General features: G+C 55.5%; 47 protein-coding genes and 2 tRNA genes (2 of these 49 only partly in view). 11 read left to right on the top strand and 38 right to left on the bottom strand.

Annotated elements, in window-relative coordinates; all coding sequences use genetic code 11:
- The 3 genes in view from cysH to cysJ are tightly spaced (at most 12 nt apart) and all read right to left on the bottom strand, a layout consistent with a single transcriptional unit that may run on beyond the window.
- Positions 1-398 carry the 5' portion of a phosphoadenosine phosphosulfate reductase gene (gene cysH / locus BTJ39_RS13300; RefSeq protein ID WP_078003185.1) on the bottom strand. 334 nt of this gene lie to the left of the window's left edge, so the window shows 398 of its 732 coding nt (coding positions 1-398); the start codon lies at positions 396-398; the stop codon falls past the left edge of the window.
- A gap of 11 nt (positions 399-409) precedes the next feature.
- Positions 410-2,122 carry an assimilatory sulfite reductase (NADPH) hemoprotein subunit gene (gene cysI / locus BTJ39_RS13295; protein ID WP_078003184.1) on the bottom strand — a complete coding sequence of 571 codons (1,713 nt, stop codon included), beginning with the start codon at positions 2,120-2,122 and terminating at the stop codon, positions 410-412.
- A gap of 12 nt (positions 2,123-2,134) precedes the next feature.
- Positions 2,135-3,952 (bottom strand): NADPH-dependent assimilatory sulfite reductase flavoprotein subunit, encoded by a 1,818-nt coding sequence (gene cysJ, locus BTJ39_RS13290; RefSeq protein ID WP_078003183.1) that lies wholly within the window; start codon positions 3,950-3,952, stop codon positions 2,135-2,137.
- Positions 3,953-4,234: 282 nt separating this feature from the next.
- On the opposite strand from cysJ, the gene queD reads away from it, so the two are divergent.
- Together queD and BTJ39_RS13280 are read left to right on the top strand one after the other, a co-directional pair.
- Positions 4,235-4,597, top strand: coding sequence for a 6-carboxytetrahydropterin synthase QueD (queD, locus tag BTJ39_RS13285; protein ID WP_078003182.1), 363 nt, complete (start codon positions 4,235-4,237; stop codon positions 4,595-4,597).
- Between the two features lie 186 nt (positions 4,598-4,783).
- Positions 4,784-5,389 (top strand): inorganic diphosphatase, encoded by a 606-nt coding sequence (locus BTJ39_RS13280; RefSeq protein ID WP_078003181.1) that lies wholly within the window; start codon positions 4,784-4,786, stop codon positions 5,387-5,389.
- Positions 5,390-5,450: 61 nt separating this feature from the next.
- Here the strand turns inward: BTJ39_RS13280 and queE are convergent, their stop codons facing one another.
- The 14 genes from queE to rlmD form a co-directional block, all read right to left on the bottom strand.
- Positions 5,451-6,122 carry a 7-carboxy-7-deazaguanine synthase QueE gene (gene queE / locus BTJ39_RS13275; protein ID WP_078003180.1) on the bottom strand — a complete coding sequence of 224 codons (672 nt, stop codon included), beginning with the start codon at positions 6,120-6,122 and terminating at the stop codon, positions 5,451-5,453.
- 206 nt (positions 6,123-6,328) lie between these two features.
- On the bottom strand, positions 6,329-7,627 hold the full coding sequence (eno, locus tag BTJ39_RS13270) for a phosphopyruvate hydratase (protein ID WP_078003179.1): 1,299 nt from the start codon (positions 7,625-7,627) through the stop codon (positions 6,329-6,331).
- A gap of 123 nt (positions 7,628-7,750) precedes the next feature.
- On the bottom strand, positions 7,751-9,388 hold the full coding sequence (gene pyrG, locus BTJ39_RS13265; RefSeq protein ID WP_078003178.1) for a glutamine hydrolyzing CTP synthase: 1,638 nt from the start codon (positions 9,386-9,388) through the stop codon (positions 7,751-7,753).
- A gap of 187 nt (positions 9,389-9,575) precedes the next feature.
- A complete protein-coding gene (gene mazG / locus BTJ39_RS13260) occupies positions 9,576-10,373 on the bottom strand; it encodes a nucleoside triphosphate pyrophosphohydrolase (protein ID WP_078003177.1) in 798 nt (265 codons plus the stop codon).
- 93 nt (positions 10,374-10,466) lie between these two features.
- Positions 10,467-12,383: a BglG family transcription antiterminator gene (locus BTJ39_RS13255; protein WP_078003176.1), complete on the bottom strand. Its 1,917-nt coding sequence runs from the start codon at positions 12,381-12,383 to the stop codon at positions 10,467-10,469.
- Complete coding sequence (locus BTJ39_RS13250) at positions 12,373-13,284, bottom strand: DMT family transporter (protein ID WP_078003175.1); 912 nt, start codon at positions 13,282-13,284, stop codon at positions 12,373-12,375. Before BTJ39_RS13250 ends, BTJ39_RS13255 begins: the two co-directional genes overlap by 11 nt.
- Positions 13,285-13,313: 29 nt before the next feature.
- Positions 13,314-14,756 (bottom strand): glycoside hydrolase family 1 protein, encoded by a 1,443-nt coding sequence (locus tag BTJ39_RS13245; protein ID WP_078003174.1) that lies wholly within the window; start codon positions 14,754-14,756, stop codon positions 13,314-13,316.
- Between the two features lie 58 nt (positions 14,757-14,814).
- The gene (locus BTJ39_RS13240) at positions 14,815-16,047 is read right to left on the bottom strand and encodes a PTS sugar transporter subunit IIC (protein WP_078003173.1); all 1,233 of its coding nucleotides are present in this window, start codon (positions 16,045-16,047) and stop codon (positions 14,815-14,817) included.
- A 17-nt stretch (positions 16,048-16,064) separates the two neighbouring features.
- Positions 16,065-16,379 (bottom strand): PTS sugar transporter subunit IIB, encoded by a 315-nt coding sequence (locus BTJ39_RS13235; RefSeq protein WP_078003172.1) that lies wholly within the window; start codon positions 16,377-16,379, stop codon positions 16,065-16,067.
- 169 nt (positions 16,380-16,548) lie between these two features.
- Positions 16,549-17,292, bottom strand: a complete 744-nt coding sequence (locus BTJ39_RS13230; protein WP_078003171.1) for a phosphoenolpyruvate-utilizing N-terminal domain-containing protein — start codon at positions 17,290-17,292, stop codon at positions 16,549-16,551.
- A gap of 21 nt (positions 17,293-17,313) precedes the next feature.
- Positions 17,314-17,577, bottom strand: a complete 264-nt coding sequence (locus tag BTJ39_RS13225; RefSeq protein ID WP_078003170.1) for an HPr family phosphocarrier protein — start codon at positions 17,575-17,577, stop codon at positions 17,314-17,316.
- A gap of 41 nt (positions 17,578-17,618) precedes the next feature.
- The gene (locus tag BTJ39_RS13220; protein ID WP_078003169.1) at positions 17,619-17,969 is read right to left on the bottom strand and encodes a PTS lactose/cellobiose transporter subunit IIA; all 351 of its coding nucleotides are present in this window, start codon (positions 17,967-17,969) and stop codon (positions 17,619-17,621) included.
- A gap of 378 nt (positions 17,970-18,347) precedes the next feature.
- The gene (relA, locus tag BTJ39_RS13215) at positions 18,348-20,585 is read right to left on the bottom strand and encodes a GTP diphosphokinase (protein ID WP_078003168.1); all 2,238 of its coding nucleotides are present in this window, start codon (positions 20,583-20,585) and stop codon (positions 18,348-18,350) included.
- 32 nt (positions 20,586-20,617) lie between these two features.
- Complete coding sequence (rlmD, locus tag BTJ39_RS13210; RefSeq protein ID WP_078003167.1) at positions 20,618-21,934, bottom strand: 23S rRNA (uracil(1939)-C(5))-methyltransferase RlmD; 1,317 nt, start codon at positions 21,932-21,934, stop codon at positions 20,618-20,620.
- A 113-nt stretch (positions 21,935-22,047) separates the two neighbouring features.
- Between rlmD and barA the strand changes: the two genes are divergently transcribed.
- The gene (gene barA / locus BTJ39_RS13205) at positions 22,048-24,765 is read left to right on the top strand and encodes a two-component sensor histidine kinase BarA (protein WP_078003166.1); all 2,718 of its coding nucleotides are present in this window, start codon (positions 22,048-22,050) and stop codon (positions 24,763-24,765) included.
- Here the strand turns inward: barA and BTJ39_RS13200 are convergent, their stop codons facing one another.
- From BTJ39_RS13200 to syd, 10 genes are all read right to left on the bottom strand, one after another.
- Complete coding sequence (locus tag BTJ39_RS13200; protein WP_078003217.1) at positions 24,766-25,905, bottom strand: glycerate kinase; 1,140 nt, start codon at positions 25,903-25,905, stop codon at positions 24,766-24,768.
- 72 nt (positions 25,906-25,977) lie between these two features.
- Positions 25,978-26,901, bottom strand: coding sequence for a 2-hydroxy-3-oxopropionate reductase (gene garR, locus BTJ39_RS13195; RefSeq protein WP_479684391.1), 924 nt, complete (start codon positions 26,899-26,901; stop codon positions 25,978-25,980).
- Complete coding sequence (gene garL / locus BTJ39_RS13190; RefSeq protein ID WP_078003164.1) at positions 26,882-27,652, bottom strand: 2-dehydro-3-deoxyglucarate aldolase; 771 nt, start codon at positions 27,650-27,652, stop codon at positions 26,882-26,884. Before garL ends, garR begins: the two co-directional genes overlap by 20 nt.
- 14 nt (positions 27,653-27,666) lie before the next feature.
- Complete coding sequence (gene gudD / locus BTJ39_RS13185) at positions 27,667-29,007, bottom strand: glucarate dehydratase (protein WP_078003163.1); 1,341 nt, start codon at positions 29,005-29,007, stop codon at positions 27,667-27,669.
- A 25-nt stretch (positions 29,008-29,032) separates the two neighbouring features.
- Entirely contained in the window at positions 29,033-30,370 is a 1,338-nt protein-coding gene (locus BTJ39_RS13180; RefSeq protein WP_078003162.1) for an enolase C-terminal domain-like protein, read from the bottom strand.
- Positions 30,371-30,379: 9 nt separating this feature from the next.
- Positions 30,380-31,732: an MFS transporter gene (locus BTJ39_RS13175; RefSeq protein ID WP_078003161.1), complete on the bottom strand. Its 1,353-nt coding sequence runs from the start codon at positions 31,730-31,732 to the stop codon at positions 30,380-30,382.
- A 420-nt stretch (positions 31,733-32,152) separates the two neighbouring features.
- Positions 32,153-32,599, bottom strand: a complete 447-nt coding sequence (locus tag BTJ39_RS13170) for a flavodoxin (protein WP_078003160.1) — start codon at positions 32,597-32,599, stop codon at positions 32,153-32,155.
- Positions 32,600-32,626: 27 nt separating this feature from the next.
- The gene (gene truC / locus BTJ39_RS13165; RefSeq protein ID WP_078003159.1) at positions 32,627-33,403 is read right to left on the bottom strand and encodes a tRNA pseudouridine(65) synthase TruC; all 777 of its coding nucleotides are present in this window, start codon (positions 33,401-33,403) and stop codon (positions 32,627-32,629) included.
- Complete coding sequence (locus BTJ39_RS13160; protein ID WP_078003158.1) at positions 33,400-33,720, bottom strand: YqcC family protein; 321 nt, start codon at positions 33,718-33,720, stop codon at positions 33,400-33,402. The genes truC and BTJ39_RS13160 overlap by 4 nt, the downstream gene beginning before the upstream one ends.
- Positions 33,721-34,330: 610 nt before the next feature.
- Entirely contained in the window at positions 34,331-34,879 is a 549-nt protein-coding gene (gene syd / locus BTJ39_RS13155) for a SecY-interacting protein (RefSeq protein ID WP_078003157.1), read from the bottom strand.
- An 82-nt stretch (positions 34,880-34,961) separates the two neighbouring features.
- Between syd and queF the strand changes: the two genes are divergently transcribed.
- The 3 genes from queF (at position 34,962) to xni (ending at position 38,147) form a co-directional block, all read left to right on the top strand.
- Complete coding sequence (queF, locus tag BTJ39_RS13150; RefSeq protein ID WP_078003156.1) at positions 34,962-35,807, top strand: NADPH-dependent 7-cyano-7-deazaguanine reductase QueF; 846 nt, start codon at positions 34,962-34,964, stop codon at positions 35,805-35,807.
- A gap of 177 nt (positions 35,808-35,984) precedes the next feature.
- The gene (gene ppnN / locus BTJ39_RS13145; RefSeq protein WP_078003155.1) at positions 35,985-37,349 is read left to right on the top strand and encodes a nucleotide 5'-monophosphate nucleosidase PpnN; all 1,365 of its coding nucleotides are present in this window, start codon (positions 35,985-35,987) and stop codon (positions 37,347-37,349) included.
- A gap of 36 nt (positions 37,350-37,385) precedes the next feature.
- Positions 37,386-38,147 carry a flap endonuclease Xni gene (xni, locus tag BTJ39_RS13140; protein ID WP_078003154.1) on the top strand — a complete coding sequence of 254 codons (762 nt, stop codon included), beginning with the start codon at positions 37,386-37,388 and terminating at the stop codon, positions 38,145-38,147.
- On the opposite strand, the gene rlmM is transcribed toward xni, so the two are convergent.
- From rlmM to BTJ39_RS13120, 4 genes are all read right to left on the bottom strand, one after another.
- Complete coding sequence (gene rlmM, locus BTJ39_RS13135) at positions 38,144-39,244, bottom strand: 23S rRNA (cytidine(2498)-2'-O)-methyltransferase RlmM (protein ID WP_078003153.1); 1,101 nt, start codon at positions 39,242-39,244, stop codon at positions 38,144-38,146. The two genes, xni and rlmM, sit on opposite strands and share 4 nt — an antisense overlap.
- Positions 39,241-39,633: a DUF423 domain-containing protein gene (locus BTJ39_RS13130; protein WP_078003152.1), complete on the bottom strand. Its 393-nt coding sequence runs from the start codon at positions 39,631-39,633 to the stop codon at positions 39,241-39,243. Before BTJ39_RS13130 ends, rlmM begins: the two co-directional genes overlap by 4 nt.
- A 52-nt stretch (positions 39,634-39,685) precedes the next feature.
- Positions 39,686-40,603 (bottom strand): transcriptional regulator GcvA, encoded by a 918-nt coding sequence (locus tag BTJ39_RS13125; RefSeq protein WP_078003151.1) that lies wholly within the window; start codon positions 40,601-40,603, stop codon positions 39,686-39,688.
- Between the two features lie 341 nt (positions 40,604-40,944).
- Positions 40,945-41,169: a YgdI/YgdR family lipoprotein gene (locus tag BTJ39_RS13120; protein WP_078003216.1), complete on the bottom strand. Its 225-nt coding sequence runs from the start codon at positions 41,167-41,169 to the stop codon at positions 40,945-40,947.
- Between the two features lie 219 nt (positions 41,170-41,388).
- On the opposite strand from BTJ39_RS13120, the gene csdA reads away from it, so the two are divergent.
- Both csdA and csdE read left to right on the top strand, forming a co-directional pair.
- Positions 41,389-42,597, top strand: a complete 1,209-nt coding sequence (csdA, locus tag BTJ39_RS13115; RefSeq protein ID WP_078003150.1) for a cysteine desulfurase CsdA — start codon at positions 41,389-41,391, stop codon at positions 42,595-42,597.
- Complete coding sequence (gene csdE / locus BTJ39_RS13110) at positions 42,597-43,040, top strand: cysteine desulfurase sulfur acceptor subunit CsdE (RefSeq protein WP_078003149.1); 444 nt, start codon at positions 42,597-42,599, stop codon at positions 43,038-43,040. Before csdA ends, csdE begins: the two co-directional genes overlap by 1 nt.
- A gap of 2 nt (positions 43,041-43,042) precedes the next feature.
- Here the strand turns inward: csdE and tcdA are convergent, their stop codons facing one another.
- Both tcdA and mltA read right to left on the bottom strand, forming a co-directional pair.
- Complete coding sequence (tcdA, locus tag BTJ39_RS13105; RefSeq protein ID WP_078003148.1) at positions 43,043-43,861, bottom strand: tRNA cyclic N6-threonylcarbamoyladenosine(37) synthase TcdA; 819 nt, start codon at positions 43,859-43,861, stop codon at positions 43,043-43,045.
- Between the two features lie 74 nt (positions 43,862-43,935).
- The gene (gene mltA, locus BTJ39_RS13100; protein WP_078003215.1) at positions 43,936-45,051 is read right to left on the bottom strand and encodes a murein transglycosylase A; all 1,116 of its coding nucleotides are present in this window, start codon (positions 45,049-45,051) and stop codon (positions 43,936-43,938) included.
- Positions 45,052-45,243: 192 nt separating this feature from the next.
- Here mltA and BTJ39_RS13095 point away from each other — a divergent pair.
- Both BTJ39_RS13095 and BTJ39_RS13090 read left to right on the top strand, forming a co-directional pair.
- Positions 45,244-45,320 (top strand) — tRNA-Met (locus tag BTJ39_RS13095).
- Between the two features lie 98 nt (positions 45,321-45,418).
- Positions 45,419-45,495: transfer RNA gene (locus BTJ39_RS13090), tRNA-Met, on the top strand.
- Positions 45,496-45,554: 59 nt separating this feature from the next.
- On the opposite strand, the gene amiC is transcribed toward BTJ39_RS13090, so the two are convergent.
- Complete coding sequence (gene amiC, locus BTJ39_RS13085) at positions 45,555-46,799, bottom strand: N-acetylmuramoyl-L-alanine amidase AmiC (RefSeq protein ID WP_078003147.1); 1,245 nt, start codon at positions 46,797-46,799, stop codon at positions 45,555-45,557.
- Positions 46,800-47,026: 227 nt separating this feature from the next.
- On the opposite strand from amiC, the gene argA reads away from it, so the two are divergent.
- Entirely contained in the window at positions 47,027-48,355 is a 1,329-nt protein-coding gene (argA, locus tag BTJ39_RS13080; RefSeq protein WP_078003146.1) for an amino-acid N-acetyltransferase, read from the top strand.
- A gap of 35 nt (positions 48,356-48,390) precedes the next feature.
- Here the strand turns inward: argA and recD are convergent, their stop codons facing one another.
- The 4 genes from recD to recC all read right to left on the bottom strand — a co-directional run.
- On the bottom strand, positions 48,391-50,223 hold the full coding sequence (gene recD / locus BTJ39_RS13075) for an exodeoxyribonuclease V subunit alpha (protein WP_078003145.1): 1,833 nt from the start codon (positions 50,221-50,223) through the stop codon (positions 48,391-48,393).
- Positions 50,220-53,759 carry an exodeoxyribonuclease V subunit beta gene (recB, locus tag BTJ39_RS13070; protein WP_078003144.1) on the bottom strand — a complete coding sequence of 1,180 codons (3,540 nt, stop codon included), beginning with the start codon at positions 53,757-53,759 and terminating at the stop codon, positions 50,220-50,222. Before recB ends, recD begins: the two co-directional genes overlap by 4 nt.
- Complete coding sequence (gene ptrA, locus BTJ39_RS13065; RefSeq protein WP_078003143.1) at positions 53,756-56,644, bottom strand: pitrilysin; 2,889 nt, start codon at positions 56,642-56,644, stop codon at positions 53,756-53,758. The genes recB and ptrA overlap by 4 nt, the downstream gene beginning before the upstream one ends.
- Before the next feature lie 172 nt (positions 56,645-56,816).
- Positions 56,817-57,671 carry the 3' portion of an exodeoxyribonuclease V subunit gamma gene (gene recC, locus BTJ39_RS13060; RefSeq protein WP_078003142.1) on the bottom strand. It continues 2,529 nt past the right edge of the window, so only the last 855 of its 3,384 coding nucleotides appear in the window; the start codon falls outside the window, past its right edge; the stop codon is at positions 56,817-56,819.

Here is a 57,671-nt window from a genome sequence, read left to right as displayed (position 1 = left end):
TGGTTATAGCGTTCAATCCCTTCCACGCCCTGCTCCCACAGCTTACCGTAGCGCGCCTCCTGCCAGGCAGGCGACTCCGCCGCGCGAAATACCTGTAGATTAAGGTCCAGCTTTTCCGTCAGCGCATCAATAAACTGATAGGTTTCGGCGAACAGGTAGCCGGTATCGGTAAGGATCACCGGGATATCCGGCTTCAGCCGGGTCACCAGATGCAGGCTGACCGCCGCCTGAATACCAAAGCTGGAGGAGAGCACAAAAGCGCCGGGCAGGTGCTCCAGCGACCAGGCAACGCGCGCTTCGGCCGTCATGGCATCCAGATCGTTATTTATCTGCGCCAGCGCCATTACGCGCTCAACTTTCGGTAACGCATTCAACTGTGCGAGATCGAGTACAGACATCTCCGCCTCCGTTAGTTCCAGAAATCACGCGCCGGATCTTCCACCGCGCTGACAATACCGGTACGAATAGTGAAGTCACCAAAGCCTTCGTTATCCTGACGCTCTTTCGCCCAGCGGCCGACCAGCTCATCAAGGGTGGCGATGATTTCATCTTCGCCGATATTTTCCCGATACATGCGCGGAATGCGCGTGCCAATCCGGTTACCGCCGAGATGCAGGTTATAGCGACCCGGCGCCTTACCTACCAGGCCAACTTCCGCAAGCAGCGCCCGCCCGCAGCCGTTAGGGCAGCCGGTCACACGCAGTACAATATGCTCATCCCCCACCTTGTGGTGGTGCATCAGATTCTCCACGCGGGTGATAAATGACGGCAAAAAGCGTTCGGCCTCGGCCATCGCCAGCGGACAGGTTGGAAACGCCACGCAGGCCATAGAGTTTTCACGCTGCGCCGTCACGTTATCCATCAGCGCATGCTGGCGTGCGATCGCCTCGATTTTGTCCTTTTCCACCGCCGGAACGCCAGCCACAATCAGGTTCTGATTCGCGGTCAGCCGGAAGTCGCCTTTGTGTATGCGAGCTATTTCGGCGATGCCGGATTTTAGCGGCCGATCAGGATAGTCCAGCAGGCGACCGTTTTCGATAAACAGCGTCAGGTGCCATTTTTTATCGATGCCTTTCACCCAGCCAAAGCGATCGCCACGGGTGGTGAATTCATAAGGGCGAATCGGCTCGAAGGTCAGACCGGCACGCTTTTCCACCTCGGCTTTAAACGTCTCAACGCCGACGCGCTCAAGGGTATATTTGGTTTTCGCATTTTTGCGATCGGTACGATTGCCCCAGTCGCGCTGGGTACTCACCACCGCGGCCGCCACTTCCAGAGTTTTATCCAGCGGCAGATAGCCGATTTCACTGGCGGTACGAGCATAAGTCGCTTTATTACCGTGTTCAATCGACAGCCCGCCGCCCACCAGCAGGTTAAAACCGACCAGCCGGCCGTTTTCGGCAATGGCAATGAAGTTCATATCATTGGCGTGCAGATCAACGTCATTATGCGGCGGCACCACCACGGTGGTTTTAAACTTACGCGGCAGATAGGTTTCACCGAGAATCGGTTCTTTATCGGTGGTGGCGACCTTTTCCTGATCCCACCAGATTTCCGCATAAGCGCGCGTCTGAGGCAGCAGGTGCTCCGACAGCTTCTTCGCCCATTCGTAGGCTTCCTGATGCAGCTCAGACTCGATGGGATTAGAGGTGCAAAGCACGTTGCGGTTGACGTCATTGGCGGTCGCCAGCGCGTCCAGCCCCACTTCATGCAGCATCTGGTGTGCCGGCTTAACGTTTTTCTTCAGAATGCCGTGAAACTGAAAGGTCTGCCGGTTAGTCAGTCGAATGCTGCCGTACAGCGTGTTGTCGCTGGCGAATTTATCGATCGCCAGCCACTGCTCAGGTTTAATGATCCCACCCGGCAGGCGACAGCGCAGCATCATCGCATGGCGCGGTTCCAGCTTTTGTTCAGCACGCTCAGCGCGAATATCGCGATCGTCTTGCTGATACATACCGTGAAAACGAATCAGCAGGAAGTTATCGCCGTTAAAGCCGCCGGTCAGGCCATCATCCAGATCTTTCAGGATGGTGCCGCGCAGGTAGTTGCTCTCTTTTTTCAGGCGCTCGGCGTCGACCAGTTTGCCTTCAACCACCAGAGGGCCGGGATGTTTTTCGCTCATGGGTTTTATCTCTTAATACACGTCGCGCTGATAACGGCGCTCAATGCGTAGCTCACTTAAAAACTCATCGGCCGTTTCGATGTCCATGCCACCGTTTTCGGCCACGACTTCCAGCAGGGCTTGCTCGACATCCTTTGCCATACGATTAGCATCACCGCAGACATAGATGTGAGCGCCTTCTTCTATCCAGCGCCACAGTTCGGCGCCGTTTTTGCGAATCAAATCCTGTACGTAAACTTTGTGCTGCTGGTCGCGAGACCAGGCCAGATCGATATGGGTCAGCAGGCCATCCTTAACGTAGCGCTGCCACTCAACCTGATAAAGAAAGTCCTCGGTAAAGTGCGGGTTGCCGAAGAACAGCCAGTTTTTCCCTGCGGCGCCATCATTGTCGCGCTGCTGCATAAAGGCACGAAACGGCGCGATACCGGTACCGGGGCCAATCATGATAACCGGCGCATCCGAATTAGCCGGTAAGCGGAAGTTGTCATTGTGCTCGATAAAAATCCGCACCTCGCCATCTTCTTCAATGCGGTCAGCGAGGAAACCAGAGGCGCCGCCGGTCCGGGGACGGCCGTCGATTTGGTAGCGCACGGCACCCACGGTAATATGCACCTCGCTTTCGGTTTCCGCCTGCGAAGAGGCGATCGAATACAGGCGCGGCGTCAGCGGGCGCAGCAGAGCCGTAAGCTGCTCTACGTTTAGCTCGGTCGGCGCTTCGCGCACCATATCGACAATCGGCATACTCTGCGCATATTGCTGCAGGCTGACCTTGTCCGCAACGCGCTCCAGCAGCGCGGCGCTGCGGGAAAGCTTAGCGTACTGTTCAACGATCTGCGGCGTATTGACCGTCAGCTCGAAATGCTTTTGCAACGCGTCGGCGATAGTCAGCGTTTTACCGTCCAGCTCGACCGGCTCATTGCCTTTCAGCCACAGCAAGGCCAGCAGTTCCTCAACTAATGCTGGATCGTTTTCAAACCAGACGCCGAGCGCATCGCCCGGCTGATAGCGCAGGCCGGAATCAGCGAGATCGATCTCAATATGGCGCACATCTTTATCCGAGTTGCGACCGGTTATCTTCTGATTCAGCGCCAGGCTGGCGCTGAGCGGCGCTTGTTTGCTATAGGGGCTGCTATCCAGTTGGTTGACGCTGCCGGCAGCGGTCACCGCCGCCACCGCCGGCGCTTCGTTCGGCAGGCGCGCCTGCAAAATTTCCACCATTTGCTTACGCCAGCCGGCGGCCTGCTCGGCGTATTCGACGTCCGCGTCCACGCGCTCAAACAGGCGCTCGGCGCCAAGCTCGGCCAGCCGGGCGTCGAAATCTTTACCCGCTTTGCTGAAAAATTCGTAGGAGGTGTCGCCAAGGCCAAACACGGCGAATGCCGTCGCGGCCATTTTGGGTGCCTTTTTCGACATTAAGAATTTATGCAGCGCGACCGCCTCTTCCGGCGGTTCTCCTTCACCTTGGGTGGACGTCACCACCACCAGCAGCTTTTCCTGAGCGATCTGCTTGAACTTGTAATCACCGGCATTCACCAGGTTGACACCCAGCCTAGCGGCCAGCAGATCATCGCGCAGCTGCTCGGCCAGTCGACGCGCATTGCCGGTCTGCGAAGCGGAAATCAGCGTAACCGTTGGCACTTCAGCCTGCACCGGCGCTGGTGCGCTGCCCGCCGTGGCTAAGCTGCCCGGGGTCTGATTGACCATGCCCCAGAAGTAACCTGATATCCAGGCCAGCTGAGTTGTCGAGAGATCGCTGGTGGCAGCCTGTAGCTTCGCCAGCTGCTCCGGATTGAGCGGAAGCAGCGAGCCCGAAGGGGCCTGAAGTGTCATAAAGGGTTTTCCATCTTATATACGTATAATTAGCGGTAGGTTAACGGCAGGCATAATAACCCTTAAATAAAGGTTGGAAATAATAAATAACCAAAACAACTAAACGTTTTTTCGGGTAAGGGTTAGCGATAAAACCGATTAATAAATTCATTCAAATACAAATAATTAGCCTGTTTCTTCAGGCAATGTATCGCTCAGAGAAACAACAACGGGCGGTTTTGGCTGCGAAAAATCCCATAATCGGGTAGACTCGCGCGGTTTTGTTTTTCAGAGATTAAGGCCATGAGCATTACGTTATTCAAAGATTTTCAGTTCGAGGCCGCGCATCGCCTGCCCCACGTGCCGGAGGGTCATAAGTGCGGTCGTCTGCACGGGCACTCATTTATGGTTCGTCTTGAAGTCACCGGCGACGTGGATCCTTATACTGGCTGGGTGATGGATTTTGCCGAGCTGAAGGCCGCTTTCAAACCTGTTTATGACCAGCTCGATCACCACTATCTCAACGAGATTGACGGACTGGAAAATCCGACCAGCGAAGTGCTGGCACAGTGGATTTGGCAGCAGATGAAGCCACGCGTCCCCGGCCTGAGCGCCGTGATGGTAAAAGAAACCTGCACGGCTGGCTGCGTCTGGCGCGGTGAATAGTTAACCGTCCAACCAGCGCTCAACGGCGGGAAAACGGAGACCGGTAATGCCGGTTTCCGTGGTTTCTGCGCCAACCCGCGTTGCTGGCGGCAACAGCCTTACGCCCGGCAACTGACGCCTGTCATTTCACGGTAATAAAACCCGACTACGCTGGCGGCTCCTTCATTAAAGATCATGAGAATCATAATGAATCAGCTGAAAAAACTCGCTTTTCTGGCACTGCTTATTACCGCTTCCTCCCAGGCGGGCACCATTAATATCCTGGATTTTCCTCAGCCTGAAAAAGTACCGGATGAATTTTATGCGGTGACGGAAATTCCGGCTGGCGGCATTATCAAATACGAAACCGACAGCAAGACCGGCTTTATCATTGCCGACCGTTTTCAGTCGATGCCGGTCGCCTATCCGGCTAACTATGGCTCACTCACCCAATCGCTGGGCGGCGATGGCGATCCGCTTGACGTTATCTTTTATACCCGCGCGCCGATGGCCCCGGGTACGCTGATTAAGCTGCGGCCGATTGGCGTACTGAAGATGATTGATGGCGGCGAAGTGGATGACAAAATAGTCGCAGTGCCAGCCAGTAAAATTGATCCAACCTATGATGATATTCGCGAAGTCGGCGACCTGCCGAAAATTGAACAGCAGCGGCTGGAAGCGTTCTTTCGCGTGTATAAGCAGCTGCCTGACGGCCGTAAAAAGGTCGAGCTGAACGGATTTAAGCCGGCAGCCGAGGCGAAAAGCGAAATCCAGCAGGCCTATGAGGCCTATAAAGCCAAACCCCGGCAATAATTCTCCGGCCGCGATGCTTATAGCGGCCACCCCGCGCGGCTAGCGGCGGGGTTAATCCCTGTCAGGCAATATTGAGATATTTATGGGTTTGCATCGATAGCCGCCAGTTACGGGCGATGCAGGTCTCAATACACAGCGCGGTGGCCTCCGCCTTCTGGCTGATGGGTTGCAGGGCAATAATGCGTTTTTTATCATCCTGCAATCGCGCCAGCAGCGCATCCAACGCGTCCACGTCGCGCTGGCGCGCAACCGGATGCTTAATCTCGTCGGCGCGGCTCAGGGCCTGGTCGAGCACATCATAACCGCCGCGCATATTGACCTTCGGCGAAACCGTTACCCAGCACTGCTCGCTGCATTTCACCTCATGCGTACCGCTGGTTTCGATCTGACAACCAAAACCGTGCTGCGCAAGCGCCTGCGTCAGCGCGTGCAGATCGTGAATGCAGGGCTCGCCGCCGGTGATAACCACATGGCGCGCCGTCCAGCCTTTATCCGCAATCGCCTTAAGCAACATAGTTTCATCAGCATTGCCCCAGGCGTCGCTCTCGGCGTCTTTGGTCACGATCTGCTGCAGCGAGGTTTCCCGATCGGCCAGCTTATCCCAGGTGTGTTTTGTATCACACCAGCTGCAGCCAACCGGACATCCCTGCAGTCGGATAAAAATTGCCGGAACGCCAGTATAAAAACCTTCGCCCTGCAAAGTCTGGAACATCTCATTAATCGGGTAATACATGCTGGTCTCGGAAGTGCTAATAAGGGCGCAGATTATGTCAGATCTGACGGACGGCGGGAACCTCAGAGGCACCATTTTCCTGCGGATGCGCAGATAAAAAAATCCGCAATCCTGAAGGAATTGCGGATGAGTATTGCGCCGCGCAGGCAAGCCTGATGGCGCGCTATGGCAGGCATCGCGCCAGCAGGCGCGATGCCTTCGTCAGCTTATGCCTGACCTTTAACTTCTTTCAGACCGTTGAAAGGCGCTTTGTTACCCAGCGCTTCTTCGATACGGATCAGCTGGTTGTATTTGGCAACGCGATCGGAACGGCTCATAGAACCGGTTTTGATCTGACCGGCAGCGGTACCTACCGCCAGGTCGGCGATGGTAGCATCTTCGGTTTCGCCAGAGCGATGCGAGATGACCGCAGTGTAGCCAGCGTCTTTGGCCATTTTGATGGCAGCCAGCGTTTCGCTCAGAGAACCGATCTGGTTGAATTTAATCAGGATTGAGTTGGCAATCCCCTTATCGATGCCTTCTTTCAGAATCTTGGTGTTGGTCACGAACAGATCGTCACCCACCAGCTGAATTTTGTCGCCCAGCACTTTAGTCTGGTAAGCAAAACCGTTCCAGTCAGACTCATCCAGACCGTCTTCGATAGAAACGATCGGATACTGTTTGGTCAAATCTTCCAGGAAGTGGGTGAACTCTTCGGAAGTGAAGGCTTTATTACCTTCGCCCGCCAGCACGTATTTGCCGTCTTTGTAGAACTCAGACGCTGCGCAGTCCATGGCCAGGGTGATATCTTTGCCCAGCTCATAGCCTGCCGCTTTTACCGCTTCAGCGATAACCGCCAGCGCTTCGGCGTTGGAACCCAAATTCGGCGCATAGCCGCCTTCATCGCCAACGGCGGTATTCATGCCTTTGCCTTTCAGCACTTTCGCCAGGTGATGGAAAACTTCAGAACCCATGCGGATGGCTTCTTTCACACTTGAAGCGCCGACCGGCTGGATCATGAATTCCTGGATATCAACGTTGTTATCGGCGTGCTCGCCACCGTTGATGATGTTCATCATCGGCAACGGCATTGAGAATTTACCCGGGGTGCCGTTCAGTTCAGCGATGTGCTCGTACAGCGGCATACCTTTTGAGGCGGCAGCGGCTTTTGCGGCGGCCAGAGAAACAGCCAGAATAGCGTTAGCGCCGAATTTTGATTTATTTTCAGTACCATCCAGATCGATCATGATTTTATCGATGTTGGCCTGATCTTTCGCATCTTTACCGGTCACGGCTTCTGCAATCGGACCATTTACCGCTGCAACGGCTTTGGTTACGCCTTTGCCCAGGAAACGAGATTTGTCACCGTCGCGCAGTTCCAGCGCTTCGCGCGAACCGGTTGAAGCCCCTGAAGGCGCCGCAGCCAGACCGACAAAACCGCCTTCCAGATGCACTTCTGCTTCAACGGTCGGGTTACCACGGGAGTCGATGATTTCGCGACCGATGACTTTTACGATTTTGGACATTAGTTTTTCCTCAGTACAAGTTAAGCAAAACCCTGCCAGTTTCCGTAAACCTGCTGCTGTTTTTCGGAACTTAGCTTTAAGACAAACAACGCGCGAAAAGTTCGCGCGTTGTTGAAACCAGACCTACTTCACCTGACGCTTTTGATAGTCGCCCGCGGCTTTAACAAAGCCGGCAAATAACGGGTGGCCATCGCGGGGTGTTGAGGTAAATTCCGGATGGAATTGACAGGCCACAAACCACGGATGATCCGGATTTTCAATAATTTCAACCAGCTGATCGTCGCCAGAGCGGCCGGCAATGCGTAATCCGGCAGCTTCAATCGGCTTAAGCAGCATGTTGTTAACTTCATAGCGATGGCGATGACGTTCGGTAATCACCTCCGAGCCGTACAGCTGGCGCACGGTGCTGTCATCGCTAAGCTGACACTGCTGGCTGCCAAGACGCATTGTGCCACCCAGATCGCTTTGCTCGCTGCGCACTTCAACGTTGCCGTTTTCGTCGCGCCATTCGGTAATCAGCGCCACCACCGGATACTTACAGTCTGGCACAAATTCAGTGGAGTTGGCGTTCTCCATGCCGGCACAATGGCGCGCATACTCCATCAGTGCAACCTGCATACCCAGACAGATGCCCAGATACGGCACCTTATTTTCGCGCGCATAGCGGGCCGTCATTACCATCCCTTCTACGCCGCGATAGCCGAAGCCACCGGGAACCAGAATCGCGTCCAGCCCTTTCAGGACTTCATCCCCGCGGGTTTCTACATCCTGCGAATCAATCAGCTTGATGTTAACCGTCGTGCGGTTTTTCAGGCCGCCGTGCTTAAGCGCCTCGATTACCGATTTGTACGCATCCGGCAACTCGACGTATTTGCCCACCATGCCGATAGTGACTTCACCGCCGGAATTGGCTTCTTCATAAATAACCTGTTCCCATTCCGCCAGGTTAGCTTCGGGCACCGTCAGGCTGAATCGTTTACAAATATAATCGTCCAGGCCCTGTGATTTCAACAGGCCAGGAATCTTATAAATAGAATCAACGTCTTTTAGCGAAATAACCGCTTTTTCTGGTACGTTACAGAAAAGCGCAATTTTTGCCCGCTCATTCGCCGGAACCGAGCGATCGGAGCGGCAAATCAGCACGTCAGGCTGAATCCCGATGGAAAGCAGCTCTTTAACCGAATGCTGAGTGGGCTTGGTTTTGACTTCGCCCGCTGCCGCCATGTACGGCACCAGCGTCAGGTGCATGTAAAGGGTATGCTCGCGGCCAACGTCTACCGCCATCTGACGAATCGCTTCCAGGAACGGCAGTGATTCGATATCACCGACGGTGCCGCCGATTTCCACCAGCACTACATCGTGGCCTTCACCGCCTTCGATGATGCGCTCTTTAATGGCATTAGTGATATGCGGGATGACCTGAATAGTCGCGCCAAGGTAGTCGCCACGGCGTTCTTTACGCAGTACTTCAGAATAAATACGGCCGGTGGTGAAGTTATTACGACGGCTCATTTTAGTACGAATAAAGCGTTCGTAATGGCCAAGGTCCAGATCGGTTTCTGCGCCGTCATCGGTGACGAAGACTTCACCATGCTGGGTGGGACTCATGGTGCCGGGATCGACGTTGATATAGGGATCCAGCTTCATGATGGTCACGTTAAGACCACGCGCTTCGAGAATAGCTGCGAGGGAGGCTGCGGCAATGCCTTTACCCAGAGAGGAAACGACCCCGCCGGTCACAAAAATATAATTCGTTGTCATGCTGAACCTGAGAGTTTAGGTTTAAAGACGATGGAATAACCAGGACGGGAAAACAGTATACCCGAATCCCCCAACCGCCACAATGAATCCTTTCCACCGCCGCGCATCCCACGCGTTGTTCCTGCCAAGGGTAAAACAGCTGTGCGCTAAGGGAATTGATTTGCGTCATAGCGCAAGCTGAATCGTATCAGCCTTGACGCATTTTTTCAGCACTTTTTACCTGCTGCCAGGCGGCTTCCATCTCTTCCAGGCTGGCATCAGGCATCGCTTTGCCCTGCGCGCTGATAATCGCTTCGACCTGACGAAAACGCGACTCAAATTTTTTATTGGCTTTTTGCAGCGCCAGCTCAGCTTTTACCCCCAAATGACGAGAAAGATTGACGCTGGCGAACAGCAAATCGCCCATCTCCTCCTCCAGCTTCTGCTGATCAACCACCGCCTGCTTCGCCTCAAACATCACTTCGTCGATCTCTTCATGCACCTTGTCCAGCACCGGCCCCAGCGTTTTCCAGTCAAAGCCGACGTTGCTGCAACGCTTCTGGATCTTCTGCGCACGCATTAATGCCGGCAGCGCCTGCGGGATATCATCCAGCGCCGAATGCTGCGCTTTCTCCGCGCGCTCGGCGATTTTTATCTGCTCCCAGTTATGCAATACCTGCTGCGCATCGCCGGCGGTGGCGTCGGCAAAAATATGCGGATGACGCCGCTCAAGCTTATCGCTGATGCCATTGCAGATATCATCAAAATTAAAGCGCCCTTCTTCCTGGGCCATCTGGGCATAAAACACCACCTGAAACAGCAGGTCGCCGAGCTCACCGCGCAGTTCGTCGTAGTCTGCACGCTCAATCGCGTCCAGCACTTCATAGGTTTCTTCCAGCGTATAAGGCGCGATCGAGCTAAAGGTCTGCTGGCGATCCCACGGGCAGCCGCTTTGTGGATCGCGCAACGTTTTCATGATAGAGAGGAGTCGTTCAACGGCTAACATAGCACCTTCCGCAGCAAAAATTTTCACGCCAAAACGTTAACACAAATGGCGGCGCTGCGTTACCGTCAGCGGCACAGGAACTGCTTTAGCCGTTTAAAAACTGGTGGTGATGGTAACAATAAACTCTTTCCATGAGCGGCACTCCAACGCTTTCTTCAGGTTTGCCGGCTCAAGCAATAGCACAATAATATTGTCAAAAATGTCGTAGAAGATGGCGCGTTCGGCTTTGTTAATCGAGAACATCAGCGCCATATTGACCATGTTATCCCCCCAGGGAAACGGCTTTTCGCTAATCGCCACGCACAGCCCGGTCTTAATCGCATCCATCTTCATGGAATGGGGTACGGCAATACTGCCGAACGTGGTCGGATAGCTATGCTCACGCTGAAACACATCCTGAATAAAGTTTTCGTCAACGTAGCCCTGTTGGTTAAGGGCCTGGGCCATAAACTCTATCGCCTGGTTTTCATTGCTGAAGGCGGGATTGTGGAAAAACAGCGTCTCGTCGGAGATTTTTTGCAAATTATCCTGCAGGCGCTGACGTTTTTTCTTTTGCTTAACCCGTTCAATTTTATATTGCAGGGCCGACACATCGCGATCGGTAAGGAACGGATTGATTAACACCCATTCGACCATGCTCTTGGGGATTTGTAGCGTCGAAATAAGAAAATCGGGCTGCGGCAGAGAAATATACTCACTCCAGGAAGTGACAATCGCGCGAATCGTTAACTGCTGGCCAAACATCTCGTTGAGCTGCGCCATCAGGCTGTTGGTATGATTATGGTACTGCGGCACCAGCAGTACGCAACTTACCTTATTCTGTTCATTGAGCTGATTGCCCAAAATGCTGCCGATATGCAGAGCAATATAGGCAATTTCGTTTTCATCAACCAAAAAGCCCGTCGCCTGTTTAATTTTTTCCGATATCGCCACCGCGCATTCAAATATCAACGGGCAGGAGGTGCGGATATGCTCGGTCAGAGGGTTGCGCGTAACGTGGCCGTGCTGCAGGCGAACCAGCAAGTTTTTGATATGAATGGTAAAGCGCACCAAAAACTGCTCATTACTGCCGTCGATAAATTCGTAACGGCGCATCTCTTTAAGCAGCACCTCAACCAGCGCCATACAGGCTTCACCCGCTAAATCCTGGATATTACCGAGCTGCAGGGTATCCATATCAATGCGGATCAGGCTGCCCAACAGCACCACGGTCAGCGCTTCAGCTTCCAGCGGGTTGTAAACCACCTCGAAGGTTTGCTCGATGTCGGTAATCACCTTGCGCGCCAGCATCATTTCATGTTCGTCATAATAATGCTGTTCGCTTACCGGCAGCTGGGTATACGCATGGTTATTTTTGATGCGATCGATGCTGATGATGACATCCAGCACCAGGCTTAGCAGCGCATATTCATTGATAAAATAATTAAACGACTTGCAGGCCTCCATTAACAATGAGACCAGGGTATCAATGTCATATTTCGGGAACACCTTGCCGATTTCAGCCAGACTCAGAATATTGGTGCTGAACTCGGCATACAGCAGGCTGGAAAACATGCGGCGTTTATCCTGCTCCTGGCCTTCAATCACCATGTGATCGTTGACCACCGCAAGAAACAGATTAAAATCCCGCAGCTTGCGGCGCACCGCCAGCAAATCTTTTTTGATGGTTTCATAGCTGACGCACAGATTTTCGCTCAGCGCGTACAGATCGGACTTTTCTTCCGACTGATGCTTATTAAGCACCGTGGTCAGCAGATAATTAACGCGCTCGTCAGCAGTTTGCGGCAGCTTATTGATATAGCTCGCCAGTATGCGAATGGCGCGTTCTTTATCAATGGTATAGCCGCGATGGGAAGAGTTGATAAGCCCTGGCTGGCGGCAATTTATCTCCGAGATGTAATTTTTTACGCTGCGATCTGACACCGACATATTGGTGGCCAGCGCGCTGGCAGTCAGGGTCTCGCTGCTATCCAGAAACATGCGCAACAGCTTCAGGTGATTATTTCGCATTCTTCTCTTCTCGCTGGCTGAGGGCCGCACTGGCTAACGCCGCCGGTTCCCGTACCGTCGATGAACGATTCATAATATATAGCCCGGACAATACGATCAGCGGAGCCAGCAGTGACCCGGCCGTCAGCGCTTCATGGAATACCAGCGCGCCAAGCAGGGTTGCCACCACCGGCTCCACCGACGCCATCATAGCGGCTTTGCCCGCATCGCCGCCGTGAACAGCCATGGTATAAAGCAAATAAGGTAATGCAGTATTAAATATCCCGGCAATGATTACCCATATAAATACCGATGGGTGCTGGCGAAAGATGCTGATGCAGTGCGGAAAATTGACCGTCAGCATGGCGCCTGCGGCGCCAAACAGCAGACACCAGGCGGTCACGGTAAGGGCATCGCTGCGCCGCGTCTGAAACTTTGCCAGGATGGCGTACAGGGCATAGAGCAGTGCTGCGCTCAGTGCAAAACCGATCCCCTGCGGCGAATAGCCGCGGGCGCCAGTAAAAAGGCCACTTGCCAGACAGCAGCCGGTGATAGTCAGCGCCAGCGCGGCGCATTTACCTGCGGTCAATGCTTCATGAAATAGCAGCGCGGAGATAAGCATAACGATGGCCGGCGAGGTATAGATAAGTACCGCGACCAGCGATAGCGAAATGGTCTGCACCGCCTGCGCATAGCAAAACGAATAGAGAAACAGGCAGCCAGTGCCCATGACCACAAGCCAGGGCAGCTGCTGCCAGCGAATGGCCATACTCACACAGGCCCGCTGGCGCTGTAAAACGGCGAACAGCGCCAGGGTGCCGACCAGTAAACGTAATGCGCTGATTTCCACCGCCTCAAAACCGGAGGCGGCGAGATAGCGCATTACCAGACCGGAACTTCCCCAGCAGGTGCCGGCGGCCATCGCCAGCAGTGCGGGCCTATCAAAGACGTTCAGATCTCTTCTCCGTGGCTGGCGATGGCTTTCTGATACCAGGCATAGCTTTTTTTCAGGCTGCGTTTAGCGCTGCCGTTACCATAATCATCCAGGTCGACGTAAATCAGGCCATAGCGCTTGCTCATTTCTGAAGACGAACAGCTGACGATGTCGATCGGCCCCCAGGGAAAATAGCCGCTAACCTGAACGCCATCGCGAATCGCTTCTTTTACCTGAGCAAGATGCGCGCGCAAATAATCAATGCGGTAATCATCGTTAATCTCGCCGCTGGCGTCCGGATTATCAAAGGCACCAATGCCGTTCTCCGCGATCATGATGGGTACCTGGTAGCGGTCCCAATACAAATTAAGCTTGATGCGCAGTCCAACCGGATCGATGCCCCACCCCCAGTCGCTGGCTTTGATAAACGGGTTGGCATAAGACGTTTTGCGCTTTTTCACGCTCTCGCTATCGCTGATGCGCGTGTAGTAATAGGAAATCGCCAAAAAGTCAGCGGTATGACGCAACGCTTCCTCATCGCCGGGCCAGAATTTCACCTCGATATTTTTTTCGGCAAAGAAGCGAAACGCATAGCCGGGATATTTGCCACGCAGCAGTACGTCGCCAAAGAAATATTCCATCTGGTTGCGACGCACGGTGGCCAGCACGTCTTCAGGCTTGCAGGTTGCCGGGTAGCTAATGCCATCTGCGAACATCATACCGATGCGGAAGTTCGCATTGATTTTACGGGCTATCTGCGTGGCCTTTGCGCAGGCCACCATCTCATTATGCACGCCCTGATATTTAGCTTCTGCAAGGTTATCGACTTTATCTTCGGCGATCCCCAGATGATTGAAGGATTCATGGGAGATAAGATTTATCTGGTTGATAATTATCCAGTATTTTACTTTGTGCTGATAACGGCTAAATACGGTTTCACAATAGCGTACGAAGAAATCAACCACCTCGCGCGAATACCAGCCGGAATAAGCAGTGGTTAAATTAAGCGGCATCTCATAATGGGAGAGGGTCATCACTGGCGTCATGCCCCTGGCGATAATTTCATCAATCAGATTATCGTAAAACTGCAAGCCAGCTTCATTCGGCTCGGCGTCATCGCCATTAGGATAAATACGCGACCAGTTGATTGAGGTACGAAAGGCATTCATCCCGGTGTCGGCAAGCAGCTTCAGATCGTCTTTATAGGTATGGTAAAAGTCAATGGCATTGCGCTTCGGATAAACCCCCTCGTTGTCAGCTATCGCAGCAGCAATATCCTGCGTGGTGATCTCTTCGTTATATTTTTTCTCCAGCGCCAGATCGTCACGAAAGCGATTAATATCCGCCACGCTCCAGCCCTTTCCCCCTTCCTGCCAGGCGCCTTCACACTGATTAGCGGCAACAGCACCTCCCCAAAGAAAGCCGGCGGGGAATCCATCGGGTACCTTGTTCGTCGTCAAAATATATACTCCTGTCGTTGTTGCTGATGCGGCCCGCAGGCCGCACAAGAAAACAGAGTTAATTGGATGCGTTAACTTGCGCCGCTTCTTCAGCCAGCTGCTGTTTTTGATAAATACTGAAGAAGGGATACCAGATAAGTACGCTTACGCTCGCCAGCGCGGCGAACAAAATAAGACCGCTCAGATCCTGCGACACGATCCAGGTTGAGATGGGGAATGGGCAATACCACATATCAAACACCGAAGCCGGGATATTAACCACGCCGGCTTTCAGCACCAGCCAGGTGATCAGCGGCAGAATAATGCCTTGCAGCCACATAGGGATCATTAATACCGGGTTCCAGGCAACGGCGCCGAAAATAACCGGTTCATTGATATTAAAGATGCCGGGCACTAGCGAAGCGGAGCCCAGCGCCTTTAAGCGTTTTGATTTCGAGCGCAGCAGCATAATTACCAGCGGTAGCGTCGCGCCCACGCCGCCTATGGCTATCCAGCCTGAGTAAATCACCTCTGCGGTAACGATATTTGCCGCGACGCCGCCAGCAGCTACCGCCGCCATATTAGCCGTGATGCCGGCCAGGAATATCGGCTTAGTGATCGGGAAAAGCACCCAGCCGCTAATGCCCATTGAATAGAGAAAAACCATCAGGAAGGAAATCAGCAGGAAGCCCGGCAAGGTCTGGGCAAAGCTGGTGATCGGCATAAATATATTGATCAGGATCTGATACAGATCCAGTCGCAAAATATACACCGCCAGCCAGCCGCTGGCGGTGACCACCAGGATTGGGATAATGGCATCAAACCAGACGCGAACAAAATCCGGAATGGCACTGTTCTCCTTGAAGAAAGAGTATTTCCCGGCAATGCCCATGATAAATGCAACGTATATTCCAGCCACGATAGCGACGAACATGCCGCCAGCGCCGAAATACTTGAATTGCACTAAGGTTATCTCCTGCAGCTTGACGATCACCATAAACAGCGAAACGCCCGACATGCCAGCGATAAGTCGCATCCGGTTTATCTTTTTCTTTTCCATAAAGTTAAATGGAATAAGCCAGGCGATAAATACCGACAGCAGACCCATGGTATAACTGGATAAGGTCGACAAATCCGGAAACTGCGGAATGAAGTTTTTAATGATGGATAATACCGTTACCAACGATCCGACCAGGATCATTGGCAGCACCTGCATGATTGAATCTTTTAAAGTCAGAACCCAGACGTTTCTGTTTATTTTATTCATTGGCGGTGCAAAGTGAATTTCCATCCACTCGACGAACTTTTGCATGTTCGGATCTCCGAAAATTAATTATTAATTTTAGACAGAAGGTGATCCAGTGCCTGAGATCCGTCCAGCAAAGAATAATAGCTCTTTTCCATAAGTATTACGGTGATATCCGTTCCCGCTACCTTTTCTTCCAGCTCAGGAATTAAATATTTAAGATGTGGCCCTACCATCAGAAAATCAATTTCCTGTAAATAACTTTCAAGCTCAGCTTCGCTGCGGGCGACAACGTGACAGTCGAGGCCACGCTTTTCCGCTTCTTTGCGAATGTTTGCTGCCAGAAAACCGCTGGATGCACCTGAACCGCAGATAAGCAATACATTTAGTTTTTTCATTTTAAATACCGTAGAGTTGATGTTCTCAGAAACAGCACAATGTTATTATTTCAAACGGAAATTTATACTCAAATACCCTATTTCACCCTGGCAGTGAAAATAAGCGCATATCACCATTATTTTTATCACTAAGATAAATATTAATTATTGCTAACGTTGCGACGGCCCTTTATCGCAGACCAGACTGATAACCACGGTTTATCTCGTCGTCCGGATCAACCCAGAGATCGCCGCTGTCCGCATCGACAATAACCGGCTCGCCCTCCCAGGCTGGCGGTAGCTCGGGAAGCGCCAGTTTTATCACCGTCGGCAGCGTTAACGCCCGCGCAAGTATCACGGCGTGTGAGTTCTCCGTGCCCTGACGCATAACAAGCGCAACGATCCGTTGGCGATCGAGCTGTACCACTTCGCTGGGCAGCAGTTCATCCGCCAGTAATACCCAGCGGCCATCGGGCAGGGTTTCTGCGGTGCGCGCACCGCCGCCCAGCGCCGCGGCCAGCTGCCATGAAATATCCCTGACATCGGCGGCCCGCGCCTTAAAGTAGTCATCGTCCATGGCAGCGAACTGCGCGGCAAACTCTTCTCCTGCGCTGATGACCGCCCTGACGGCGCCGATCTGTTGCTGAGTTATCATCGTGCGCACCGTCTGTAAAAAATCGTCGTCCTGCAGCATCAGCTGGTGCGCCTCAAACAGCTGAGCGCACGCCTCACCGGCGTCGATTCTGACTTTCTCTTCCAGATGGCGTAATTTTATTAACGTCTGCTCGCACGCTTGCTCAAACTGCGCCAGCGTTTGTGCCGGATCGCCGCCTGCAGGCTTATCAGCCGGCATGGCACGCTCGGGACGATAAATCGTTATCCGCCCGGATGCTACGCCGGGAGAAACGGCTAAACCTTTTACATGTGTTTGCATGACAGCACCTTATTGACCGACTCAGAGCGACTGGCGGAAAAAATCCTGCAGGGCGTTAATCGCCTGCTCTTCATCTTCCCCCTCAGCGCTGATAATCACGCTATCACCGCACTTCACGCCCAGCCCCATTACGGTAAAAATTCGCTTCAGGCTGACCGGCGCAGAATTATCTTTTCTGGCAATGGTCTGCTCTGATTTATAATTCATCGCTAAACGTACCAGCATTCCTGCCGGGCGCGCATGGATACCAAGGTCGTCCGTTATTGAATATTCAAAGCTCTGCATTATCTGATCTCTTTTTTATTTCAGTCCCGCAGGCGGAATCATTATCCGGCAGCGGATTCTATTTTTTGTAATCTTTCATTCAGCACGCGAAATTGCCTGAGCAGATGCCGGCTCATGATTAACTCACTATTGATCGTCATCAGCGTATCCTGAGCATGGGTAAACAGCAGCGATGCAGGATAAACTTCGCCACGAATTTCACCCTGTACAATGTCGGTCTGACTACTATGGGCAATTTTTATTTTTTCCTGCGCCTGATGAATTTTATCTTCCGCCAGTGGAAACTGATTACTTTCCATTGCCGCAAATGATTCGGTTATCAGTACCCGCGCATCTCCTGCATTCATAATTATCGACATTGCCACATTATTAATTTTATCTTCGATGTCCACACATCCTCCGAATGCTATTACTTCATCACGCTGCACGTTAATCCTGTCAGATTATTTACAGTTCATCATGCCGCCGCCAGTGCAGCAAATAAACAATTTCCCCCGTGGTAGGAAAGTAAATACTCGCAGGCAAGGCAATATTGCCGGCGGTGTGGTCACAGGTTTGCCGGGGATAATTTATTCAGCGAGCAGCAAAGCGGCGCAATCAGCAGTGGACACGGAAGGTGAGGGAGAAAGGCTATATTGAGCAAAAACAGCGGATAAACCGGACTGAGCAGGGTAACCAGCCCGGCGGCGTGATCTTATTGAACGCAAACCCGGCGCCAGCACACGAACGAGTAGCATTCATGGCGCTGGCGCGCAGCGGCCTGCAGTGGGCTAGTGCAGACGCTTGGCGTCGATAATATCCGGCACTTGGTTAAGGCGAGCCAGTACGCGCCCCAGCGCCTGATGGTTATAAATTTCGATATCCATATCGATGGTCGCCAGCTGCTTTTTGGTATCACTGCGGCTGGAAACGCCCAGCACGTTCACCTTCTCGTTAGCCAGGATAGTGGTGATATCACGCAGCAGCCCGCTGCGATCATTGGCCATCACCCGCACCACCAGCGAATAGCCGCTGGAATAGCTCTCACCCCATACGGCATCGACAATGCGCTCCGGCGCGTGCGACATCAGCTCGGATAGCTGGTCGCAGTCGGCGCGATGAATCGAGATACCACGTCCCTGGGTAATAAAGCCGACGATGTCATCACCGGGGATCGGCTGACAGCAGCGGGCGATATGATGCATCAGGTTACCGACGCCTTCGACCACCACCCTGCCGCTCTCTTTCTTACTGGAAGCCGGCGGATGGTAGCTTTTTTGCGTCAGCTGGCGCAAAGCTTCGCGGTCTTCCTCCTCGGCGCTCGGTTTATTGAGCTTCGATTGCAGGAAGTTGGCCATCTGATTAAGTCGAACATCGCCGCCGCCAATCGCCGCCAGCAGCTCGTCGAGAGAGTTCACGTTATAGCGTGGCAGCAGCAGTTTCTCTGCCTCGCGCAGGCTGATATCCAGCTGCTCAAGTTCGCCGTCGAGGATCTGACGGCCCGCCGCGATATTCTTATCGCGATCCTGCTTGCGAAACCAGGCGTGGATTTTCGAACGCCCGCGACTGGTCGCGATATAGCCAAGGTTAGGATTCAGCCAGTCGCGACTCGGGTTCGGCTGCTTCTGCGTAATTACTTCCACCTGATCGCCCATTTGCAGCTGATAAGTGAAAGGAACGATGCGCCCGCCGATTTTGGCGCCGATGCAGCGATGACCGATATCGCTGTGAATATGATAAGCGAAGTCCAACGGCGTCGATCCGGCGGGTAAATCCACCACGTCGCCTTTCGGGGTAAAGACGTAAACCCGATCGTCAAACACCTGGCTGCGAACTTCGTCGAGCATTTCGCCGCTGTCGGCCATCTCTTCCTGCCAGGCGATCAGCTTACGCAGCCAGGCAATGCGCTCTTCGTGGCCGGAGGCGCCGCGCAGGCTGCCGCCGCTGCCGCCTTCTTTGTACTTCCAGTGGGCGGCAACGCCCAGCTCGGCATCTTCATGCATCTGGCGGGTACGAATCTGGATTTCGACGGTTTTACCGCGTGGCCCCAGAACCACGGTATGAATTGACTGGTAGCCGTTAGGCTTCGGATTAGCGACGTAATCGTCAAACTCGCTCGGCAGATGGCGGTAAAGTGTATGCACGATGCCCAGCGCCGCGTAGCAATCCTGCAAGCGTTCGGCAACAATACGCACTGCCCGCACGTCAAACAGCTCATCAAACGCCAGCGCTTTTTTCTGCATTTTGCGCCAGATGCTATAGATATGCTTCGGACGACCGTATACCTCGGCTTTCACCCCTTCGCGTTTAATTTCATCGCGCAGGCTTTGCACAAAAGTATCGATATACTGCTCGCGATCGATGCGCCGCTCATGCAGCAGCCTGGCAATGTGCTTATATTCATCGGGATGCAAATAGCGGAAGCAATAATCTTCCAGCTCCCATTTTAACTGGCCGATACCGAGACGGTTTGCCAGCGGCGCATAGATATTGGTGCATTCCTTGGCCACCAGCACGCGCTCATCCTCCGGCGCATCCTTCACTTCGCGCAGATGCGCAATGCGTTCGGCAAGCTTAATCACCACGCAGCGGAAGTCTTCCACCATCGCCAGCAGCATGCGCCGCACGTTATCCACCTGCTCCGAGCCTACCGCGTCGGCGTGAATGGCTTTCAGCTGGCGGATGGCATCCATATCGCGCACGCCGTGCACCAGCGAGACAATCTCTTTGCCGAAGGCTTCCTCCAGCGCCTGTTCGCTGACCACTTCGCCGTTGGCTAACGGAAACAGCAGCGCGGCGCGCAGGGTGTCGTTGTCCATGCTGAGCATGATCAGGATTTCGACCATTTCAACGCCGCGCCACAGCAGCTGCGAAGCATCAGCATGATCTTTGGTTGCGGCCTCACAATAGCGCCAGGTTGCGGTCAGTCGCTCACACGATTGCTCATTAGCAATTCCCAGGCTGGTAATCCACTTTTCGGGGTCAAACTCACCAGCGGTGTTCATATGCGCACTTCTTACCGCAACCATATCCTCTCCTGACAGCGCTCCCGTTCGGGGAGCTATTTTTGGCGGAACAGCACCATTGATTCGAGATGAGCGGTATGTGGAAACATATCGAGCATCGCGACGTTCTCCAGATGATAGCCGGAAGACAACAGCGCCTGACTATCCCGGGCAAGCGTTGTTGGATTACAGGAAACATAGACCACGTGCGATGGGCGAAGTTGCGCAACGTGAGCCATAACCCCTGCGGCGCCGGCTCGCGCCGGATCCAACAGCACCTTATTAAAACCTTGAGCGGCCCAGGTTTGGTTTACGACCGGCTGCGCCAGATTATGGACAAAGAAGCCGGCGTTACTCAGATTGTTCTCGGCAGCATTATACGCAGCCTTTTCCACTAATGCTGTAACACCTTCCACGCCGGTGACACTTTGTGCCCGTTTTGCGAGCGGCAAGGAGAAATTACCCATCCCGCAAAACAGATCCAGCACCCGGTCCTGCGGCTGCACATCCAGCCAGCCCATGGCCAGATCGACCATTTGTCGGTTAAGCGTCCCATTCACCTGAATAAAATCACGCGGACTGAAGGTGAGCTTTAGTCCGTCAAGCTGATACCAGGGCAAATCACCGCGCAGCGCGACAAGAGACTCGCTGTCTGCCGCAAGCCACACCGCGACCTGATGCTCATGCGAAAAACGTTCCAGTTTAGTGCGATCATCCTGCGTGAGTGGGTCGAGATGGCGCAACACCAGCAGCGGCCCGTTATCCGCCAGCACCAGTTCGACATGCCCAAGGCGGGACGCCGCGCGCAATCCGTTCAGACAGTGGTGCAACGGCACCAGCAGCGCATCAAGTTCGGGCCGCAAAACCGGGCAGTGGTCGATTGCCACCAGATCGTTGCTGCTCGCCTTGCGAAACCCCATGACCAGCCGACGCTTGCGATTATCGAACTGCAATCCTAGCCTGGCGCGACGCCGGTACTGCCAGCTTTCGCCAGCCAGGATGGTCGGCTGGGGCGGCGTGATGCCGGTTTCCCGCCGTAGCAAGTGGCTGAGCGCGCTGGCTTTACTCTGCTGCTGCAGCGTCGTTGAGGCATGCTGTTGCTGGCAACCGCCGCAGGTCGTAAAGTACGGGCAGCGCGGCGTCTGCCGCTCGGAGGAGGCGATTCTGATACGCTTAAGTTTGCCTCGGGCGAACTGCTTCTTCTCATCGGTGAGTGTGATTTCCACTTCCTCACCCGGCAGCGCCAATGGAATAAAAATAGCCTTTCCCTGGTGACGGGCTATGCCCTGACCAAAGGGATCGAGATCGCTGACGGTTACGATCAGGCTATCCCGGGTCGTCACACGCCGTTTTGCGGAGTAGAATTGCGCCATCTTGCTGTTCTTTCTCTTACTGTTTTCGTACTCTGTTGCCGCTCCGGGCAACGGGTTCCGGGTTAGACGGATCGCGCCGGGCATGGGCCGCGGCGGTCAGCGAATGGAATATTATGACCAAATATAGCCTGCGGGCGCGAATGATGATTCTGATACTGGCGCCGACGCTGCTTATCGGTCTGCTGCTCAGCACGTTTTTCGTCGTTCACCGCTACAACGAGCTCCGCCACCAGCTAATTGATGCCGGGGCGAATATTATTGAGCCGCTGGCGGTTTCCAGCGAATACGGCATGACGTTTCACAGCAAGGAATCCATTCGCCAGCTGGTGAGCCTGCTACACCGTCGCCACTCCGATATTGTGCGCGCCATTTCGGTTTTTGATGATAAAAATCAGCTGTTCGTTACCTCTAATTATCAGCTGGCTCCGGATCTATTGCGCCTTCCCGCCCGTAGCCCGCTGCCGCGCAGACTGACCTTCGAGCGTCACGGTAATTTTATTATATTACGCACGCCGATTGTCTCCGAAAGTTATTATCCGGATGAATCGCCCGGCGAGGATGCCAAACCTACCGGTAATCCGCTGGGCTACGTGGCCATTGAGCTCGATCTGCAATCCATCCGCCTGCAGCAATATAAAGAGGTGTTTATCTCTACGCTGCTGCTGCTGTTTTGCCTGTCAATTGCCATCCTGTTCGCCTATCGCCTGATGCGCGATGTTACCGGCCCCATCCGGCGGATGGTTAACGCCGTCGATCGTATCCGTCGCGGTCAGCTCGACAGCCGGGTTGAGGGGCATATGCTCGGCGAGCTTGACGTGCTGAAAAACGGCATCAACTCCATGGCGATGTCGCTTACCGCTTATCACGAAGAGATGCAGCAGAATATCGACCAGGCTACCTCGGACCTGCGCGAAACCCTTGAACAGATGGAGATCCAGAACGTCGAACTGGATTTGGCGAAAAAGCGCGCCCAGGAAGCGGCACGTATCAAATCGGAATTCCTCGCCAATATGTCCCACGAACTGCGCACGCCGCTAAACGGGGTCATCGGCTTTACCCGTCAGACGCTGAAAACGCCGCTTAACACCACGCAGCGCGATTATTTGCATACCATTGAACGCTCAGCGAACAACCTGCTCAGCATTATCAGTGACGTACTGGACTTTTCCAAGCTCGAAGCCGGCAAGCTGATGCTGGAAAACATCCCTTTCCCGCTGCGCAATACGCTGGATGAGGTCATGGTCTTAATGGCGCAGTCTGCGCACGATAAAGGGCTGGAGCTGACGCTCGATATTCATCACGACGTGCCGGACAATATTATTGGCGATCCGCTGCGCCTGCAGCAGATCATCGTTAATCTGATTGGCAACGCCATTAAGTTTACCGAACGCGGCAATATTGACGTACGAATATCCAGACGCTTGCAGGACATGCAGCGCGTTGAGCTGGAAGTACAGGTTATCGACAGCGGTATCGGCATTGCGGAAAAACAGCAGTCTCAGCTGTTTCAGGCATTTCGCCAGGCCGACGCCAGCATTTCCCGCCGCCACGGCGGTACCGGCCTCGGGCTGGTTATTACCCAGCATCTGATTAAAGAAATGGGCGGTGAAATCGGCTTTCACAGCCGGCTGAATCAGGGGTCCACCTTCTGGTTTCATATTAATCTGCCGTTAAATCCTAACGCGCTGGGCGATCCACAGCCGCTGGCCTGCGTCAGCGGCAAAACGCTGGCCTACGTCGAAGCCAACAGCAATGCGGCTGAAGCCGTGCTGGACATGCTACGCGATACGCCGCTGTCAATCAGCTACAGCGCCTCGCTCAATACCCTGAAAACAGCACCCTACGATACGCTGCTACTCAGCCTGCCCCCCGGCCGCGATTTCAGCCTGCAGCAGCTGTGTGAATTGCTTGCCATCGCCGCTACCCGCGCCGGCAGCGTGATTCTGGCACTGCCCTGCCCGCTGCAAATTCACGCTGAGGAATTGAAAAACGCCGGCGCCGCAGCCTGCCTGATTAAACCGGTCACCCTCACCCGCCTGATCCCGGTTCTTATTGAGAGCCATACCCGGCAAAACGAGGTGCAAAATACCTGCACGCACCTGCCGCTGACCGTGATGGCCGTCGACGACAACCCGGCCAATCTGAAGCTTATCGGCGCGCTACTGGAAGAACAGGTAGAGCATATTGTGCTGTGCGAAAGCGGCCAGGCGGCGGTGCATCAGGCGCAGCTGCATCAGCCAGACATTATTTTGATGGATATCCAGATGCCCGATATTGATGGCATCCGCGCCAGCGAGATGATTCGCGCGCTGCCCGGCTACCAGAACACGCCGATCGTGGCGGTGACGGCCCATGCACTGGATGGCGAACGCGAAGAGCTGATGGCCGCCGGCATGAGCGATTACCTCGCCAAGCCCATTGACGAATTGAAACTTCGCCAGCTACTGGCGCACTACGCGCCGGGAACCCTGCCGCCAGAAGCGGAAAACTCCGCCTCCCTTGACTGGCAACTGGCGCTCCGGCAGGCGGCCAATAAGCCGGATCTGGCGCGCGACCTGTTGCGTATGCTGCTGGAGTTTTTACCCGAAGTGCGCCGCAAGGTTGATGACTTTATGGCGCAGAATAATATCGACGGCCTGCGCGATATTATTCACAAGCTGCACGGCAGCGCCAGCTACAGCGGCGTTCCACGCCTGAAAACGCTGTGCCAGCAGATTGAACGAAGCCTGCGCACGGAAGGCGCGATTGAGGCAATTGAACCTGAACTGTTTGAGCTGCTTGATGAGATGGAAAACGTGGCGCGCCTCGCCGCAGCGCGCCTGAAGCGCTAATTACAGGCGCTGTCCGACCGCCACCGCGGCGGCGACGTTGCGCGCAGCCATACGCACATTCAGCGCCGCGTTTTGCAGAGCGTCATCCAGCGTGCAAATGGTATAGATGACGCTGAACACAGCATCCAGTCCGTGCTGATGCACGATGCCAACGTCCGCCGTCAGGCTGCCGGCGATGGCGATCACCGGCTTGTTGTAACGCTTCGCCACCCGGGCGACGCCAACCGGCACCTTGCCATGAATCGTCTGGCTGTCAATGCGTCCCTCGCCGGTTATCACCAGGCTGGCATCTTTGACCAGCGCATCCAGTCCCAGCGCCTCGGTGACAATTTCAATGCCGCGTCGCAGCTCAGCATGGCAAAAAGCGTGCAGCGCAGCGCCCATGCCACCTGCCGCGCCGCCGCCGGGCAACGACAAGACGTCCTGGTCCAGATCGCGCTGAATAATCTGCGCATAGTGCTCCAGCGCCTTATCCAGCTGTTTTACCAGCGCCGGCGTCGCCCCCTTCTGCGGCCCGAATACCGCCGAGGCGCCTTGCGGCCCAAGCAGCAGATTGCTGACATCGCAGGCCACTTCAACGCGACAGCGGGCAATACGCGCATCAAATTCGCTCATATCGATACGCATCAATCCGGCCAGCGCCGCCCCGCCAGGCGCGATTTGCTGCTGGCGCTCATCAAGCAGTTTCGCCCCCAGCGCCTGCACCATGCCGGCACCTCCGTCGTTAGTGGCGCTGCCGCCGATGCCGATGATAAAGTGCTCCACGCCGCGATCTAATGCATCGCGGATCAGTTCGCCGGTGCCATAGGAGGTGGTGACCAGCGGATCGCGATCGGCGCTGGGCACCAGTTCCAGCCCGCTGGCGGCGGCCATTTCAATAATGGCGCAGCTTTTATCGCCGGAAAGCCCATAAAAAGCCTCTACCGGCTTGCCCAGCGGCCCGGTGACCCGCAGCCGGATCAGGGTACCTTCAGTCGCAGCCACCATGGCTTCCACCGTGCCTTCGCCCCCATCGGCAACCGGCAACTTAACGTAGTCGGCATCGGGAAAAATCTCACGAAATCCAATTTCAATCTCGGTTGCAACCTGCTGTGCAGATAAACTCTCTTTATAAGAATCCGGTGCGATAACGATTTTCATAAACACCCCAGCACGATAAAACAAGACGGTGAAAACGGAGCCGGAGAGCCGCATTCCGGCTCCGTCATCGTCTTAACGCGTCACTTCAACGTTAGTCAGTTTTTCATAATAGCAAGCCAGCGCGCTATGGTCGGCGTTACCTAATCCATCGCCGCGCAGCGCCTGCATCATCTCCATCACCGCGGCAGTCAGCGGCAGCTGCGCGCCGATGCCGTGCGAGGTGTCCAGCGCATTCATCAGATCCTTAATATGCAAATCAATCCGGAAGCCTGGCTTGAAATTGCGGTCCAGCACCATCGGCGCTTTCGCATCCAGCACCGTACTCCCGGCCAGGCCGCCCCGGATCGCCTGATAAACCAGCTCGGGGCTGACACCGGCTTTGGTTGCCAGCGTCAATGCTTCAGACATCGCGGCAATATTCAGCGCAACAATAACCTGATTGGCGAGCTTAGTGACGTTACCGGCGCCGATTTCGCCAGTATGCACGACCGATCCGGCCATGGATTTCATTATGTCATAGCACTTATCAAACAGTTCCTTGTCGCCGCCGACCATCACGGACAGGGTGCCGTCGATCGCTTTGGGTTCACCGCCGCTCACCGGCGCATCCAGCAGGGCGATATTTTTTTTCGCCAGCTCAGCATGCATTTCGCGGCTGGCCAGCGGGGCAATGGAGCTCATGTCGATGACAATAGCGCCAGCCCTGGCGCCATGAATAACGCCGTTCTCGCCAAGCAGCGCTTCCTGCACGTTGGGTGAGTTTGGCAACATGGTGATTATCACCTCGCTCTGTTCAGCAATCTCTTTCGGCGTTTTTGCCGTCGTAGCGCCCTGTGCCTTCAGCTCCGCTTCGTTTTCAGCATGGTGATCGAGCACCACCAGTGAGTAACCCGCCTTGATCAGGTTTTTACTCATTGGTTTACCCATAATACCCAAACCAATAAAACCAATTTTCATCATATTCTCCTGATTAGATTTACTTTTTAAACTTGTCACACAGCGACTGAGTGCCGTTACGAAACACCCCCAGGTCGCTGCCTACGGCGACGAAACCGGCGCCCCATTCCAGATAGCGTCGTGCATCCGCCTCAACCGGAGCCAGAATGCCGCTCGGCTTACCGGCGACCTTTGCCCGTTCAAACAGGTGTTTAATCACCTTCAGCACTTCAGGATGAGAAGGCTGACCGAGATAGCCCAGCGCGGCGGAGAGATCCCCAGGCCCGACGAAAATGCCATCCACGCCGTCAACGGCGGCGATGGCATCAATGTTGTCCACTCCCTGCTGGGTTTCGATTTGCACCAGTAGCGTAATGTTGTCATTCACCGTGCCGTTGTAATCCGGCACCGTACCGAACATATTGCTGCGGTGGGATACCGACACCCCGCGAATGCCGGCTGGCGGATAGCGGGTAGAAGCCACCGCACGCGTCGCCTCCTCCGCCGTTTCAACAAAGGGAATGAGGAAGTTGTAGAAACCAATATCCAGCAAGCGCTTGATGATGATCGGCTCATTACTGGGCGGGCGCACCACCGGCGCGCTGGGCGATCCCTTGAGCGCCATCAGCTGTGGCACAAAGGTGGTGACGTCGTTCGGCGCGTGTTCGCCGTCCAGCACCAGCCAGTCAAAGCCGGCCAACCCTAAAATCTCAGTGGTGATCGGGTTAGCCAGCGCGCACCAGCTGCCGATCAGTGTTTCTCCGGCCAGCAGACGCTGACGGAAGCGATTAGGATAATTTGCACTGCTCATAGCAACTCCTTCATTCAGCGCACCAGGCAAGGGCGTTTATTATCGAAAGTCCAGTCAGGGATCAGATACTGCATGGCGTCCGCATCGTTACGCGCCCCGAGTCCATGCTGCTGATAAAGCGCGTTAGCTTGCATGACGCGATCCATATCAAGCTCAATGCCCAGTCCCGGCACGTCAGGCACCTGCACCATGCCGCCTTTAATTTGCAGCGGATTTCTGGTCAGACGCTGATTGCCCTCCTGCCAGATCCAATGGGTATCAATGGCGGTAATATGCCCCGGCGCCGCGGCCGCCACGTGGGTGAACATCGCCAGCGAGATATCAAAATGGTTATTAGAGTGGGAGCCCCAGGTCAGTCCCATGTCATGGCACATTTGCGCCACGCGCACCGATCCCTGCATCGTCCAGAAGTGGGGATCTGCCAGCGGAATGTCTACCGACTGTAGCGAAAGGGTATGCCCCATCTGGCGCCAGTCGGTGGCGATCATATTGGTGGCCGTTGGCAAACCGGTTGCACGGCGAAATTCAGCCATCACTTCACGTCCGGAATAGCCCAGCTCCGCGCCGCAGGGATCTTCCGCATAGGCCAACACGTTTTTCAGCTGCTTGCCTAATAAAATTGCTTCATTCAGCGACCAGGCCCCGTTGGGGTCCAGCGTAATACGCGCATCCGGAAAGCGCTGTGCCAGCGCGGTCACCGCTTCGGCCTCTCTGACGCCAGCCAGCACGCCGCCCTTCAGCTTGAAATCATTAAAGCCATATTTTTCCCGCGCGGCTTCAGCCAGCCGCACAATGCTTTCCGGCGTTAATGCTTCCTCATGGCGCAGACGATACCAGTCGCAGGACGCGTTCTGCTGGTTCTGATAAGGCAGTGACGTTTTATTGCGGTCGCCGAGGTAAAACAGGTAGCCAAGCATTTCGACGCGATCGCGCTGCTGACCGTCGCCCAGCAGGCTGGCGACGTTGACCTCCAGGTGCTGCCCCAGCAGATCAAGCAGCGCCGCCTCAATGCCGGTGACCACGTGTATGGTGGTGCGTAAATCAAAGGTCTGATTGCCGCGCCCGGCGCTGTCGCGATCGCTGAACGTCTGGCGCACCAGGCTCAGCAGGTTTTTATACTGGCCGATATTTTTCCCTTGCAGCAGCGGCATGGCATCTTCCAGCGTCTGACGAATTTTTTCCCCGCCCGGCACTTCGCCAACGCCGGTATGACCGGCATTGTCTTCGATAATAACAATATTGCGGGTGAAGAACGGCGCATGAGCGCCGCTGAGGTTGAGCAGCATGCTGTCATGCCCGGCAACGGGGATCACCTTCATGCTCTTCACCTTCGGCGTTGCACTTGGTTGACTCATTTTGCATTCCTTCTGTTTAACGGGCTTAGCGGCCGAAGGCCGGGCGCTTGCGATCAAACTGCCAGCCGGGGATTAAATACTGCATCGCCGCCGCATCATTGCGGGCGCCGGCTGGTAGCGATTTGTACAGCGCATTGGCCTGTTCAATTCGCGGCCAGTCCAGCTCAATACCGAAGCCGGGCGCATCGCCAATGCTGATCTTGCCATTGACTATCCGCAGCGGATTTTTTGTCAGACGCTGATCGCCTTCCTGCCAGATCCAGTGGGTATCCAGCGCGGTGGGGTTACCCGGCGCCGCCGCGCCGACGTGGCTGAACATCGCCAGGGAAATATCAAAGTGATTATTCGAATGGCAGCCCCATGTCAGGCCCCATTCATCGCACAGCTGCGCCACCCGCACCGCGCCACTCAGGGTCCAGAAATGCGGGTCCGCCAGCGGAATGTCGACGGCGTTAAGCTGCACGGCATGCCCCATTTCACGCCAGTTGGTGGCGATCATATTGGTCGCGACCGGCAGGCCGGTGGCGCGACGGAACTCCGCCATCACTTCACGTCCGGAGTAGCCCTGTTCAGCACCGCAGGGATCTTCCGCGTAGGTCAGCACCTCACCCATGCCTTTACACAAAGCGATAGCTTCTTGCAGATGCCATGCGCCGTTTGGGTCGACCGTGATACGCGCTGCGGGAAAATGCTTTTTCAGCGCGCAGGCCGCGTCGATCTCCTGCTCACCCGGCAGCACGCCGCCTTTGAGCTTGAAATCTTTAAAACCGTAGCGATCCTGCGCCGCCTGCGCCAGTCGAACGATGGCCGCGCTGTCCATTGCCTGCTGATGGCGCAGGTGATACCAGTCGTGGCCGCCCGAGGCGCCTTGCTGATAAGGCAGATCGGTTTTTAGCCGATCGCCGATGTAAAACAGGTAGCCAAGAACCGTGACTTCATCGCGCTGCTTGCCCGGTCCCAACAGTTCGGCAACCGGTACGCCCAGGTACTGGCCGAGTAAATCCAACAGCGCGGCTTCCAGCGCGGCAACCGCATTAACCTTGAGCTCAAAAGTCCAGGCGCCCTGGCCAAAAGCCGCAAAATCCGCCGCCTGATTGCCCTGATGGACCTGCTGAACAATGCGATTCAGGCGCGCTATCTGCTGACCGATGACCTGAGTGGCGCTCTCCTGCAGCGTGCGAAGAATGGTCTCCCCGCCCGGCGCCTCGCCAACGCCGGTGTGGCCGGCGCTATCCGTCAGCACCACGATATTGCGGGTAAAGCAGGCGCCATGAGCGCCGCCAATATTGAGCAGCATGCTGTCGTAACCGGCAACCGGTATCACCCGCATTTCGGTAATTACCGGCGTGCTTTGTGTTGTCATCATCACTCCTTAGCTCAGATGTTTCAGTTCAATGCGCTTGATATCTTTTACAATCACCAGGAAGCTGATCACCGTCACCACCGCATGGATACCGACATATACCAGCGCGCCGTTGTAAGAGCCCGTCACGGCAATGATGTAACCGATGGCAATCGGCGTCACGATGCCGGAGAAATTGCCAAACATATTGAACAAACCGCCGCTCAGGCCGCTGATCTCTTTTGGCGCCGTATCCGCCATCACCGCCCAGCCCAGCGCGCCGATGCCCTTACCGAAGAAGGCCATCGCCATAAAAAAGACCACCACCCATTCGGTTTCAACGTAGTTACAAACCACCATGGATACCGACAGCAGCATTCCCACCACGATTGGCGTTTTGCGCGCGATATTCAACGAGCCGGTACGGCGCATCAGATAATCGGAAATCACGCCGCCCAATACGCCGCCGAGAAAGCCGCATACCGCCGGAATCGAGGCGACAAATCCCGCTTTGAGAATTGACATGCCGCGCGCCTGCACCAGATAGACCGGAAACCAGGTGATAAAAAAGTAGGTCAGCGCGTTAATACAGTATTGACCGAGATAGATCCCCAGCATCATGCGCGATGAAAGCAGCTGTTTGATCTGATACCACTTCTCACCAAAGCTGACCTGCCGCTCGGCTTTCCTGGCATCCATATTGATCAGCGCGCCGCCCTGCTCCATATATTCCAGCTCAGCTTTGTTCACCCCGGGATGAGTGTTCGGGTCATGGATCACCCGCAGCCAGACCAGGCTGAGGATGATGCCAAGGCCGCCCATAAACCAGAATACATGCGCCCAGCCGACGGTGGCGGTCAGCCAGCCCATAATGGGGGCAAAGATCACGGTGGCGAAATACTGTGCGGAGTTAAAGATAGCCACTGCCGTGCCGCGCTCCTGCGCCGGAAACCAGGCGGCAACGATGCGACTGTTGCCCGGAAATGAAGGCGCCTCCGCCAGGCCGACGCAGAAGCGCAGGAAAAACAGCGCGGCGATAATCCCGGAGCCGCTAAACAGATCGACAAATCCCTGCAGCAGGGTAAATAGCGACCAGATGAAGATGCTCCAGAAATACACTTTTTTCGAACCAAAGCGGTCCAGAAGCCAGCCGCCAGGGATCTGCCCGATGACGTAGGCCCAGGAAAACGCCGAGAAGATATAGCCCATACCGACCGGATCAAGCCCGATCTCTTTCGCCATAGATGAACCGGCGATCGACAGCGTTGCCCGGTCGCCATAGTTAAAAGACGTTACGATAAACAGCATCACCACAATCCAGTAGCGGGCGTTGGTTTTTTTTTGCCCGCTGGTGGTGACCTGGCTCTCGCTGAATGAATTCATGATGCACTCCTGAAATATAGCGGTTAGCTACTTTCACTCTGAACTGCATACAGATCGCGTCGGGTATCAGAATGATGTTGGATTTAATAGAGATAAGTTATTAATCATCGCGCGTTAGTAATATCGTGTTGTCGCGTCGCTCCGCGCGTATGTCACCGGCAACTATCGGGACACCGATAAAGTATAAAAATCGATGCATCAGTTAACATTGGACAAACGCACAGGTAATTAACTTAATAACCAACAAAATTTAGATATTTGCACAATATTCTGGGGGCGAGGTCACGTATTGACGCTAAGCCAGCTGCCGGGCTGGATTTCGCCAGGGGGAAAGATAAGGGGAAATGAAACATTGGCGGCAACGTAATACCCGCGCCGTTAACGCCGCGCCAGGGCTGGCGCGACCTTGGAAAAAATGACTTACAAAGCAGCACTCCAGCTTTCAACCCAGGGCTGCGAAACCTCTTCTGCCTCCGGATACTCTGCGGCGTCGATTGTCAGCACCTCACCCAGACGCTGCGCGCCCTGCTCCTGCAAAAGCGCGTCGAACTGCTTGCCGCCGCCGCAAAAATGATCGTAGCTGCTGTCGCCCAGCGCAATCACGCCATAGCGCAGCTGCGGCTGATGTCCCAGCTTATCTTTAATGCCCTGAAACAGCGGCGCAATGCTGTCAGGCAAATCCCCCTGACCGGTAGTCGAGGTGATGATCAATACAACCTTATCCTGATAATTCTGCCAATCCGCAAGCTCAGGATCTTCAAACAGCGTTGCCTGATGTCCCGTCTCCTGCAGCAGCGTTTGCGCCTCTTCCGCGACCAGCAGCGCATTGCCGTACACGGTGCCAACAAAAATGCCAATTTCGGCCATCGATTCTTCTCCAGTCTTTACGGCAGATTAAACAGACTCACTATCCTGATTGTGAACACTAAACTCAACCCTGTGGTTTGCAGGGAAAAAATGCTGCCAGCTAAAGCGTTGCAGAACCTGTTGCCAGCAGGGGTCCAGCGCGGCTTCAAGGGTCAGCAGGTCACCGGTGACCGGGTGCCTGAGCACCAGCTTGCTGGCATGCAGCATCAAACGGTTCATCGCCAGATGCTCCGCAGCTGCGCGATTCTGACGCAGGTCGCCATGTTTGCTGTCGCCGATGATCGGATGGCGTAAATGGGCAAGATGGCGACGCAGCTGGTGTTTACGTCCGGTCTCCGGCCGCAGTTCCACCAGTCCATAGCGAGCGGTAGGATAGCGCCCGACGGCAATCGCCGCCTCAGCCTGCGCCATGGCGCGCCAGTCGGTAATGGCTTGCTGCGCGGGCTTTTCAGCCTGGCTGAACTTATCGGCGATTTTGTCGTGCTCTTCGACCAGCGGATAGTCCAGGCAGCCTGCCCCCTGCAGCCAGCCACGCACCACGGCATGATAGGTTTTTTCTATCTGATGGGCAGCGAACTGCTCTGCCAGCAGGCGTCCGATTTCGCTGGAAAGCCCCATCAGTAAAACGCCGGATGTCGGCCTGTCGAGGCGATGAACGGTAAAAACATGCTGGCCTATCTGGTCGCGCACTGTTTGCATCACAAAGCGCGTTTCTTTGCTGTCCAGCCAGCTGCGGTGCACCAGCCAACCGGCAGGCTTGTTGACCGCCACCAGCCATTCATCCTGATAAATCACCTCAATCATGGCGCTTTACCAAACTGGGCATCCAGCTGATTGAGCAGGTGAAGCAGCCGGGCACGCTGCGGAATATCACCTTCCAGCGCCACTTCATAGTAGGGTGCGACGGCAAAATTGGCCGGCAGCGCGCTCTGGCTGTCGAGCAGCGCATGCATACGCGGCAATAAAATCCACTGCAGCCACTGCAGCGGCGTCAGGGTATCCACACAAAAAGGTTCGCTGCTGGCCAGCGCCTGCTGGCTGGGCGCCTGCTGCTGCCACAAACCGGCCTCACGCAGCAGGCTTTCAATATCATGCAGATGGCGGCGAATTTGCTGATTCATAGCTTGTTTCCCGCAGAGAAAAATACAGGGACTCAGGATATCATTTCCAGCGGGCGACGGCGTGAAATCCCCGATGCAGGCACAAAAAAAGGGAGCACTGCAAAAACAGTGCTCCCGGTTCGTTTAGCAGCATTCCAGCTACGTTAGTGCTCCCTGCTCATCCTTGAAAACTTTTCCAAATCATCCTGAAAACGGCATCTGGCCGTGCTCCTTAAGCATCCATGACCCACCTGCGGTCCTGCAGGCTCACATTCTCCTTCCTGGAGGTGTCCCTGAACTCGTCCTGAGCGATCCTCGCTTCATTCCTGAAGCCTGTCCTTGTAACATCATCCTGATGCTGTTCCCTGAACCGAAACAACACTTCCTGATGCTGTTTCTGTCCCTGACTTCCTTGCCATTATAGATATTCTGACCTTTTCCCTTAATTAAACAAGCCAGCGGTATTTCTGTCTGCGGCAATAAAAAATTAACTTTGCCGTGCCTACAAGCCAACCTTTTGATTTACAAAGTTTTCACAACCATCTGCGCGAAAACATTCTCATTTCGCTTGCGGTATATCTCACAGCAATTGCGAGATATATCTCACAAGCAAAGCAGACCTTATCTCAAATCAAGATATAACTGGTTGTAATTGTGCAAGAAAATCATACAGCGAGTTCGCCAGGCTTTGCCGCTGTTTGCTACCCAAACGTTCAAGAACAACCGCGCCGGTCAAATTACACACCGACACCACATCCAGGTCAGTACCCGTGGTGGCTATAAACAGGGTTGGAGTCTGCTTCAGACGACGCTTCATTAACAGATGCCCTATCAAGTTTTCCTGAGTGCGGCTAAAGTCGTCCGGGCTCCAGACTTGCGACAGCTGCAAATCAAGGCCGTCAAAGCGCGCCGTCATCTCACCGGCAAACTGCGTGGTATAGAAAGCACTAACGGAAGGTTGTATCTCAATATCTAACGCCTGACCTACCGCCCTCAGGTCAGCCGCCGGCTGGAAGGGCTGCGGCTGCCAGAAAACCTGCTCGCCGCTGGTGGTGATAACGCAGGGTGAAGGAATACCATACAGTTCGCTGCTCAGCGGGCCGTGCCCCAGTGAATCCTGCCAGTGTTGACACCAGCTTGCGGTAAATATTTTCAGGGCCTGGGCCGTATCTTCGGACATTAATTTTTCTCACTCTCGGCAGCCTGCGTTAAACTATGCGGCTGTATCTGTATGTATTGTGGCAGTCTATCAGGGTAGCATTATGTCTTCTTATCAACAGCATCAGGCGCTGCAAAGTCTGACGTTAGGTAAACCCACCGCCTATCAGGATCGTTACGATCCGGCTTTGCTTCAGGCTGTGCCGCGCGCGATGAATCGTGAACCACTGGGTCTGCAAGCAGACTCGCTGCCGTTTCACGGTGCTGACATCTGGACGCTTTACGAGCTTTCCTGGCTTAACGCGCGCGGCCTGCCGCAGGTGGCTGTCGGCGAGGTGACGCTGGATGCGCGCAGCGTAAATCTGATTGAATCAAAGAGCTTTAAACTTTACCTCAACAGCTTCAATCAGACGAAATTTAGCAGCTGGGGCGAGGTGCGCGCCACGCTCGAACGGGATCTCAGCGCCTGTGCCGGGGGCGACGTCAGCATCGCATTATTCAGAGTGCAGGAAATTGAAGGTCAACCGCTGGGGCATTTTAGCGGCGTTTGCATCGATGAACAGGATATCGCCATTGAGCGCTATCAGTTCGATGCTGGCTATCTGCAACATGCCGCCGGTGAGGAAATAGCAGAGGAGCAGTTGGTCAGCCATCTGCTGAAGTCCAACTGCCTGATCACCAATCAACCCGACTGGGGCTCGGTGCAGATAAGCTATCGCGGCCCGCGTATCGACCGTGAAGCGCTGCTACGCTACCTGGTCTCTTTCCGCCACCACAATGAATTTCACGAGCAGTGCGTTGAACGCATCTTCAACGATATACAACGTTTCTGCCACCCGGAACAGCTGAGCGTTTACGCCCGCTACACCCGTCGCGGCGGGCTGGATATCAACCCGTGGCGCAGCAACGGTAGCTTCCAGCCTTCTCATTCACGACTGGTGCGTCAGTAAACCGCCTTGATTATCCAGTGCTTTTCGTCCGGCTGCTCTCTTGTTAAATGGCTGCTGTCAGGGCTACTCTGGAAGACGATGGTTTTGAGTATGCCATCAGGGATTTTTCGTCCCGCCGCTTTCCGCTGAACGGAGCGACGGGCTATTGCTCACCCTGGCGGGTGCAAAGGAGTTATTTTGATTACACAAATTAGCCCACTTGGCTCAATGGATCTGCTTTCACAGCTTGAAGTCGATATGCTGAAACGCACGGCCAGCAGCGATCTCTATCAGCTGTTCCGTAACTGTTCACTTGCCGTGCTCAATTCAGGTAGTCAGACTGACAGCAGCCACGAACTGCTTTCCCGTTTTCAGGACTTTGACATCAACGTGCTACGCCGCGAGCGTGGGGTCAAGCTTGAACTGATTAACCCCCCGGAAGAAGCCTTTGTTGATGGCCGTCTGATCCGCTCGCTGCAAGCCAACCTGTTTGCGGTGCTGCGCGACATACTGTTTGTTAACGGCCAGCTCGACAACGCCGGGCGCTTCCAGCGTCCGGATATTGAAAGCTCGGTACAAATCACCAATCAGGTGTTTTCTATTCTGCGTAATGCCCGCGCGCTTCACGTTGGCGAGGTGCCGAACACCGTGGTGTGCTGGGGCGGCCATTCAATTAACGCCATCGAATATCAGTATTGCCGCAACGTTGGCGCTCAGCTTGGTCTGCGTGAGTTGAATATCTGCACCGGGTGCGGGCCTGGCGTAATGGAAGCACCGATGAAAGGCGCGGCCGTCGGCCATGCGCAGCAGCGTTATAAAGAAGCGCGCTTTATTGGTCTGACCGAGCCCTCTATTATTGCCGCCGAGCCGCCGAATCCGCTGGTTAATGAGCTCATCATCATGCCGGATATTGAAAAGCGCCTTGAAGCCTTTGTCCGCATCGCGCACGGCATTATCATCTTCCCTGGCGGGGTAGGTACTGCCGAAGAGCTGCTTTATCTGCTGGGCATCCTGATGAACCCCCATAACCACGATCAGGTTCTGCCACTGATACTGACCGGACCTAAAGAGAGTGCCGACTACTTCAAAGTGCTGGATGAATTTATCGTCAGTACCTTGGGTGAGGCAGCGCGTCGCCACTATCAGATTATTATTGACGATCCGGCAGCAGTCGCCAGCCAGATGAAGAAGGCGATGCCGAAGGTTAAAGAACACCGGCGTGAAACCGGCGATGCCTATAGCTTTAACTGGGCGCTACGCGTCGAGCAGGAGCTACAGGTTCCCTTTAACCCAAGCCATGAAAATATGGCCGCGCTCAATCTTTACCCCAATCAGCCCGCCGAAAAACTGGCAGCCACGCTGCGCAAAGCATTTTCCGGGATCGTTGCCGGTAACGTAAAAGATTTTGCCATTAAAGAGATCGAGAAATCCGGGCCGTACAAGCTTCACGGCGATCCTGAAATGATGCATCGCATGGACGATCTGCTGCAGGGCTTCGTCGCCCAGCACCGGATGAAATTGCCGGGTACGGCATATATTCCCTGCTACGAAATTATCCGCTAAGGATGTAATGAGCGGCCGCTGGCCGCTCTTTTTGCTATGACACACCATCTACTGATTGTTGATGCGCTTAATCTGATCCGCCGCTTGCATGCCGTGCAGGGTTCCCCCTGTCGCGATGCCTGCGTCAGCGCGCTGCATCAACTCATTCATCACAGCCAGCCAAGCCATGCGGTCGCCGTTTTTGATGATGAACAGCGCCATCAAAGTTGGCGCCACCAGCTGCTGCCTGACTACAAAGCGGGCCGGCGCGCCATGCCAGAAGATTTACAGGCGGAAATGCCGGCGCTGCGGCAGGCGTTTGAACAGGCAGGCGTGGCCTGCTGGACTTCAGAGGGCAACGAAGCCGACGACCTGGCAGCAACGCTGGCAACGCGCATCGTCGCCAGCGGTCACCGGGCGACCATCGTGTCTACCGATAAGGGCTACTGCCAGCTGCTGGCGCCGCAAATTCAGATCCGTGACTATTTTCAGAAACGCTGGCTTGATTTGCCGTTTGTCGAACAGCACTTTGGCGTGACGCCGCAGCAGCTGACCGACTACTGGGCGCTGGCAGGGATAAACAGCAGCAAGATCCCCGGCGTTGCCGGCATCGGTCCCAAAACAGCGGCGCTGTTATTAAACACCTATGACACGCTGGACGCGCTGTATGAAGCGCTGCCGCAGGTGGAGGAAAAGTGGCGGCGCAAGCTGGCAGAGGCGCACGATATTGCGCTGACCTGCCGTCAGGTTGCAACCTTGCAACCTGACCTGGCGCTTAGCGGTAATCTGAAAGAGCTGCGCTTGTCGACTACGGGTTAGCGCTCGTCGCGTCGTCCGCCGGAGGCGCTCCAGATTCGTCGGACGTGTACCGTCACCTCTTCGCGATCGTGATAGAGGTGGCGAGCCTGAATCTGCGCATTAATGCCGTTTTCACTCAGCAGCGCGGCCAGCATGGACAGGTTCTGCGATACCTCTTCATAGCGTTTTTTCATCGGCAGTTTAAGGTTAAAAATCGCCTCACGGCACCAGCCGTTTACCAGCCACTCGCCCATTAAGCGGGCAACGCGTACCGGCTTTTCCACCATGTCGCATACCAGCCAGTAAACGTTATTGCGGGTAGGCCGGTATTTAAAACCGTCTTCGCGATGATGCATAACCTGGCCGCTATCCATCAGGGCAGGCGCCATTGGCCCGTTATCAACGGCATGCACCATCATGCTGCGCTGCACCAGCTGATAGGTCCAGCCGCCGGGGCAAGCGCCGAGGTCGACCGCATACATGCCACTCGCCAGCCGCTCGTCCCATTCATCGGCCGGAATAAAAACGTGAAAAGCCTCCTCCAGCTTCAGCGTTGAACGGCTGGGCGCATCGGCAGGAAAACGCAGGCGCGGAATGCCCATAAAGAATGGCGAGTTGTTATTGCTGAGCGAATAGCCCACGTAACAGTGCCCGGGGGCGATAAAAAACACATGCACCACCGGCTGTTTCGCACTTTCATGATTGAGCAATATGCCCGCCTGGCGCAGTGCGGCGCGCAGCGGCACGGTAAACTTGCGGCAAAACTTTAACAGCTCTTTGCTTTCGTTAGTGTCAGCCACTTCCACGCGCAAATCACCGCCCTTTTTCAGTGCGCCCTGTAACGCGGCAACGACAGGCGTTACCCGATCATCGCTCGGCAAATCGCGAATCAGATCGCTAACTGCAACCATCTGGCGGGCAAAGATCAAACTGGCGAATGGCAGTTCACGCACCAGCTTGTCACCGTCATCAGGCTGATAGCCTTCAAACAAAATATAGCCGGCATTCTCTTTCACCCTGGGAAAGCCAAATATGCCCAGAGCCGCCGCTTTCTCTGCGATTTCCGCCGCACATTCCTTTTCAAACCCCTGGCGGCAATAGAGCAGCACTTTATTCATGGCCGTTCCGCCCTCTTTTTCAAGCGCAAAGCGCCAACTAACATCAGCGCCCAGCCGATAAGAAAGCAGGTTCCGCCAACCGGCGTGACATAGACCCACAGGTGTAAATGAGAAAGCGCCAGGCAATACAGGCTGCCGCTAAACAAAACGGTGCCTAACGCCAGAAACGCACTGCTCCAGTAAAACCAGATATTGGCCCGACGCAGCATCGCCGCAGCCAGCCCCATAATTGCCAGGGTATGAAATGCCTGATATTCCAGTCCGGTTTTTAGCCAGCCCATCTCGGCCTGACCGAGAGTGTTACTCAGTACGTGGGCGCCGAATGCGCCAAACGCGACAAAAATAAAACCGCTGATAGCGGCGAAGACCAGCATTGCACGGCTGCTCATCCCAGGTTCCTCTGATTGTTAACGCGCCAGCCCCTGGCACGCAATAAAACCGTTAGTGATCGTAGCGAAAACGAAATTTCTCTTGCTCGCTGGCTGCCCTGGCCAGAATCCACTGACGAAAAGCGGCTATTTTACCCAGTTCTGCCTGACTGTCATGGCAAACCAGATAAAAAGCGTTTTTGCTGGCTAAGACATCATTAAACGGGCACACCAGCCGACCCGCTTCAATTTCAATTTGCGCCATCACGTTATTAGCCAGCGCGACGCCCTGACCGTGAATGGCTGCCTGCAATACCATGGCGCTATGGCTGAATATTGGACCTTGCTGTACATTAATGTGCTGCAACCCTAGCTGGCGAACGTACGATTGCCAGTCGCGGCGTGAAGCATCATGCAATAAGGTATGATTATCCAGGTCGCCGGGGGTTTTCAATGGCTGCTCGCCCGCCAGCAGCTGCGGCGAACATACCGGCAGCAGATACTCAGCATACAGTTTTTCCACCCGCAGCCCCGGCCAGTTGCCACGGCCATAAAAAATAGCGACGTCGACGTCATCCGCCAGCTTCTCTTCATCGCGGTCGACGGCCTGAATACGTACGTCGATCCCCGGATAAGCTAAATTAAAGCTGGAAAGACGCGGCACCAGCCATTGGATGGCAAAACTAGGTAGCAGACTCACTGTCAGCGCGCCTTTTGCGCTACGCGCCTGAAGCTTGCGGGTTGCATCATTAAGCGCAGAGAAAATCTCTTTGATGTCGAGATAATAGCTCTGCCCTTCTTCCGTTAGCAACAGGGAGCGATTACGACGCCGGAACAGCTTAAGCCCCAGAAAATCCTCAAGAGATTTTATCTGATGGCTAACGGCTGCCTGGGTGACAAACAGTTCTTCAGCGGCTTTAGTAAAACTCAGGTGCCTGGCCGCTGCGTCAAAAACGCGCAGGGCATTCAGTGGCGGCAAACGTTTAGACATGATTCCCGGCTACCCAAAATGACATAAAAAGTCACTACTGTATAAAAAGGGTTACATATTAGATTTTTTTATCCGAGACATTATAAATTGTCCGTTGATGAACTACCAGTAAATACCTATAGTTGCCGCACTTCCCGAGCCGGAACGAAAAGTGGGTTAAGATTTAGCGAGAAATCGCGGAGTGTTAGCAGACTTTTGGCTTGTGGTCGTGATGTTGTGTTTGCAATTTGATCTGGCGTTTTTCAGATCGTACTTAATTCCTGTAGATTTACCCTGTCTGTCCATAGTGATTTTAATAGCACCGCTGATGCGGTGCTTTTTTTTACCTTGAGCAAACCAGCTTACTGATTCAGTTCAACCATCTCTTTGACGTCTGAACGGTTGATTTGCTGTTTAACCCCATTTGCATCTTTGTATTTAATCAGCCCGGTCTCATCGTCTACGGTCGGTTTACCGCTCGCAACAATGGTGCGTCCGTCGTTAGTGTGCATTACATAATTGCTTGAACAAGCAGCAAGCGTCAGTACCATGGCACCAGTGGCCAGCAGAGCAGCTAATTTTTTCATTTTTTCATCTCCTTGCAGATAGTAATGCAATAAACTCCCGCCCCTGCGCCAGCGCAAGTAATCAGAAAAATCACCTGGCAAAGCGGCAGTAATTTGCGGGTAATAGTTTAAACCTTGCATGATTTAGCATAACTCGCTTTGCTGGCTTTGCCAGCCAACCAGGTTAAAATCATCCTGGTCCTATAATTTTCAGGACCTGTATTAGATAAAAGAGGCCCCATGCATAACTTTTACCCTGCTGATTTTCGAGGACAATTCCCTGCTTTGCAGGATGCGGGGGTCTATCTGGATAGTGCCGCAACAACCTTAAAACCGCAGTGTTTAATCGATGCTACCGCCGCTTTTTATTCACTCAGCGCCGGAACGGTTCATCGTAGTCATTACGCCGCCGCGCGGGAATTAACCGGGCGTTATGAACAGGCCAGAACGCAGGTAGCTAGCTGGATTAATGCCGCCGACCCCCATAGCATCGTCTGGACGCGCGGCACCACCGAGGCCATTAATCTGGTGGCGCAAAGCTGGCTGGGACCGCAGCTGCGCCCAGGTGATGAAATTGTAGTTTCCGAGGCGGAACACCATGCCAACCTCGTTCCCTGGCTGATGCTGGCACAAAGCCGCAACGCTAAGCTTATAAAACTGCCGCTGGCGGCGGATCGGCTGCCGGACCTGACCATGCTGCCTCAACTGCTGAATGACAAAACGCGCCTGCTGGCGCTTGGACAAATGTCTAACGTAACCGGCGGACGACCGGCGCTGGAGCAGGCCATCACCCTTGCTCATCAGGCAGGGGCTAAGGTAATGATTGACGGTGCGCAGGGCATTGTCCACGCCCGCACCGACGTGCAGGCACTGGATATCGACTTTTACGCCTTCTCAGGCCATAAGTTTTACGGACCGATGGGGATCGGCGTGCTATACGCAAAGCCGGAACTGCTGGAGGCGATGCCCCCCTGGCACGGCGGCGGCAAGATGCTCACCCGGGTCGACTTTGACGGTTTCACCGTGCAGCCGCCCCCCTGGCGCTTTGAGGCCGGGACGCCAAACGTTGCAGGTGTCGTTGGTCTGAGTGCCACCCTTGACTGGCTGGCCAGTATTGATATGGACGCTGCCGAACGCTGGAGCTGCGGGCTGGCGGATATCGCTGAGGAACAGCTGGCAACGCTGCCCGGCTTTCGCAGCTTCCGCGCCAGCAATGCCAGCCTGCTATCGTTTGAGCTCGCCGGCCTGCACCACCATGATGTCGTGACGCTGCTGGCTGAAAGCGGCGTTGCGCTGCGGGCCGGGCAGCATTGCGCTCAGCCGATGATGCAGGCCCTTGGCGTATCCGGTACGCTACGCGCTTCTTTTGCGCCTTATAATACTCTGCAGGACGTAGAAGCGCTGGTACGCGCGCTGCGTCTGGCAGTCGATCTGCTGGGAGACGCCTGATGAATACAGCCGAGCTGGCTCCACATCCGTTTGGTTCACTCATTACCGCCGGGAGTTTGCAACAGCAGTTCAGCGCGTTTCAGCACTGGGAAGAACGCTATCGCCAGCTGATAATGTTGGGTAAGCAGCTGCCAGCGCTGGACGAAAGCCTGAAGCAACCCGATATTGAACTGGATGGCTGTGAAAACCGCGTCTGGCTGGGCTGCCAGCCGCGCGAAGATGGTACGCTGCATTTTTACGGCGACAGTGAAGGACGCATCGTGCGCGGCCTGCTGGCAGTGCTGCTGACCGCCGTTGAAGGCCAGCCGGCGCAAACACTGCGCCGCGACGATCCGCTGGCGCTGTTCGACCAGCTGGGCTTGCGCCAGCAGCTCAGCGCCTCGCGCGGCGCCGGGCTGGAAGCGCTGGCAGCCGCGGTCAAGCGTGCCGCCAAAAACGCCTGAGATTACAGCGCTGCGGCAGCCTGAGCCCTGGCGGCTTTAGCCTGTAACTTCTTCAGCACGTGCGATACCGCAATAAAACCAAAGGTGGCCGTTACCATCACCGCGGCGCCAAAGCCCGACTCACAGTCCATGCGCTTTGGTCCTTCAGCCGTCGCCCGCGAGGCGCAGACGCTGCCGTCCGCCTGCGGATAAACCAGCGCTTCAGTGGAAAATACGCAGTCGATCCCCAGCTTGCCCTTACTATTTTTTACTACGCCAAAATCCTGCTTTAGCCGTTCGCGCAGCTTCGCCGCCAACGGATCCTGAATGGTTTTTGCCAGATCCGCCACCTGGATCTGGGTAGGATCGATCTGACCACCCGCACCGCCGGTAGTAATTAACGGCATTTTGTTACGCCGGCACCAGGCAATCAGCGCAGCCTTGGGACGCACACTGTCGATGGCGTCGATAACATAATCAAATCCGCTCGCCATCATCTGCGCCGTATTATCCGGCGTGATAAAGTCATCCACGCAGGTAACCCGGCACTCGGGGTTAATCGCCAGAATGCGCCCGGCCATTACGGCGGACTTGGATTGCCCGATATTTTCCTTCAGGGCGTGGATCTGGCGGTTAGTATTGGTTACGCATACATCATCCATATCGATCAGCGTAATTGCGCCAATACCGGTTCGTGCCAGCGCCTCTGCGGCCCAGCTCCCTACGCCGCCAATACCCACCACGCAAATATGTGCGCCGGCAAACACGCTGAGCGCCGACTGGCCATACAGCCGCGCGGTACCGCCAAAGCGTTGCCGCCAGGCGTCGGAAAGCAAAGTCATGACTGACTACCTCAAAAACAAAACGTAAAGCGGGTCGGAGACGGCCCGCAGCAGCAACAGGGTTAGCTGATTAACTAGTTACCGGCAGCGGCGGTCTGCGTAAACAGACCGGTTCCCGGCGCGGCGCGCAGCACCCAGACGCGCCCGTAATGATTATACCAGCCAGCGAGATGCGCCGCCTGCTGACCGATGCCCTGATAAATATCGAAGTGCTGGCCTTTAATCGCGCCGCCGACGTCCAGCGACACCATCACCCGCATCTCATATTTGCCGTCGAATTTACCTTTATCATTCAGCAAAGGAACCTCAGCCAGCAGCGCGGAACCTGGTGGGATCAGCGCGCGATCCGCCGCCACCGAAGCTTTTGCCACCAGCGGCACCGCGCTGGCGCCGCGCACCGGTGTAAACGGCTCAGGCTTAAAGAACACAAACGAGGCGTTTTGCTCCAGCAGTTCCCGCACTTCGGCTGGCGAATGACTATCGCCCCAGTCGCGAATCGCCTGCATCGACATATCTTCGCGTTTTACCTCACCGCGGTCGATCAGCACCTTACCAATACTGCGGTAGGCGTGGCCGTTTTTACCGCCGTAGCCAAAGAAGGTCAGCGGTCGGCCGTCGCCATAGTCAACATAGCCGCTACCCTGCACATCCATAATGAAATTGTCCATCAGCGAATTGCTGTAGGCGATGACATATTTATCGCTTAGCGCACCGTTATAGATTTGCGCACGGCTTGGCAGGCGACGCCCGTATTTCGGCGGCATACGGTAGATGGGATACTGGAAAGCCCCCTGACGGGTATAGCGCGCCTGCAACACCGGCGTGTAATAGCCGGTAAACTGAACGTTGCCGTAGTGATCAACGCCTTCCATCTGGAAGGCATCAAGGCCATAGCGCCGCAGCTGGCGGGTATCCCCGCCCGACATCAGCCAGCCTTTAATGGCGTTATAGGTCGCCTGCTGGCGATTATACATTGCAGGGGAGGCATACTGAATCTCAAGCAGCTGATCGGAGAAATCTTTGGCATTTACCGGCGTTCCTTTTGCATTCGGCTGGTTGACCAGCGCAAAGGGCTGTTCCAGCTTGCCATCGATATACTGCTGCCCCCTGTCGGTTGGCTTTGAAGAACAGGCCGCCAGCAACGCTGCCAACGTACCTACCAGACATAATTTTATTGCCAATCCTTTCATTACCGCCGGGCCCCTTCGCTGATTTTCAAGAACCATAACAAAGGCAACGACATAAAGAAATGTGGCGTGCATATAAAGCAGCGAGGCAGACAGGCCCGAACCCGGCATTGTTCAACAAAACGGCAGTTGACCGCTGAAGGCAAAAAAAGGGTTGCATACAATCCATTGCAGAGTATAGTGCGCATCCACGGACGCGGGGTGGAGCAGCCTGGTAGCTCGTCGGGCTCATAACCCGAAGGTCGTCGGTTCAAATCCGGCCCCCGCAACCAATCAACGCTAAAACGAGACGTTTTCGCGCTGGTTCACAAACTCCAAACGCTTAAGCGGCGCAGTGCTCCGGGGTTTGACAATTAAGAAGTAAGACGGACGCGGGGTGGAGCAGCCTGGTAGCTCGTCGGGCTCATAACCCGAAGGTCGTCGGTTCAAATCCGGCCCCCGCAACCAACACAATCAACACCCTTTCGGGTGTTTTTTTATGCCCGCAATTTGCCTGCGGGCCCCGGTTATTTATGCCTGGCCAGCACCGCGCCGTTGGCAAAGTAAGCTTTGATGCCGGCGAGGATCGCCCGGGCAACCTGCTGCTGGTAACGCGGCGTACGCAGCTTACGCTCTTCTTCAATATTACTGATAAATGCGGTTTCAACCAGAATCGACGGGATATCCGGCGCTTTCAGCACTGCAAATCCGGCCTGGTCGATAGTGCGCTTGTGCAAATGATTAATCCCCCCCATCCGCGACAGCACTTCTTTACCAAATTTCAGGCTGTCGCTTATCGTCTGGCGCTGCACCATATCAAACATGGTATGGTCGAGATAGCGATCGCCGCTCATACTGACCCCGCCGATTAAGTCCGACTCGTTCTGCGTTTGCGCCAGAAAACGTGCCGCTGCGCTGGTTGCACCATGCGTGGAGAGCGCAAATACCGACGAGCCGCGCGCGGCTCGGCTGGTAAAGGCATCGGCGTGAATGGAAACAAACAGATCGGCACGCACCCGACGCGCTTTTGCCACCCGCACCTTTAAGGGAATGAACACGTCTTCGTTGCGCGTCATGTGCGCACGCATATTGGGTTCTTTATCGATTAACGCCTTCAGATAGCGCCCCATCTTCAGCACGATATCTTTTTCCCGGGTTTTCATTTTACCGTGGGCCCCCGGATCTTCCCCGCCGTGTCCGGGGTCAATCATAATCACAATCGGCCGGTCTTTCCCCGCCTTGCCGGGCAATGGCGCCTCGGCCGGCTGGTCTTGCTCCAGTTTGCCGTTATTGTAATCTTCCAGTAATGCTAATAGCGGATCGTCGGGAATCGGCTTCACCGGGTACAGATCCAGCACCAGGCGATCTTTTATGCCTGCGACCGGCGCCAGGGTAAACAGGCGCGGCGCGACGTTTTGCTTAAGCTCCAGCACCAGCCTTACCGTGTTGGCATCAAACTGGCCTACGCGGGCGTTTTTAATATAGGGATCGTCCCGGCGCACCAGTTCACCCACCCCCTTCATTACCTGATTAAGCTGAATATTTTCAATATCAACCACCAGTCTGTCGGGGTTAGTCAGCGCAAACTGTTTATACTGAAGAGGCGTGCTGGATTCGATAGTTAAACGCGAATAGGTGGTAGAAGGCCAGATACGCACCGCCACAACGTGGCTGCTGGCGGCCAGTCCAACCTTGCTGACGCTAAGTAACCAGACAGCGCCGGCACCTTGTAATAAGCGACGACGGCTCACATTAAAATCAGGATGGGACATGCAGCTCCGCTTTGCTGTGTTGTATAAAAATGAAGCGATAAAAAGTTTTGGCAAAACTTTACCCAATCCGCCAGCCGGTGTCACCCTAAAAAAGCGATAAAATGCAACAGATTAGAGGTTTTTTACTGTCCTGACGCATCTCTCTGGCCGGATTCCACTTGCGCCTGGGCGGTAAAAGAATAAAAATACATTTTTTACGAATAAAAATGCACTTATGAGGGTCTGACGTGAAGGAACGTAGCACTGAGTTGGTCCATGGCTTCCGCCATACCGTCCCCTACGTAAATGCCCACCGGGGCAAAACATTTGTCATTATGCTGGGTGGTGAGGCCATTGAGCATGAAAATTTTACCAACATCGTTAATGACATCGGTTTAATTCACAGCCTTGGCATTCGGCTGGTGCTGGTTTACGGCGCCCGACCGCAGATCGACGCTAACCTTGCCGAACACCACCTCGAACCGGTTTATCATAAGCATATCCGCGTCACCGATGCCCAGTCGCTGGAGCTGGTGAAGCAGGCGGCAGGACGGCTGCAGCTGGATATTACCGCCCGGCTTTCAATGAGTCTGAGTAACTCTCCGTTGCAGGGCGCACATATTGACGTCGTGAGCGGCAACTTCATTATTGCCCAGCCTCTCGGCGTCGATGACGGCGTCGATTATTGCCACAGCGGACGTATTCGCCGGATCGACGAGGAGGCTATCCATCGCCAGCTTGACGGCGGCGCCATCGTGCTGCTCGGCCCGGTAGCGGTTTCCGTTACCGGTGAAAGTTTCAACCTGACTTCGGAAGAGGTGGCAACCCAGCTGGCGATTAAGCTTAAAGCTGAAAAAATGATCGGCTTTTGCGGCGGCCAGGGCGTCAGTGATGATGACGGCAACATCATCTCCGAGCTGTTCCCCAATGAAGCACAGACTTATCTGGATCGACGCGAAAGCGAGGGCGACTATCTTTCAGGCACCGTGCGCTTCCTGCGCGGTGCGGTCAATGCCTGTCGCAGCGGCGTGCGGCGCAGCCACCTTATCAGCTATCAGGAAGATGGCGCTCTGGTGCAGGAGCTATTCTCGCGCGACGGCATCGGCACGCAGATTGTCATGGAAAGCGCCGAGCGTATTCGTCGCGCGACCATCCACGATATCGGCGGCATTCTGGCGCTTATTCGTCCGCTGGAAGAGCAGGGAATTCTGGTGCGTCGCTCACGCGAACAGCTGGAGATGGAAATTGATAAATTCACCATTGTTGAACGCGATAACCTGACCATTGGCTGCGCGGCGCTCTACCCGTTCCCCGAAGAGAAAATCGGCGAGATGGCCTGCGTCGCCGTTCATCCCGACTATCGCAGCTCTTCCCGTGGCGAGGCGCTGCTGGAACGCATCGCGCTGCAGGCGAAGCAGATGGGCCTGAAGAAACTATTCGTCCTGACTACCCGTAGCATCCACTGGTTTCAGGAACGCGGTTTCATGCCGGTGGATGTCGAGCATCTCCCCGAAACCAAGAAGAAGCTTTATAACTTCCAGCGAAAATCAAAAGTGCTGATGGCCGACCTTAAATAGCGTACAGCGGGCAGGCTGCCCGCTGTCTGAGGAAGCTATGGCGCCAGGCGTGCGATCAATCCGCTGCGCCGTTCGGTAGGGGAGCGGATCGCTGCCTGCAATATTTTACCGTCGGCGTACAGGGACAAACGTTCGCGGGCGCGGGTGATCGCGGTGTAAACCAGTTCACGGGTCAGCACCGGCAGAACCTGGCCGGGAAGCACCAGCGCGGTATGCTCAAATTCCGACCCCTGCGATTTATGAACCGTCATCGCCCAGGCGGTTTCATGCGGCGGCAAACGGCTAGGCTGAACCGCTTTAACGCTGCCGTCAGGCAGCATAAAAAACACCTTCAACCTCTGCTGATCGTCAGGCATCGCAATGCCGATATCGCCATTGTACAAGCCGAGGGCGCTGTCATTGCGCGCGATCATTATCGGGCGGCCGGTAAACCAGCGGTTGCCTCCGGGCGGCCGCTGAATAAGTCCGGCACGTTGCAGAGCCTGAGCAATGCGCTCATTTAACCCCTGAATGCCGAAAGGCCCCTCGCGCAGCGCGCAGAGAACCTGGTAATGGCTAAACTGGCGCAGCACCGCCTCCGGGGCGGCGCCGGCCTGCAACGCACTCAGGTAGTCCCGGAAGCCGGCGACCGCGTCCTCCAGCATCTGCTGGTAGTCCTGCTGGCTCAGCAGCGGCTGCAGGCTAATGTCAGTGAATCCACGCTGCCATACCTTCTCAGCCTGAGCAACATCACCGTTGTTGACCGCCTGTGCCAGTTGACCAATACCAGAGTGGCTATCAAAACGGTAGCTTGTACGCAGCAAGCAAATACTGTCACGTACCGCTACCGCGTCAACGACATCGCTAGCGATCAATTCGCAGCCGGTAAGCTGATGCAGCTCCTGCGCGCGCTGCGGACTGTAACCCTGACCGGCACAGCTGCAGATATCGCCCAGCACCGCGCCGGCCTCAACCGAAGCCAACTGGTCGCGGTCACCGAGGAAAATCACCCGCGCACGCTCGGGCAATGCAGCGATCAGATTGGCCATCATCGGTAAATCCACCATCGAGGCTTCATCCACCACCAGCACGTCCAGATGCAGAGGATTATCCCCATTGTGGCGCAGACGCTGGCTATCAGGCCTGGCGCCCAGCAGACGGTGCAGCGTGGTAGCCTCCTGAGGAAAACGCGCTTTTTCCGCCGCGCTAAGGCCTAACCCGGCCAGCGCGTTGCCTAACGACTGCGTCAGACGCGCCGCCGCTTTACCCGTCGGCGCTGCCAGCTGAATACGCAGCGGTTCCGGTGAGAGTTGAATAAGCGCCGCCAGCAGCTTTGCCACGGTGGTAGTTTTACCGGTTCCCGGCCCGCCGGAAATAATGGCTACCCGCCGGGTAAGGGCCACCGCTGCCGCAATCTTTTGCCAGTCCTGCAGTTGCCGCCCAAAGTGGTGATCGAGCACCTGGCGCAGTTGCTCAGCGGGAAACGCCGCCACCGACTGCGCCGGGGAAAGAAACGCCGCAACCCGCCCTTCAGCTTGCCACAGGCGATTAAGATAGAGTCGCTGCTGGCTCAAAACCAGCGGGGTTGGTGACTCGCCCTCGCTAACCGTATCCTGATATTTAAGCAGCCCCAGCCAGCTTTGCGGCGCCCCCGCCGCCAGCCAGATAGCCTCAGACAGTTGTGGATCGCGGGCGGCGAATAAATGCTGTCGCGTCATGCGCGCCAGCGGCAGGCAGACGTGCCCGGCCCCGGCCTCGGCGCTCACCCAGGCCGCTGCCAGCATGAGCTGCGGATGCTGGTTGGCAATTAGCAAGGCAAACTGTAAATCCAGCGGCCGCAGCATTCCCTGCTCGCAGGCGCGTTGCAGTAGCACACTCATGCTATTCATAGCGCCGCCTCTTCACTTCCGGCAAAGCAGGCGTCCAGCCCGGCCAGCAGCGCGGCATCCGGCCGTGTGGTGAATACGCCATTACCCTTGCCATCCACGCCGCGTAAAAACAGATAGATAACGCCGCCAAAATGACGCGCGTAGTCATAATCCTTAATTCGCTGGCGCAGGTAGCGGTGCAGCGCCAGGCTGTATAGCTGATACTGTAAATCGTAACGATGGCTGCACATCGCTTCTTCCATGGCCTGGCGGCTGTAGGCGGACGCATCCTCTCCCAGCCAGTTTGATTTATAGTCCAGCAGGTAATATTTGCCCTGCCAGCAAAAGACCAGATCGATAAACCCCTTCAGCATCCCGCGCACCTGATGAAATTGCAGCGGCGGAGTCTGCTGTGACAACGGGTCGAAGCGACGTATCAACCCATCCAGCGTTTCAGCATTCAGCAGACGGTCGATTGGCAAATAAAAGGCCATCTCGGCGCGCTTACTGGCATTGCTAAGCTGATTAAGGCTCAGGCCGTTATCCAGAAGCGGCGCCTGCAGCACGGTGTCCATCCACTGCTGAATCACCGCCAGCCAGTGGGCTTCATATCCCGCAGCCTGTAGCGCCCCGGCCAGCCAGTCGGTGTCGATCGGTTGGGTAAAGTCCAGCTGCTCGAACAGTGCATGTAAAAAAGTGCCAGGCGCTGCGCCACGTGGAAAGCTGTGGGGCGTGAGCGTCGGCTCTTCCATGGGCTGACCGCGCTCCCCCGCCGCATCGATATCGAGGCGAGGCAGCAGATCCAGCGCCCGCGCCTGCCCATGCTGCTGCAAACCGGAATAGCTGGTAACCCGCCAGCGATCGGCCAGACTGCGTTCAACCCTGCGGCTGACCAACTGCTGGGTCTCTTCCCCTACCGGCTGCCAGGGCGTGGTAACCGTTTCCGCCGCCGTGCACAGTGCTATCCCCTGCTGACAAAACGCTTCCAGCGCGCTGCGCAGCTGCGCCGCATCCAGTGCTTCACCGCCTTGCAGTAGCCAGCCGAGGGCGCTTTTGTGCAGATCGCTGGCGCCCTCCTTTTTACGATTGCCTTTGATCAGCGGCGCAACCCCAAGGCTGCAATGCCATTTCGCACGGGTAAGGGCGACGTACAGCAGACGCAGGTCTTCAGCCAGCCTCTCCTGCTCCGCCAGCTCAACGCTTTGCGCATCATCCTGCAGGTCCAGCAGCGTTTCAAAACTCTGACGATCGTGATAAAGCCCCTGACTGGCTTCTCTGAAGCTGGCAATAAAAGGCAGCCATACCAACGGATATTCCAAACCCTTTGATTTATGGATGGTGACAATTTTTACCAGATGACGATCGCTTTCCAGCCGCAGTTGCTGGCTGGCAGCATTGCTGTTCGGCTCAGCAATCGACTGCGCCAGCCAGCGTACCAGCGCATGCTCGCCGTCGAGGGAGGCCGAGGCCTCCTGCAACAATTCGCTAAGATGCATAACATCCGTCAGACGACGCTCTCCCGCTTCGGAGGCCAGCAGGTTTTCCGCGATTGATCGCTGCATCATCAGGTCGCGCAGCATCGGCAATACGCCGCGATTCAGCCACAGCTCACGGTATTCGCTGAACTCCTCGACCAGCGCATCCCACTGCTGCTCGTTTTGCGACAGCGCATCCAGGGTCAGCGCATCAAAACCAAACAGCGAGGTCGCCAGCGCGCTGCGCAGCGTACGCTCCTGCTCCGGCGCCAGCACCGCCTGCAGCAGCCAGAGGATCTCCCGCGCTTCCGGCGTGGCGAAAACACTTTCACGGTTAGACAGGTATACCGAAGGGATATTAAGCGCCGCCAGCGCATCGCGTATCAAAGTGGCTTCATCGCGACTACGCACCAGCACGGTAATATCCGAAGCCTGCAGCGCGTGCATTGCGCCGGTTTTACCGATCAGCGCCGTGCCCAGTTGCCCCGCCTGCAGCCAGCGACAGATGTCTGCGGCACACTGCTGCGCCATATAATCCTGATATTCGCGCTTACTCACTGCCTCACCGGGCTGCAACCAGATGCGCAGCGCCGGCTGTTCGCTACCCGCCAGGGTAAATTGCAACGTCTGATTAGGCGGTGCCGCTTTAACCGGAATGAAGGGGATCTCAGCAAACAAAAAAGGCTGTGGCTGGCTGTCAAACAGCCGGTTAACACTGGCAACCATCGACGGGGATGAGCGCCAGTTCGTTTCAAGGGTGTAGTGCGCGTTTACTGCTGCGCGCGCTTTCATGTAAGTGAAGATATCTGCGCCGCGAAAAGCGTAAATCGCCTGTTTAGGGTCGCCAATCAGCAGCAGCGCGTTTTCCTCTCTGCGGCCATAAAGCCGATGAAAAATACGGTACTGCTGCGGGTCGGTATCCTGAAACTCATCAATTAACGCCACCGGAAAGCGCTGACGTATCGCCTGCGCAAGGCTTTCTCCGCCAGCGCGCTGTAGCGCTTCGTCCAGTCGGCTTAACAGATCGTCAAAACCCAGCTGCGCGTGCTGCAGCTTCTCCTGACGAATGGCGGAACGCACCTCTTTCAGCGCCAGCGCAATCGCCAGATCGCGCAGAGAGCGCGGTTCCGCAAGGAAATGATCAATCGCGCTAAACAGCGGGTGACGAGGCGCCTCGCCCTTTTTAGTTTTTTCTTCCAGCACGCGCTGACCAAAACGCTCGAGTTCTTTAACCACCTCATAGCCGTCAGTTTCCGCCGCCGCCCACAGGTCAATTTTATTCAGCCATTCGGGCAAATAGCGGCTGCTGTAACTGCGTTTATCCACTCCTGAGTCGCTAATCAGCGCCTGCACGTCCTTGCCCTGCGCCAGCCACAGCGCTTTCATAGCGTTAATCCGGGCGACGATGCGCTCATGGCGGCCGGTTAAGGTTTCGCCATCCTCCGGCGCGATTTTAAAGCGCGGCGCTTCGCCTCCCAGCCAGGGTGACAGCGTGGCAAGTAGCTTATCCGGGCCGCGCCACAGGTCAGCCATGACGCGGGCAACCGGCAGAGGCAGCGAATAGCAATAGCGCCGCCAGAAATCGGCGGTGGCCTGCCGACGCAGCGGCTGCTCATCTTCCAGCAGCGTTTGTTCAAACGGCATACCTGACTCAAAAGCGTTAAGGTTCAGCATGCGCTGACAAAAACCATGAATGGTAAAAATTGCCGCCTCATCCATCTGACGCTCCGCCGCCAACAGCCACTCCGCCGCCTCATCAAGGGAAGAAAGCTCACTGAGCAGCGCCGCCAGCACGCCATCATCGCTATAGCCGCGCACGCAGGCCAGCCGCAGCCGATGGATATTCTCACGGATGCGCCCGCGCAGCTCGGCGGTCGCGGCTTCGGTAAAGGTCACCACCAGGATCTCATCCACCGTCAGCTGACGCTGATAAGCCGCCTCGCCCCCTAATCCTAACAGCAGACGCAAATAGAGGATGCCGATAGTAAAGGTTTTTCCGGTACCGGCAGACGCTTCAATCAGCCGTTCACCGCGCAGAGGCAGCTGAAAAGGATCCAGCCGCTCCGGCTTACGTTCGCTCATGGCGTCTCACCTTTGCTGGATAACGACTGTTGCAGCGCAGACACCGTCTGCCAGGTTGTATAGCCCGGCGGCGCGGCATATTCCGCCGCTGGCTGACTATTGCCGCTAATCTGCGCCAGTAATGCCAGACCGCTGGGGGCAACCACCGCCTGGTGAAAATAGTCGGCGATGCCCTGCGGCGTCAGCCCGGCAATTTGCCCGATGACTCTGGCGCGAGTGTCAAAGCGATAGTTTTCCCGATCAAAATCTTTAATAAAGCGGCCAGCCTCTTCATCCAGCGTTTGCGGGCGCTGCTTGAGAGTATTAATGATTGCCGTCTGATACTGGCTAAAATCCGACTTGCTCATCTGCCGCAGCCGCTTCTCCGCCTGCGGATAAAAAGCGTTAAAACGCTGCATCAGATAAGCGGGCTGTTTAGCGCTACTTTGCAGTAAAAAGCCGATCCCCCACTGATGGCCAACCGGCATCTGAAAGGTAAATACCGCGTAGCCCAATTGCTCCTGAGTACGCAACTGGTTATAGAACCACGGCTGAATTATCTGGCTTAGCAGCGCGCTGTTGGCGATGCTCTGATATTCCTCATAGCCAACAGGAACATACACTGCCGCCAGCGCCGAGTCTGAACTGCTGCCGCTGCGCTGCAAATTACCCTGCGTTAACCGATCCAGCACCACGTAGTTGCTGTGCCACCAGCCGTGCCCGACGCTGCCGGCAGCCTGCCTGAGGGTTTGCCCGAGCCCGATGCTGGTCGTCGGCGTCATATTACCAACCACCAGCATTTCAGGCGTCGCCTGGGTTAACAACGCCTTGCGATAATCAAGCAGCTCCTGCAGCGTAATGCCATTCAGCAGCTCACGTCGTTCGCTTCGCTCGGTATAAGGCAGCTGCGATAGTAGCTGCGAAGGCATAATAGCCTGCTCATAAGGTTTGGCTTTTTCAACGGCATCAAGACGCTCCCGATACCATGATTTTGCCTGAGCAAGCTGCTGCTCGCTGGGCTGGTAGCTGGCATAACCCTGCACCAGGGTGGTCATAAGCTGCGGTAAATGCTGGGTAAAGCCACTGGCCTCAAACAACACGCCGTCATCTTCAGCGGTAGAAAAGCTAATACCGGCCACTGACGCCTGAGAGCTAAGCTCATTCAGCGCCAGACCCGCCAGATAATCATTAAGGGCGTAAAGCACCTGATTTTTTGCCGTGCTCATTGCCATCCGGTTACGCAGGAAAAAGCTGATGCTGGCCTTCGGTTCACCGGCGAAGTAGCGGCTTGGCATATAGAATACCCGCAGCCCGGCGTCATTTAACACCTGCTGCGGATGCGCATAGGGCTTCGGCGTTTTAACCAGGGTGAAATCATCCGGAATATAAGGATTAAGCGCTGGCGCAGAGAGCGAAATCGCCGCCGCCAGACGCTGCCAGTCAGCAAACTGCTGCGGGCTAATTTTATCCACCTGATAGGGCGCATCGACGAAATAGGCGCGTTTATTATGCGGTTCGCCAGGACTGATATACCAGATGCGCGCGTTTTGCGGCGTCATCTCCTTTAGCCTGGCGGCGATCGACTGCGGATCGTAGCGGTCAGCGCGCCACGGCGCGTCAAGCACATCAGCCGGCGGCACGCGCAGCATCATATCGGCAAGCCACTGGATGTAATCCATATCGCGGGTGATCGAGGGATAGCGGAAATCGAGCGCCAGGACGTGCGATACCTCGTCAAAATAGCGCTTATCTATGCCCTGCTTTTTCAGCATGTCGAGGTAGCTGAAAACAGCAGCAACGACCTTATCGCGCTGAGCCAGACCGGCATCGGTTAGCGAAACCGAGAGGGTAAACACGCCGCCGTTGCGATTAACCATCGGGTCGGCGCCGGCGTTAACGCCGTCGGCCAGCCCCTGCTTTTGCAGCCAGTCGGCGAGGGTATTTTTACTGCGGTTACCTATCAGGTAGCTAATCACGGTATCGGTTTTACTGCGGAACTTATCGCTATTGTTACCGATACGGAACTCAATACGCAGCTGCTTATGCGGCTGCGCCGGCACGTAATGAATGAGGATGCCTTTCTGCGCCCCGGTGACCACCGGCGCCTTAATTGTCGCTACGCGCGCATTATGATTGGCGATCCGGCCAAAGGTCTGACTGGCGATGCGGGCCAGCTTATCAAGCGGCTGGTTACTGTAGATCACCGCCTTCATCAGGTTAGCGGAGTAGTAATGATGATAAAAATGCACCAGCGCATCGTGCAGCTTGCTGCCCGGCTTATCGCGCAAGGTTTCAAGGTTGCCGCCGGAGTAACGCGAGGCGGGATGCGCCGGATTTAAGGTCTCCGCGCCCACCTGAGCCATACGCAACCCGTCGCGTGCGCGCGCCATCGTCAGCTCGGCGTCAACCGCATGGCGCTCCCGGTCGGCATTCAGCGGATCGAGCAGCGGTTGCGCAATCGCGTCCGCCAGCCGATCGACGGCCGGTTGCAGGGCATCATTTTCGACTTCAAGGAAGAAAGCGGTACGATAAGAGGCGGTGCTGGCATTGTGGCTGCCGCCGTGTTTTTTAAGAAACTCCGCCAGGTTATCCGGCTGCGGATATTTCTTTGATCCCATCAGCAGCATATGCTCGAGATAGTGCGCCAGACCCAGCTGGCTATCAGGGTCGTCCAGAGAACCGACGGGCAGCGTAAGCGCGGCCAGCGACTCCGGCGCCTGAGGGTCGGAAACCAGCAGCACCGTCATACCGTTATTAAGCCTGATGGCCTGATACTGTCGCGGATCTTTTTCACTCTTACGAATGGACGTTGCGATGGGCTGCCATGCTGAAGCGGCCTGCGAAACCGGACTCCAGAGCGTTGCTGCCATCAGAAAACTACCTAACCACCATCCATACCCGCGCATCCAGTCTCCTCAACGTTCAGCCTGCTACCGCTTTACCATACTGTGGATTAACCCCGGCAATGCGGCTTTTGCTCCGCCTCTCAGGGGGCATATGGCTCGCAGCCCGCTAAACAGCCTACAGCATGTTGTGTTAAATGTCCGTAAAGCACGGGCAGCGACAAACGACGAAGAATTAGTCGTCGGTTGGGTCGATGCGCGCTTCAAACAGTGGCAACAGCCAGACTTCAGCCTGGCGGATCATTTCCTGCAGATGCGGCTCATCGAGCGTTCGCATCAAACGCTGTAAGTAAACGTCGCTGCCCTCGCCCACCGACTGAAAGCCATCCTGCCAGCTTTGCATAAATCGGGCGCGCGCCTTGCTGAGGCTGGCCTCATCCTGGTTAAGCGTACCGGTCTGCTTATTGAAAACAGTTTCCAGCCAGGCCGCGGAGGAACGCACCAGCAGCAGCGGCTGCTGCATTCCCTGCAGATAACCATCCATATACTGTTGCAACAGCTGGCAGGCGCGCGGCGCTGCAACCGCCGCAAAATGCCACTGACTCTCCTGACGACCAAACATCCGGCTTTCGCCTTCGCCGCCGCCGGCACACCACACCAGGTGCTCCAGCCACAGCTGTAATGCGTCCGTGATATTCAGCACGCCAGGGCGCCAGCGCAGCAGACCGTCAGGCTGGATCTGGGTCAGCCAGCCACTGAGCTGCGTCTGCCCAAGCGTCAGGGCGACCTCCTGCTGAGAAACCGGCTGGCGCTGACTGCGCACCCGCTCAGCCAGTTGCTGCATTTCATCGAGCTGTTCCTGCCAGATTAGTTCGCCAAAAGCACCGTAAGGGAGCTGCCCCGCAGCCCGGTACTGCGATAACAGCCGTGCGACATCGCCGCCCTCGACCAGGGTATTGAGTAAAGCAACGTTAAGCTGATAACGGCTCAGACTGTCGAGCGTAAAGGGTTCGGCATCGGGCAGACTGGTTTCTTCCAGGAAGAAGCTGACGCCCAGCCGCTGATTAAAGAATGCCCGCACCGGATGACG

Origin of the sequence: Izhakiella australiensis (assembly GCF_002006995.1) — a bacterium.
Lineage (GTDB): Bacteria > Pseudomonadota > Gammaproteobacteria > Enterobacterales > Enterobacteriaceae > Izhakiella > Izhakiella australiensis.
This window is presented reverse-complemented; position numbering and strand designations above follow the sequence as displayed.

Excerpts from the sequence above, each read along its gene's own strand:
- cysI (WP_078003184.1), bottom strand. The coding sequence starts at position 2,122 with ATGAGCGAAAAACATCCCGGCCCTCTGGTGGTTGAAGGCAAACTGGTC.
- cysJ (WP_078003183.1), bottom strand. The coding sequence starts at position 3,952 with ATGACACTTCAGGCCCCTTCGGGCTCGCTGCTTCCGCTCAATCCGGAG.
- queD (WP_078003182.1), top strand. The coding sequence starts at position 4,235 with ATGAGCATTACGTTATTCAAAGATTTTCAGTTCGAGGCCGCGCATCGC.
- BTJ39_RS13280 (WP_078003181.1), top strand. The coding sequence starts at position 4,784 with ATGAATCAGCTGAAAAAACTCGCTTTTCTGGCACTGCTTATTACCGCT.
- queE (WP_078003180.1), bottom strand. The coding sequence starts at position 6,122 with ATGTATTACCCGATTAATGAGATGTTCCAGACTTTGCAGGGCGAAGGT.
- eno (WP_078003179.1), bottom strand. The coding sequence starts at position 7,627 with ATGTCCAAAATCGTAAAAGTCATCGGTCGCGAAATCATCGACTCCCGT.
- pyrG (WP_078003178.1), bottom strand. The coding sequence starts at position 9,388 with ATGACAACGAATTATATTTTTGTGACCGGCGGGGTCGTTTCCTCTCTG.
- mazG (WP_078003177.1), bottom strand. The coding sequence starts at position 10,373 with ATGTTAGCCGTTGAACGACTCCTCTCTATCATGAAAACGTTGCGCGAT.
- BTJ39_RS13255 (WP_078003176.1), bottom strand. The coding sequence starts at position 12,383 with ATGCGAAATAATCACCTGAAGCTGTTGCGCATGTTTCTGGATAGCAGC.
- BTJ39_RS13250 (WP_078003175.1), bottom strand. The coding sequence starts at position 13,284 with ATGGCCGCCGGCACCTGCTGGGGAAGTTCCGGTCTGGTAATGCGCTAT.
- BTJ39_RS13240 (WP_078003173.1), bottom strand. The coding sequence starts at position 16,047 with ATGCAAAAGTTCGTCGAGTGGATGGAAATTCACTTTGCACCGCCAATG.
- BTJ39_RS13235 (WP_078003172.1), bottom strand. The coding sequence starts at position 16,379 with ATGAAAAAACTAAATGTATTGCTTATCTGCGGTTCAGGTGCATCCAGC.
- BTJ39_RS13230 (WP_078003171.1), bottom strand. The coding sequence starts at position 17,292 with ATGCAAACACATGTAAAAGGTTTAGCCGTTTCTCCCGGCGTAGCATCC.
- BTJ39_RS13225 (WP_078003170.1), bottom strand. The coding sequence starts at position 17,577 with ATGCAGAGCTTTGAATATTCAATAACGGACGACCTTGGTATCCATGCG.
- relA (WP_078003168.1), bottom strand. The coding sequence starts at position 20,585 with ATGGTTGCGGTAAGAAGTGCGCATATGAACACCGCTGGTGAGTTTGAC.
- rlmD (WP_078003167.1), bottom strand. The coding sequence starts at position 21,934 with ATGGCGCAATTCTACTCCGCAAAACGGCGTGTGACGACCCGGGATAGC.
- barA (WP_078003166.1), top strand. The coding sequence starts at position 22,048 with ATGACCAAATATAGCCTGCGGGCGCGAATGATGATTCTGATACTGGCG.
- BTJ39_RS13200 (WP_078003217.1), bottom strand. The coding sequence starts at position 25,905 with ATGAAAATCGTTATCGCACCGGATTCTTATAAAGAGAGTTTATCTGCA.
- garL (WP_078003164.1), bottom strand. The coding sequence starts at position 27,652 with ATGAGCAGTGCAAATTATCCTAATCGCTTCCGTCAGCGTCTGCTGGCC.
- gudD (WP_078003163.1), bottom strand. The coding sequence starts at position 29,007 with ATGAGTCAACCAAGTGCAACGCCGAAGGTGAAGAGCATGAAGGTGATC.
- BTJ39_RS13180 (WP_078003162.1), bottom strand. The coding sequence starts at position 30,370 with ATGACAACACAAAGCACGCCGGTAATTACCGAAATGCGGGTGATACCG.
- BTJ39_RS13175 (WP_078003161.1), bottom strand. The coding sequence starts at position 31,732 with ATGAATTCATTCAGCGAGAGCCAGGTCACCACCAGCGGGCAAAAAAAA.
- BTJ39_RS13170 (WP_078003160.1), bottom strand. The coding sequence starts at position 32,599 with ATGGCCGAAATTGGCATTTTTGTTGGCACCGTGTACGGCAATGCGCTG.
- truC (WP_078003159.1), bottom strand. The coding sequence starts at position 33,403 with ATGATTGAGGTGATTTATCAGGATGAATGGCTGGTGGCGGTCAACAAG.
- BTJ39_RS13160 (WP_078003158.1), bottom strand. The coding sequence starts at position 33,720 with ATGAATCAGCAAATTCGCCGCCATCTGCATGATATTGAAAGCCTGCTG.
- syd (WP_078003157.1), bottom strand. The coding sequence starts at position 34,879 with ATGTCCGAAGATACGGCCCAGGCCCTGAAAATATTTACCGCAAGCTGG.
- queF (WP_078003156.1), top strand. The coding sequence starts at position 34,962 with ATGTCTTCTTATCAACAGCATCAGGCGCTGCAAAGTCTGACGTTAGGT.
- xni (WP_078003154.1), top strand. The coding sequence starts at position 37,386 with ATGACACACCATCTACTGATTGTTGATGCGCTTAATCTGATCCGCCGC.
- rlmM (WP_078003153.1), bottom strand. The coding sequence starts at position 39,244 with ATGAATAAAGTGCTGCTCTATTGCCGCCAGGGGTTTGAAAAGGAATGT.
- BTJ39_RS13130 (WP_078003152.1), bottom strand. The coding sequence starts at position 39,633 with ATGAGCAGCCGTGCAATGCTGGTCTTCGCCGCTATCAGCGGTTTTATT.
- BTJ39_RS13125 (WP_078003151.1), bottom strand. The coding sequence starts at position 40,603 with ATGTCTAAACGTTTGCCGCCACTGAATGCCCTGCGCGTTTTTGACGCA.
- BTJ39_RS13120 (WP_078003216.1), bottom strand. The coding sequence starts at position 41,169 with ATGAAAAAATTAGCTGCTCTGCTGGCCACTGGTGCCATGGTACTGACG.
- csdA (WP_078003150.1), top strand. The coding sequence starts at position 41,389 with ATGCATAACTTTTACCCTGCTGATTTTCGAGGACAATTCCCTGCTTTG.
- csdE (WP_078003149.1), top strand. The coding sequence starts at position 42,597 with ATGAATACAGCCGAGCTGGCTCCACATCCGTTTGGTTCACTCATTACC.
- tcdA (WP_078003148.1), bottom strand. The coding sequence starts at position 43,861 with ATGACTTTGCTTTCCGACGCCTGGCGGCAACGCTTTGGCGGTACCGCG.
- mltA (WP_078003215.1), bottom strand. The coding sequence starts at position 45,051 with ATGAAAGGATTGGCAATAAAATTATGTCTGGTAGGTACGTTGGCAGCG.
- amiC (WP_078003147.1), bottom strand. The coding sequence starts at position 46,799 with ATGTCCCATCCTGATTTTAATGTGAGCCGTCGTCGCTTATTACAAGGT.
- recD (WP_078003145.1), bottom strand. The coding sequence starts at position 50,223 with ATGAATAGCATGAGTGTGCTACTGCAACGCGCCTGCGAGCAGGGAATG.
- recB (WP_078003144.1), bottom strand. The coding sequence starts at position 53,759 with ATGAGCGAACGTAAGCCGGAGCGGCTGGATCCTTTTCAGCTGCCTCTG.
- ptrA (WP_078003143.1), bottom strand. The coding sequence starts at position 56,644 with ATGCGCGGGTATGGATGGTGGTTAGGTAGTTTTCTGATGGCAGCAACG.